This is a genomic window from Escherichia sp. B1147 (genome assembly GCF_001660175.1).
Lineage (GTDB): Bacteria > Pseudomonadota > Gammaproteobacteria > Enterobacterales > Enterobacteriaceae > Escherichia > Escherichia whittamii.
On the sequence record NZ_LFHY01000025.1, the window covers coordinates 56853 to 113596 of the forward strand.

Genomic DNA, 56744 nt, shown 5'->3' on the forward strand with positions numbered 1-56744 from the left:
CCTACAAAAACAATATCTACAACAACTGGAACCTTTCGGGCGATCGCGCGCTTTCGGCCCGTCGCGTGCTGGAAGAAGCGGGAATGCCGGAAGATAAAGTGATGCAGGTAAGCGCGATGGCGGACCAGATGTTGCTGGATGCGAAAAATCCGCAAAGTGCGGGTAACCGACGCATTGAGATTATGGTGTTGACCAAAAGCGCGTCCGATACGTTGTATCAATATTTTGGTCAGCATGGGGATAAAGTGGTGCAGCCGCTGGTGCAAAAGCTGGATAAGCAGCAGGTGCTTTCGCAGCGAACGCGTTAAACGGTGAATCTTTACGCATTTCTCAAACCTTAAAATCACTGTATACTTTACCAGTATTGAGAGGTGAGCAATGCGTAAAATCATTCATGTGGATATGGACTGCTTTTTCGCAGCGGTGGAGATGCGCGACAATCCCGCCCTGCGCGATATCCCTATTGCTATTGGCGGCAGTCGCGAACGTCGGGGGGTGATCAGCACCGCGAATTATCCCGCGCGTAAATTTGGCGTACGTAGCGCAATGCCAACTGGGATGGCGCTCAAATTATGCCCGCATCTCACCTTGCTTCCTGGGCGCTTTGACGCCTACAAAGAAGCCTCGAATCATATCCGCGAAATTTTCTCGCGCTACACCTCGCGTATTGAACCACTGTCGCTGGATGAAGCCTATCTTGACGTTACCGACAGCGTGCATTGCCACGGTTCTGCGACTCTCATCGCCCAGGAAATCCGCCAGACGATTTTCAACGAGTTGCACCTGACGGCATCTGCGGGCGTGGCGCCGGTAAAGTTTCTCGCTAAAATCGCCTCCGACATGAATAAACCCAACGGCCAGTTTGTGATTACTCCGGCGGAAGTTCCGGCATTTCTGCAAACCTTGCCGCTGGCAAAGATTCCCGGCGTCGGCAAAGTCTCGGCGGCAAAACTGGAAGCGATGGGGCTGCGGACCTGCGGTGATGTGCAAAAGTGTGATCTGGTGACGTTGCTTAAACGCTTTGGCAAATTTGGCCGCATTTTATGGGAGCGTAGCCAGGGCATTGACGAGCGCGACGTTAACAGCGAACGGTTACGAAAATCCATCGGCGTGGAACGCACGATGGCGGAAGATATTCATCACTGGCCTGAATGTGAAGCGATTATCGAGCGGCTGTATCCGGAGCTGGAACGCCGTCTGGCAAAGGTGAAACCTGATTTACTGATCGCCCGCCAGGGAGTGAAATTAAAGTTCGACGATTTTCAGCAAACCACCCAGGAGCATGTCTGGCCACGGCTGACTAAAGCTGATCTCATCGCCACCGCGCGTAAAACCTGGGATGAACGTCGCGGCGGGCGCGGTGTGCGACTGGTGGGGCTGCATGTGACGTTGCTGGATCCGCAAATGGAAAGACAGCTGGTGCTGGGATTATGATGTATACTATTATGTATATTCTGGTGTTCATTGTTATGAGGGGATAATTGTATGCATCGAATTCTCGCTGAAAAATCGGTCAATATCACTGAGTTACGTAAAAATCCAGCTAAATACTTTATTGATCAACCAGTTGCGGTTCTTTCTAATAATCGCCCCGCAGGATATCTCTTAAGTGCCAGCGCATTTGAAGCATTAATGGACATGCTTGCTGAACAAGAGGAGAAAAAGCCCATAAAGGCGCGCTTCCGTCCGAGTGCTGCAAGATTAGAGGAAATTACACGCCGCGCTGAACAATATCTTAATGATATGACGGATGATGATTTCAATGACTTTAAGGAATAAGGATGCGGGTATTCAAAACAAAACTTATTCGCCTGCAACTTACAGCAGAGGAACTTGATGCGTTAACGGCGGATTTTATTTCCTATAAGCGTGACGGTGTTTTGCCAGATATATTTGGTCGCGATGCACTCTACGACGACTCGTTTACCTGGCCATTAATCAAATTTGAGCGAAATGCTCATATTCATATGGCAAATGAGAATAATCCATTTCCGCCACAGTTGCGCCAATTCAGCAGAACGAATGACGAAGCGCATTTGGTATATTGTCAGGGTGCGTTTGATGAGCAAGCATGGTTGCTCATTGCCATTCTGAAACCTGAACCTCATAAACTGGCTCGAGATAACAACCAAATGCATAAAATTGGGAAAATGGCAGAAGCGTTTCGCATGCGTTTTTGAATTTATATTATGAATAACATACAAATAAGAGACTATCAGCCTGGCGATTTTCAGCAACTATGCGCTATTTTCCTTAGAGCGGTTACGATGACTGCCAGTCAGCATTATTCACCGCAACAAATTGCCGCCTGGGCACAGATTGATGAATCTCGCTGGAAAGAGAAACTCGCGAAATCACAAGTGCGGGTGGCTATGATTAATGCACAACCGGTTGGATTTATTACCTGTATTGAGCATTATATCGATATGTTATTTGTTGACCCTGAATACACTCACCGCGGAGTTGCCAGCGCCTTGTTAAAACCTTTTATTAAGTCTGAATCCGAACTTACGGTTGATGCCAGCATAACCGCAAAACCCTTTTTTGAACGTTATGATTTTCAGGTAGTTAAGCAGCAGCGCGTTGAATGCCGGGGAGAGTGGTTTATTAATTTTTATATGCGTTATAAACAGCAACATTAAATCCAGCTTGCAATGAAAATAACGTAAGCTTAGTATGTGCGCGTTTTCTTATTCCACAAACTGCAAGGAGGTAAATCATGACAAATCCTTTATCAATGACTCTTTGCAGACCTTTCCAGGATTAATTCTTTTTTTCTTGCCCTGGATTCGTCTGCCATTTCCTGATTTTTTATATTTATAAATGGAATGGTACATGGGCAAATATATTCGTCCCTTATCCGATGCGGTATTTACTATCGCATCCGATGACCTGTGGATCGAAAGTTCAGCGATCCAACAATTACATACCACGGCAAATTTACCCAACATGCAACGCGTAGTAGGGATGCCTGATTTACACCCCGGACGCGGCTACCCGATTGGAGCAGCGTTCTTTTCCATTGGTCGTTTTTACCCGGCGCTGGTCGGCAATGATATCGGCTGCGGCATGGCGCTATGGCAAACAGATATCCTTACCCGCAAATACAACGCCGATAAGTTCGAAAAGCGATTATCTGCGCTGGATGACGTTGCTGAAGAAAGCTGGCTGGAGGAAAACCTGCCATCAGCATTTGCACAGCACCCGTGGCGCAGCGCGCTTGGCTCCATCGGTGGCGGTAACCACTTCGCAGAACTGCAACAGATAGATCAAATCATCGACGCTGAACTGTTTGCACTGGCAGGCCTGGATGCGCAGCATCTGCAACTGCTGGTTCATAGCGGCTCGCGTGGTTTCGGGCAGTCTGTTTTACAAAAACATATTGCCTCATTTTCGCATCATGGTTTGCCGGAAGGCAGTGACGACGCACTATGTTATATCGCGGAGCATGACGATGCGCTGGCGTTTGCTCGCATGAATCGCCAGATGATCGCTCTGCGCATAATGCAGCAGGTGAAAGCCAGCGGAAGTCCGGTTCTGGATGTGGTGCATAACTTTATTACCGCGAGTCAAATTGGCGATCAACCAGGCTGGTTACACCGTAAAGGGGCTACGCCAGATGACAGTAGTCTGGTGGTTATCCCGGGGTCACGCGGTGATTACTCATGGCTTGTACAGCCTGTCAGTAGCGAAGAAACATTGCACTCGCTGGCGCATGGGGCTGGGCGCAAATGGGGGCGCACTGAGTGTAAAGGGCGTCTGGCGGCGAAATACACGGCGACGCAACTCTCGCGAACTGAACTTGGCAGCAGGGTAATTTGCCGCGATAAACAGCTCATCTTTGAAGAGGCTCCACAAGCCTATAAATCGGCTGAAAGCGTGGTGCAATGTCTGGTGCAGGCCGGTTTAATTATTCCTGTCGCGCGGCTGCGCCCGGTACTGACGCTCAAAAACAGTGGAGGGAAAAAAGGATGATCTTGTTGCAACTCTCCTCTGCCCAGGGGCCGGAAGAATGCTGTCTCGCAGTGAAAAAGGCGCTGGACAGGCTGATTAAAGAAGCATCCAAACAGCGTGTTGCGACAACGGTGCTGGAGACAGAAACGGGGCGCTATTCAGACACATTGCGTTCGGCACTGGTTTCTCTGGATGGCGACAACGCATGGGCATTAAGCGAAAGCTGGTGTGGCACTATTCAATGGATTTGTCCGAGTCCGTATCGACCTCATCATGGGCGCAAAAACTGGTTTCTTGGTATTGGACGTTTTACTGCTGATGAGCAGGAACAATCAGATGCGATCCGGTATGAGACGCTGCGTTCGTCGGGGCCAGGCGGTCAACATGTCAATAAAACCGACTCGGCGGTGCGCGCCACGCATCTGGCCACCGGGATTAGCGTGAAAGTACAGTCCGAGCGCAGCCAGCATGCTAACAAACGGCTGGCGCGATTGCTGATTGCCTGGAAGCTGGAACAACAGCAACAGGAAAATAGCGCGGCGCTGAAATTGCAGCGGCGAATGTTCCATCACCAAATTGAACGTGGTAACCCGCGACGGACATTTACAGGGATGGCATTTATCGAAGGGTAATTGAGGAACGTCTCCCGCCGTTTTCTTCGTGAAAGCGGCGGACAAAAACGAAAGGAATCGTCATGTTTATTGGTCATCTTCCTGCTGGATATTTAATAACTTGTACTTTAGTTAAACGCTTGCCGCTGATTGCTCGTCATGCGCGCTGGGCGATGATTATTGGCTTAGTCGGGGCCGTTGCACCCGATTTCGATCTCTTCTGGTGCTATCTGGTGGATAATGGGCAACGACATCATCATCTTTACCCGTCTCATTGGCCATTATTATGGTTTGCTCTGCTGGCGGCGACATTAGTCTGGGCAGGAATAGCGAAGAATAAACTGCCGGCGTGGTTGGGCGTGGTGTTTTGCCTGAATAGTATCGTGCATTTATTACTCGATACGCTGGTCGGTGATATCTGGTGGCTGATGCCTTTCGTTAACCAACCATTTGCACTCTTTCATATTACGGCGATACATCATCCGTGGTGGCTCAATTTTTTATTACACTGGTCGTTTTTACTGGAACTGGCATTAGTGGCTGCCGCCATTGCCGTGTGGTGCAGGCGTAATGCCAAAATGGTAAAAGCATGAAAAAATTATTCTGACTTTAAGCGGCGTAACATGTTTCCTGGGGAAATTCTCCCGTGGTTAAGTATGTTCTTCTGACTTTTCCCCAGGCTCTGAACATATAAAAATTCTGCTTTTCACCCTTAAGTTCTTTCACGGATTCCAGCGCAAAATTTTCTTTGGTGATCAGAAATTCCCCCCATGAAAAATGGTCGCAACTATATAAATATGCGACCTTTTCCTGGGTTTCATAATGTTTTGTTATTTCGATATAGATAGCCATTGACTTCAAACAGAAGTCCACGCCCGCAGGCGTGGACTTCATCGTTATTACTTCGCCGGAATTTCTTTCAGCAGTTCAGTCAGAAGCCGCCAGTAATGACCAACGCTTTCGATATGAACTTGCTCATCCGGAGAGTGTGGACCGGTAATGGTTGGCCCGATAGAAACCATGTCCATTTCCGGATACGGTTTTTTGAACAGACCACATTCCAGGCCAGCGTGGATAATCTGGATGTTCGGCGTCTTGTTGAACAGACGTTGATAGGTTTCACGTACCAGATGCATCACCGGAGAGTTAGCATCTGGCTGCCAGCCAGGATATGCGCCTTTCGCTTCGGTTTTCGCGCCAGCCAGTTTACCCAGCGAATCCAGCATACTGACCACGTAGTCTTTACCGCTGTCGATCAGAGAACGGATCAGGCAGTGAATTTCTACGTTGTTGTCGGTCATGGTCACCACACCCACGTTCAGTGAGGTTTCAACCACGCCTTTTGCCACGTCGGAATTACGGATAACGCCGTTCGGGGTGGCGTTCAGCAGACGAATAAAGGTATCGCGAGATTTCGCAATCAGGGCAGCTTTGTCGTTCGCTACAGAATCCAGCAGCAATGCCAGATTCTTCTCTTTTTCTGCCAGTTCGTTTTTCAGGATCTCCTGATAGGTATTCACCAGAGATTTCAGTGCGTCGACTTTGTCAGCTGCGACTGCGATGGTCGCAAAGGCTTCACGCGGGATGGCGTTACGCAGTGTGCCGCCGTTGAAATCGATAAGGCGCAGATCCAGCTCTTCTGCATGGCCCGCCAGGAAGCGCACCAGCAGTTTGTTCGCGTTACCCAGACCTACGTGAATTTCACCGCCGGAGTGACCGCCTTTCAGACCTTTTAAGGTTAACTTGAAGGTTTCAAAGCCAGCCGGAACCGCTTCACGATCTAAATGCAGGTTGGAGGTGAAGTCGATGCCCCCCGCACAACCCATGTAGATTTCACCTTCTTCTTCGGAGTCGGTGTTAATCAGAATGTCAGCCTGCAACCAGTTGCTCTGTAAGCCGAACGCACCGTCCATACCGGCTTCTTCGGTCATGGTCAGCAGCACTTCCAGCGGGCCGTGAACCACGTTGTCATCAGCCAGAACGGCCAGTGCAGACGCCATACCAATGCCGTTATCTGCGCCCAGAGTGGTACCGCGCGCTTTAACCCATTCGCCATCAATATAAGGCTGGATAGGATCTTTGGTGAAGTCGTGCACGGTGTCGTTGTTTTTCTGTGGCACCATATCGAGGTGAGCCTGCAAGACAACCGGTTTACGGTTTTCCATACCTGCGGTAGCAGGTTTACGAATCAGGATATTACCTACCTGATCGCGTTCGACGTGGAAACCTTTCTCTTTTGCCCAACCAACGATGTATTCAGCGAGTTGTTCTTCATGATAGGACGGGTGAGGAATAGAACAGATTTTTGCAAAAATATCCCACAGCGGCTGTGGAGATAATTGAGACAGTTCAGACACGTTAAGTCTCCTTGTCGATCACCCGCAAAACAGTATTGCAGGTCACAGGGTTAGCAGAAAATGTTGTCAGCACAAGTCAGGCTTGCGAGATATGTTTGAGAATACCACTTTATCCAGCGACAGGTAGTAGCAGTGCGTAAAAAGACGCGGACTTATGTGAAATACTGGTTTTTAGTGCGCCAGATCTCTATAATCTCGCGCAACCTATTTTCCCCTCGAACACTTTTTAAGCCGTAGATAAACAGGCTGGGACACTTCACATGAGCGAAAAATACATCGTCACCTGGGACATGTTGCAGATCCATGCACGTAAACTGGCAAGCCGCCTGATGCCTTCTGAACAGTGGAAAGGCATTATTGCCGTTAGCCGTGGCGGTCTGGTACCGGGAGCATTGCTGGCGCGTGAGCTGGGTATTCGTCATGTCGATACCGTTTGTATTTCCAGCTACGATCACGATAACCAGCGCGAACTGAAAGTACTGAAGCGCGCGGAAGGCGATGGTGAAGGCTTTATCGTCATTGATGACTTGGTAGATACCGGTGGTACTGCGGTTGCGATTCGTGAAATGTATCCTAAAGCACACTTTGTGACTATCTTCGCGAAACCGGCTGGTCGTCCTTTAGTTGATGATTATGTGGTTGATATCCCACAGAATACCTGGATTGAGCAGCCGTGGGATATGGGCGTTGTGTTCGTTCCGCCTATCTCTGGTCGCTGATTTTTTCAACGCCTGGCAATGCCAGGCGTTGTTCTTTTTAACTTCAGGCAGGGTACAATAGCGTCCAGTAAGCATTCCTGGAGGTTGCATCAATGACACAGGCTAACCTGAGTGAAACCCTGTTTAAACCCCGCTTTAAACACCCTGAAACCTCGACGCTTGTCCGCCGCTTTAATCACGGCGCACAACCCCCTGTGCAGTCGGCCCTCGATGGCAAAACTATTCCTCACTGGTATCGCATGATTAACCGCCTGATGTGGATCTGGCGCGGCGTTGATCCGCGTGAAATCCTCGATGTCCAGGCGCGTATTGTGATGAGCGATGCCGAACGTACCGATAATGATTTATACGATACGGTAATTGGCTACCGCGGCGGCAACTGGATTTATGAATGGGCCACTCAGGCGATGGAATGGCAACAGAAAGCATGTGCGCAAGAAGATCCGCAGGTCAGCGGGCGTTACTGGCTACATGCTGCCACGTTATATAACATCGCTGCCTATCCCCATCTGAAAGGGGATGACCTGGCAGAGCAAGCGCAGGCATTAGCAAACCGAGCTTATGAAGAAGCGGCGCAACGTCTGCCGGGTACCATGCGTCAGATGGAGTTCACCGTACCAGGTGGCTCGCCCATCACTGGCTTTTTGCATATGCCAAAAGGTGATGGCCCGTTCCCGACCGTATTAATGTGTGGTGGCCTGGATGCGATGCAGACGGACTATTACACTCTTTATGAACGTTATTTTGCGCCCCGTGGCATTGCGATGCTGACTATTGATATGCCCTCGGTCGGTTTTTCCTCGAAGTGGAAACTCACCCAGGATTCCAGCCTGCTGCACCAACATGTCTTAAAGGCGCTGCCCAACGTTCCATGGGTAGATCACACTCGCGTTGCCACTTTTGGTTTTCGTTTCGGTGCCAACGTTGCCGTACGCCTGGCTTATCTCGAGGCATCACGTTTGAAAGCGGTGGCCTGTCTTGGCCCGGTGGTTCACACCCTGCTGAGTGATTTTAAGTGCCAGCAACAAGTGCCGGAAATGTATCTTGACGTTCTGGCGAGCCGACTGGGAATGCATGATGCTTCTGATGAAGCGTTGCGTGTTGAGCTGAATCGCTACTCATTAAAAGTGCAAGGATTGCTGGGACGTCGTTGCCCAACGCCAATGTTATCAGGGTACTGGAAGAACGATCCGTTCAGCCCGGAAGAGGATTCACGCTTAATCACGTCGTCATCTGCTGATGGTAAATTGTTAGAGATTCCGTTTAACCCCGTGTATCGGAGTTTTGACAAGGCGCTTCAGGAAATTACCAACTGGATCGAAAAACGGTTGTGTTAAAAATTTGCTAAATTTTGTCAATTTGGTAAAACAGTTGCATCACAACAGGAGATCGCAATGACGTTACCGAGTGGACACCCGAAAAGCAGATTGATCAAAAAATTTACCGCACTAGGCCCGTATATTCGTGAAGGTAAGTGCGAAGATAATCGATTCTTTTTCGATTGTCTGGCTGTATGCGTCAACGTGAAACCCGCGCCGGAAGTGCGTGAGTTTTGGGGCTGGTGGATGGAACTGGAAGCGCAGGAATCCCGTTTTACTTACAGTTACCAGTTTGGTCTGTTTGATAAAGCAGGCGACTGGAAGAGTGTTCCGGTAAAAGACACTGAAGTGGTTGAGCGACTGGAACACACCCTGCGTGAGTTTCACGAGAAGCTGCGTGAACTGTTGGTGACGTTGAATCTGAAACTGGAACCGGCGGATGATTTTCGTGACGAGCCGGTGAAGTTAACGGCGTGAATGAAATGTGCCGGATGCATCGCATCCGGCACATTTCATTAAAACTGATAGGTCATGCCAACCGCGACAATATCATCATTATTGATATTCAGCTTATTATCGCTATCCAGTTGGTTAATTTTATAATCGACAAATGCCGACATATTTTTGTTGAAATAATACGTGGCACCGACATCGATATAATTGACCAGATCTTCATCACCGATCCCTTCAATATCTTTTCCTTTCGATAAGACATAACCCAACGACGGACGCAGACCAAAGTCAAACTGGTATTGTGCGACCGCTTCAACGTTCTGTGTCTTATTGGCAAAGCCGCCAGATATTGGCGTCATTTTGCGTGTTTCAGAATAGAAGGTGGCAAGATAAATATTATTAGCATCGTATTTCAGGCCTGTAGCCCACGCTTCTGCACGCTTGCCCGTGCCTCGGCTTTGCAGGTTCTGTTCGTTGGTGCGATCAGAGTTGGTATAGGCACCACTGATAGCGAAATCGCTGCCGCCAAAGTCATAGGTTAACGAGGTGCCGAAGCCATCGCCATTCTGCTTTTTCACATCGCGGTTTTCGTTTTTCCCTTGATATTGCAGAGTTAAATTCAGACCATCGATAACGCCGAAAAAGTCTGTGTTACGGTAAGTAGCCAGACCGCTGGCGCGTTTGGTCATAAAGTTATCGGTCTGCGCGGAGGAGTCGCCACCGAATTCCGGGAACATATCGGTCCAGGCTTCCACGTCATATAACGCGCCCAGGTTACGACCATAATCGAAAGATCCTAAATCCTTATATTTCAATCCGGCAAAAGCAAGACGCGTTTTTTGCTGTGCGGCATCACTCTCTGCTTTATTACCAGCAAACTCTGCTTCCCAACGACCGTAACCAGTTAGTTGATCGTTAATTTGTGTTTCGCCTTTAAAACCAAAGCGGATATAACTCTGGTCGCCATCTTTACTGTCATTATCACTCATATAATGCATGGCTTTAACTTTGCCATAAACATCCAGTTTATTACCGTCTTTGTTATATACTTCTGCGGCCTGTACGGATGCAGATGCCACAATGCCCATCACCACTAATGCCAGAGTGCTCTTTTTCATTTTCATTCCTGATTTTAATTAACGCGCGAATATTCTTCGGAAGAGTTCCGTCGAAAACAGGAAAGTTTTTAACCTGAGATTGTTAAAGATATATTACAGCTTAATAATATTCTTAAAATGTGCTAATTTATTAAATCTGTAATAAAAGCGTAAACAACTGCCGCTACGCTTGCTGATCCCGCGCAACAAAACGCTATGCTTTGCTCGCAGATGGTTGGCAACGGGCGACAGTCCTGCTAAAACGTTCGTTTGATATCATTTTTCCTAAAATTGAATGGCAGAGAATCATGAGTGACAGCCAGACGCTGGTGGTAAAACTCGGCACCAGTGTGCTAACAGGCGGATCGCGCCGCCTGAACCGTGCCCATATCGTTGAACTTGTTCGCCAGTGCGCGCAGTTGCATGCCGCCGGGCATCGGATTGTAATTGTGACGTCGGGCGCGATTGCTGCCGGGCGTGAGCACCTGGGTTACCCGGAACTGCCAGCGACTATCGCCTCAAAACAACTGCTGGCGGCGGTAGGGCAGAGTCGACTGATTCAACTGTGGGAACAGCTGTTTTCAATTTACGGCATTCATGTCGGGCAGATGCTGCTGACCCGTGCCGATATGGAAGATCGTGAACGTTTCCTGAACGCCCGCGATACGCTGCGTGCGCTGCTCGATAACAATATCGTTCCGGTAATTAATGAGAACGATGCTGTCGCTACGGCTGAAATTAAAGTTGGTGACAACGACAACCTTTCGGCACTGGCGGCGATTCTGGCTGGTGCTGATAAGCTACTGCTGCTGACCGATCAAAAAGGTTTGTATACCGCTGACCCACGCAGCAACCCACAGGCAGAGCTGATTAAAGATGTTTACGGCATTGATGACGCACTGCGCGCGATTGCTGGTGACAGCGTTTCAGGCCTGGGAACCGGTGGCATGGGGACTAAATTGCAGGCCGCTGACGTAGCTTGCCGCGCGGGTATCGACACCATTATTGCCGCGGGCAGCAAGCCGGGTGTGATTGGCGACGTGGTGGAAGGTATTTCCGTAGGTACACTGTTCCATGCTCAGGCAACACCTTTAGAAAACCGCAAACGCTGGATTTTTGGTGCACCGCCAGCCGGTGAAATCACCGTTGATGAAGGGGCAACTGCCGCCATTCTTGAACGCGGCAGCTCTCTGTTGCCGAAAGGCATTAAGAGCGTAACCGGCAACTTCTCGCGTGGTGAAGTGATCCGCATTTGTAACCTCGAAGGTCGCGATATTGCCCACGGCGTCAGTCGCTATAATAGCGATGCGTTGCGCCGTATTGCCGGGCATCACTCGCAAGAAATTGATGCAATACTGGGATATGAATACGGCCCGGTTGCCGTTCACCGTGATGACATGATTACCCGTTAAGGAGCAGGCCGATGCTGGAACAAATGGGCATTGCCGCGAAGCAAGCCTCGTATAAATTAGCGCAACTCTCCAGCCGCGAAAAAAATCGCGTGCTGGAAAAGATTGCCGATGAACTGGAAGCACAAAGCGAAAGCATCCTCAATGCTAATGCCCAGGATGTTGCTGACGCACGTGCCAATGGTCTTAGTGAAGCGATGCTTGATCGTCTGGCGTTGACGCCCGCGCGGCTGAAAGGCATTGCCGATGATGTGCGCCAGGTGTGTAATCTCGCCGATCCGGTGGGGCAGGTGATTGACGGCGGGGTGCTGGACAGTGGCTTACGTCTGGAGCGTCGTCGCGTACCGCTGGGTGTGATTGGCGTAATTTATGAAGCGCGCCCGAACGTGACGGTCGATGTTGCTTCACTGTGCCTGAAAACGGGTAATGCGGTGATCCTGCGCGGCGGCAAAGAAACCTGTCGCACTAACGCTGCAACGGTGGCGGTGATTCAGGACGCCCTGAAATCCTGCGGTTTACCGGCAGGCGCAGTACAGGCAATTGATAATCCTGACCGTGCGTTGGTAAGTGAAATGCTGCGTATGGATAAATACATCGACATGCTAATCCCGCGCGGTGGCGCTGGTCTGCATAAGCTATGCCGCGAACAGTCGACAATTCCGGTGATCACGGGAGGTATTGGCGTTTGCCATATTTACGTTGATGAAAGTGCCGAGATCGCTGAAGCATTGAAAGTGATCGTCAACGCGAAAACTCAGCGCCCGAGCACGTGTAATACGGTAGAAACGTTGCTGGTGAATAAAAACATCGCTGATAGCTTCCTGCCCGCGTTAAGCAAGCAAATGGCTGAAAGCGGCGTGACATTACACGCAGATGCTGCCGCACTGGCGCAGTTGCAGGCAGGACCCGCGAAGGTGGTTGCTGTTAAAGCCGAAGAGTATGACGATGAATTTCTGTCATTAGATTTGAACGTTAAAATCGTCAGCGATCTGGACGACGCCATTGCCCATATTCGCGAGCATGGTACGCAACACTCCGATGCGATCCTGACCCGCGATATGCGCAACGCCCAGCGTTTTGTCAACGAAGTGGATTCGTCTGCTGTTTACGTGAACGCCTCTACGCGTTTTACCGACGGTGGCCAGTTTGGTCTTGGCGCGGAAGTCGCGGTAAGCACACAAAAACTCCACGCGCGCGGCCCAATGGGGCTGGAAGCGCTGACCACCTACAAGTGGATCGGCATTGGTGATTACACCATACGTGCGTAAATAAAAACGGGTGATGCAAAAGTAGCCATTTGATTCACAAGGCCATTGACGCATCGCCCGGTTAGTTTTAACCTTGTCCACCGTGATTCACGTTCGTGAACATGTCCTTTTCAGGGCCGATATAGCTCAGTTGGTAGAGCAGCGCATTCGTAATGCGAAGGTCGTAGGTTCGACTCCTATTATCGGCACCATTTAAATCAATAAGTTACACATCATTAGTACCTTCCTTATTTTTTGACTGGGACAAATTTGGGACCGATGGGTTCAGGATCGAGTCTATTTGCCGTACGTGTTCGGTAAGGTGATTAGGAGCGAGGTGAGCATATCACCTCTGTTCAGGTGGCCAAATTCAGTGTGCCACTACACTACCAGATGATCGGTATTAACGCATTTGAGAATGTGGGTGAACCTTGCTTTACCGGCTGATTATTTATCACGCAGACAAAGTAACAATTTGGTGAACCAACATGCGCATTGGGTAACTAAAATGCTGACTCAATGCGCAATCTCTTTTCGTGCGGCACAAATACGGTTTCTTTAAACTTCCCTTCGAAACCGTACGAATATCCCTCCCCACTGGCATAACTATTACAAAGTAGGTAGCGGATACATATTTTAAATATCACCTAAGGGAATTGTTTTTAGATGTAATTAATAGTAATGGAGGAATAAATAAGCATATTCTACAACTGCAACCAAAACAACGATATTAATCAGCTTATTACTGATTTCTTGTATCTTATTCTCTTTCATTGGTATTTCCTCGCTTTAAAAAAGAGCGCACCTCATAAGCGCCTCTTATATAGATAACGAGTTTGGTCAACCAATTTTTTGAACTGTATCACAAATTTGGAAAGATGTATTACATCAATTATTACTAATCGCACACAAGTGATCCATAGCCTACGCTGAGATTGGCCCTGAGGATTACGCTGCTCTCCTTGTATGATCCCCGCATAATTGTGCTATTCACACTTAGAAATGTACCGTGTTAACAATCTGCTGAGACTGCATTTTCGTCGTAAGGACAAGCCATGGAACCGATGCTCATGATAAACAGTCCATGGCACATCATTTACTATTTACTTATAGATTTCAGCAACTCCGTGCAGTTTGTTATTCCCCGTGGTAGCCAGGATTTTGAACGACGTTGCTCCTTGCTCATCAGCCTTACGAGAAAGCGCATTCGATAACTCATCAAGCGTCAAGGCATTGCTGGCTGAGATTACACCAATCTTTTCTTTGCCATCTGTATGATTAATTTCTTGCGCTGCAAATGCAACATTCACCGAAATAAAGCCCATGACTAATGTAGTAACAAGTCGTGTTTTCATAACTAATACCTAATCTAAGTTATATGTTTGAAAATGAATTAATATAAGGAGAGCGCGTCTCTTCCCTGATAATTGTACAGATTAAAGCTGTCATAATACTGACCGCTATATGATAAAATTGTCATATTTTAAAATTAGTTAACCCTGGTGTGCAGATTCAGGTCGTTAATAATACATTCAGGTTCTTCACGCAGAGGCATATTGTCTATATCGAAAACCCCATCGTTTTTTGAGGATTATCACTCTGCAGGTTTGCAAACAGAGGGGGGCAGATCCTGCTGCGCTTCTCCTCGTTCTGCGACCAGTTCGAATGTTTTATTTTTAGCGGCGTCGTTGTTCAGGGTACTGACCAGAGCCGCGGGCTGATGACCCATTGCAATAGCGGTATTTACTACATGAATACCGATGTTTCCTGTCGCGCCTGCAACGAGTATTTTCATGGTAAACCTCATGATAATTAATCTTTATTTTCGATACAGCCAGATTATCAATTATCATGATTGTCAGTAATGTGGCTAAAATAATTGTATCTATGAACCCCCTTCATGAGTGCGCTTTGAAGGGAATGCTTCCATAAGGAAATCGCCAATGCTCAAAGAAAACTTCAACGAACTGCAAATTTTTCTTGTGGTGGCAAGGGAGCGAAGTTTTACCAAAGCAGCGGGCAAACTCGGTGTTTCTCAGTCTGCTCTCAGTCATGCAATGAAGGCTCTGGAGGAAAGGCTCAATATCCGCCTCCTGACACGGACTACCCGCAGTGTAGCTCCCACAGAAGCGGGGGAGAGAATCATTGCCTGTCTTGAGCCGCGTATAGACGAGCTTGAGCAGGAGCTGGAATCGCTTGTGCAACTGAACGGTACGCCCTCCGGTAATATTCGTTTATCCGCCGGGGAACATGCCGCACAAAGCCTGGTCTGGCCAAAGCTAAAACCGTTCCTCAGGGAGTATCCCGAAATCAATGTTGAACTGGTGGTGGATAACGGTTTTGTCGATATTGTTGAAGGCCGTTTTGATGCCGGGATACGGCTGGGTGAAAATGTTGATAAAGATATGGTTGCGGTCAGGATTGGACCAGATATGCGGATGGCCGTGGTGGGGGCGCCGGAGTATTTTGCCGCTAACTCCTTACCTGAAACGCCTCACGAGCTACAAAATCATCGCTGCATCAATATGCGTTTGCCAACCGCCGGTGGGCTTTACCACTGGGAGTTCGAGCGAGAAGGGAAACCACTTCGCGTCAAGGTTGAGGGGCAACTGACGTGTAGCCCATTGCCAGTAAGAATTGATGCCGCGTTATCAGGGTTTGGGATCGCTTGTGTCCCTGAAGACATGGTTCAGGAGTATGTAAAGTCAGGCAAACTTATTCAGGTGTTGCAGGAGTGGTGTCCAACTTTTCCCGGATACTATCTTTACTACCCTAGCCGCAGGCAGCATCCGCCAGCTTTTGCGCTGTTAATCGATGCACTTCGCTATTCAGAGTAACGGGGCCACATTTCGCTGTGGACCCGTTTGGACATCAGCGGCCTACGCGAGCCTGGTGCTCAGGCGAGTAACGTTCACCGACGATTTTAATCGTTTCCAGCGCCTGGGTTATTTGCTGCGTATCTTTCTGCGAAAGAATGATGTTGGCAGCGGCCAGGTTTTCTTCCAGTCGGTGCAGTTTAGTGGTGCCAGGGATGGGAACAATCCATGGCTTTTGTGCTAACAGCCATGCCAGAGCGATTTGTGCAGAGGTTACGCCTTTCTCTGCAGCCAGCTCACCCAGCAAGGTAACCAGTTTTTCATTGGCTTCAATCGCCTGTTCGGTGAAACGTGGCACGGTACTGCGGTAATCATCCTTGCCAAACGTCGTTCCTGGTTTAATCGACCCCGTCAGGAAACCTTTGCCTAATGGGCTGAAGGGTACAAAACCAATACCCAGCTCCTCCAGCAACGGCAGAATTTCCTGTTCAGGTTCACGCCACCACATGGAATATTCGCTTTGCAGGGCGGTGACAGGTTGTACAGCGTGCGCACGGCGAATGGTTTGCGCACCCGCTTCGGACAGCCCGAAATGTTTGACTTTACCTTCTGCGATAAGGTCTTTCACCGTTCCTGCAACATCTTCAATCGGGACATCGGGATCGACACGGTGTTGATACAGCAGGTCAATAACATCTGTCTTAAGGCGGCGCAATGAGCCTTCAACGGCTTCACGGATATGTTCCGGGCGGCTGTTTAAAATCTGCTGCTTATTATCATCACCGAAGGTAAAACCAAATTTAGTGGCAATCACCACTCGGTCACGAAACGGTTTTAAGGCTTCACCGACCACTTCTTCATTCAGATACGGACCATACACTTCGGCGGTATCGAAGAAGGTGACGCCACGTTCAACCGCAGCACGAATAAGTTCGATAGCCTGACGGGTATCTGTCGCCGGGCCGTAGCCGTGACTTAAGCCCATGCAACCGAGCCCAAGAGCGGAAACTTCGAGTCCGGATTTACCCAGATAACGTTTTTGCATTGATTGAATACCTCTTTTAGCGCGGCTTAAACAGTAAGTTTGCGGCCAGTCAGCCATTCCACCATGGCGGGATCGCGGTGGGAGAAGAAGGCGCTGGTTGCGGTATCAAGGGCGGTAATTTGCAGCATATCTTCAGGAGCGAGTTCAAAATCGAGAATGTTGATGTTCTCTTCCATGCGTTCTTTGCGTACTGATTTTGCCAGCGAAACAATGCCTCGTTGGTAGATCCAGCGCAGAACAACCTGGCCCACGCTTTTGCCATACTTCTCACCAATTGCCGTGAGAACAGGATGCTGGAACAGACCATTTTTACCTTCCGCAAACGGTGCCCAGGCTTCTGGCTGAATGCCACGACTTTGCATCCACGGAACGGCCTGTAGCTGCTGGTTGAAGGGGTTAACTTCAATCTGGTTTACCGCAGGAACCACTTTATTAAAGGCGATAAGGTCAGCCAGTCGGTCAGGATGGAAATTGCTGACACCAATAGCGCGAATTTTACCTGCCTGTTGCAGCTCTTCCATGGCACGCCAGGCGCCGTGGACATCACCGTAAGGCTGGTGAATCAAATACAGATCAACGTAGTCAAGTTGCAGTCGATTCAAAGAGCGTTCGAACTGAGCTTTGGCCCCTTCATAACTGGTATCCTGCAACCAGAGTTTAGTGGTGACAAAGAGTTCGTTACGCGCAATGCCGCTTTGTTTAAGCGCATTCCCGACCTGGGTTTCATTTTGATAGGAGGCGGCGGTGTCAATCAGTCGATAACCGGTGTTAATCGCATCAATGACCGCTCTTTCGCATTCCGCGGCATCGGTCATCTGAAATACACCAAATCCCAGTAAGGGCATTTCAATACCGTTATTCAGTTTTACTTTTTGCATGGTGTTATCCTTCCGTTATCGTTCATGAGAAGCATAACGTAAAGGCAGTCACGCGATTAGACGGCAGGATTTGTCAGGGGTTATGAACAAAATTCATAAATCTGTCTGTGTGTTTAGATGAGCAGTACAAGCTCGACATCCCCCGGAATTTACAGCCCGATGAAGGAAAATGAATACCCATAAAAAATATATTGGTTTATTCCTGTGTATATACCTACTTCGACGTAATTCCAATCGTAATAATTTAAAAACAGGTCATTATTATGCACTCTGAATAATGAATTATTCACTGTCCGCAGAGTAAGAAATAGAACGTAGATATCTATTTTATGACTTGCACAAAAAGCTAAATTCTCCCCTGTAAATAAAAATATAATCCCGCGCCAAACCACCTGATGAGTGGCTACAGGCGCTGGATATATTAGGTGGCGGTGCACTTTCTTACATAAAGGTATTTCCTTTTCTGCGGAAAAGGAAACCGGGAAATTACCGGTTTTTCTGACAGGCAGACGCTATTATTTGCGTCTGCCTATGTTCGTTAATTCGTTCATCAGGAAATTATCTCAATGTCACGTTATAAAACAGGTCATAAACGACCACGATTTCGTTATTCATTTCTGGCCCGCTGCGTGGCGTGGGCAAATATCTCTGTTCAGGTCCTTTTTCCACTCGCTGTCACCTTTACGCCAGTAATGGCGGCACGTGCGCAGAATGCGGTTCAGCCACGGTTGAGCATGGAAAATACCACGGTGACTGCTGATGATAATGTGGAGAAAAATGTCGCGTCGTTTGCCGCAAATGCCGGGACATTTTTAAGCAGTCAGCCAGATAGCGATGCAACACGTAACTTTATTACCGGAATGGCCACAGCGAAAGCTAACCAGGAAATACAGGAGTGGCTCGGGAAATATGGTACTGCGCGCGTCAAACTGAATGTCGATAAAGATTTCTCGCTGAAGGATTCTTCGCTTGAAATGCTTTATCCGATTTATGATACGCCGACAAATATGTTGTTCACTCAGGGGGCAATACATCGTACCGACGATCGTACCCAGTCAAATATTGGTTTCGGCTGGCGTCATTTTTCAGGAAATGACTGGATGGCGGGGGTGAACACCTTTATCGACCATGATTTATCCCGTAGTCATACCCGCATTGGTGTTGGTGCGGAATACTGGCGCGATTATCTGAAACTGAGCGCCAATGGGTATATTCGGGCTTCTGGCTGGAAAAAATCGCCGGATGTTGAGGATTATCAGGAACGCCCGGCGAATGGCTGGGATATCCGCGCAGAGGGCTATTTACCTGCCTGGCCGCAGCTTGGCGCAAGCCTGATGTATGAACAGTATTATGGTGATGAAGTCGGGCTGTTTGGTAAAGATAAGCGCCAGAAAGACCCGCATGCTATTTCTGCCGAGGTGACCTATACGCCAGTGCCTCTGCTGACACTGAGTGCCGGGCATAAGCAGGGCAAGAGCGGTGAGAATGACACTCGCTTTGGCCTGGAAGTTAACTACCGAATTGGCGAACCTTTGGAGAAACAACTCGATACGGATAGCATTCGCGAGCGTCGGGTACTGGCAGGCAGCCGCTATGATCTGGTTGAGCGTAATAACAATATCGTTCTTGAGTATCGTAAATCTGAAGTGATCCGTATTGCTCTGCCTGACCGTATTGAAGGTAAGGGCGGGCAGACGGTTTCCCTGGGCCTTGTGGTGAGCAAAGCAACTCACGGTCTGAAAAATGTACAATGGGATGCACCGTCTTTGCTGGCCGCAGGCGGAAAAATTACGGGGCAGGGTAATCAGTGGCAAGTGACGCTGCCGGCTTATCAGGCAGGCAAAGACAATTATTACGCGATTTCTGCGGTTGCCTACGATAACAAAGGCAATGCCTCAAAACGCGTGCAGACAGAGGTGGTCATTACCGGAGCTGGTATGAGTGCCGATCGTACGGCGTTAACGCTTGACGGTCAGAGCCGTATCCAAATGCTTGCTAACGGTAGTGAGCAAAAGCCACTGGTGCTTTCTCTGCGCGACGCCGAGGGGCAGCCAGTCACGGGCATGAAAGATCAGATCAAGAGTAAGCTGACGTTCAAGCCGGCTGGAAATATTGTGACACGTACCCTGAAGGCCACTAAATCACAGGCACAGCCAACGCTGAGTGAGTTCACGGAAACTGAAGCTGGGGTGTACCAGTCGGTCTTTACTACCGGAACGCAATCAGGTGAGGCAACGATTACTGTTAGCGTTGATGGCATGAGCAAAACCGTCACTGCAGAATTGCGTGCCACGATGATGGATGTGTCAAAGTCTACTCTGAGCGTGAATGAACTTTCAGGAGACGTGGTTGCCGATGGTCAGCAATCCCACACGCTGACGCTTACTGCGGTGGATACTGATGGTAACCCGGTGACGGGAGAGGCCAGCCGCTTGCGATTTGTTCCGCAGGATAGCAATGGTGTCACCATTGGTGCCATTTCGGAGATAAAACCAGGCGTTTACAGCGCTACGGTTTCTTCGACCCGTGCCGGAAACGTTGTTGTGCGTGCCTTTAGCGAGCAGTATCAGTTGGGCTCATTACAACAAACGCTGAAGTTTGTCGCCGGGCCGCTTGATGCAGCACATTCGACCATCGCCCTGAATCCGGATAAACCGGTGGTTGGCGGTACGCTTACGGCAATCTGGACGGCAAAAGATGCCAATGGCAACCCTGTAACTGGCCTCAATCCGGATGCACCGTCATTATCGGGCGCAGCCGCTGCGGGGGCTACGGCATCAGGCTGGACGGATAATGGCGACGGGACCTGGACTGCGCAGATTACTCTCGGCACTACGGCGGGGGAATTAGAGGTTATGCCGAAGCTCAATGGGCAGGACGCGGCAGCAAAGGCGGCGAAAGTAACCGTGGTGGCTGATGCGTTATCTTCGAACCAGTCGAAAGTCTCTGTAGCAAAAGATCACGTAAAAGCTGGTGAAAGCACAACCGTGACGCTTATTGCAAAAGATGCGCATGGCAACGCTATCAGTGGCCTTTCCCTGTCGGCAAGCCTGACGGGTGCTGCGTCTGAAGGGGCGACGGTATCCAACTGGACCGAGCAAGGCGATGGTTCCTATGTCGCTACGCTGACCACAGGCGGAAAGACTGGTGAGCTTCTCGTCATGCCGCTCTTCAACGGCCAGCCAGCAGTCACCGATGCTGCGCAGTTGACTGTCGTTGCGGGGGATATGTCATCAGCGAACTCTACGCTTGTTGCTGGCAATGAGGCTCCGACTGTTAAAACGACAACGGAACTCACCTTCACCGCGAAGGATGCGTTCGGGAACCCTGTCACCGGGCTGAAGCCAGATGCACCGCAGTTTAGTGGTGCCGCCAGCACGGGGTCAGAGCGTCCTTCAGCAGGAAACTGGACAGAGAACGGTAATGGGGTCTATGTGGCGACCTTAACTCTGGGATCTGCCGCGGGCCAGTTGTCTGTGATGCCGCGAGTGAACGGCATAAATGCCGCAGCAAAACCGCTGGTGCTGAACGTTGCAGGTGACGCATCTAAGGCTGAGATACGTGATATGACGGTGAAGGTTGATAACCAGCTGGCTAATGGACAGTCGACTAACCAGGTAACCCTGACCGTTGTGGACACCTATGGTAACCCGTTGCAGGGGCAAGAAGTTACGCTGAATTTACCGACGGGTGTGACCAGCAAGACGGGGAATACGGTAACAACCAATACGGCAGGTAAAGCTGACATTGAGCTGATGTCAACGGTTGCCGGGGAACACAGCATCACGGCCTCTGTGAATGGTGTTCAGAAGACGGTTACGGTGAAATTCAAGGCGGATTTCAGTACCGGTCAGGCGAGCCTGGAGGTTGATGACGTATCGCCAAAAGTGGCAAACGACAAAGATGCCTTTACGCTGACGGCAACGGTTAAGGATCAATACGGCAACCTTCTTCCTGGCGCTGTGGTCGTCTTTAATCTGCCTCGGGGCGTCAAACCGCTTGCAGACGGTAATATCATGGTGAACGCCAACGAGGAGGGTAAAGCGGTACTGAAAGTGGTTTCCGTGACTGCCGGAACGTATGAGATCACGGCGTCAGCAGGAAATGACCAGCCTTCGACTGCGCAGACTATAACGTTTGTGGCCGATAAGGCGACCGCAACCGTCTCCGGTATTGAGGTGATTGGCAACTACGCACTGGCGGATGGCAAAGCCAAACAGACGTATAAAGTTACGGTGACTGATGCCAATAACAACCTGTTGAAAGATAGCGACGTGACGCTGACTGCCAGCCCGGCAAATTTAGTTCTGGATCCCAATGGGACGGCGAAAACTAATGAGCAAGGGCAGGCTATTTTCACCGCCACGACCACTGTCGCAGCGAAATATACACTCACGGCGAAAGTGAGTCAGGCCGACGGTCAGGAATCGACGAAAACTGCCGAATCTAAATTCGTCGCGGATGATAAAAACGCGGAGCTCAAGGCCTCGACTGATACATCTTCTCTGGTGGCGGATGGGGTAAAGACCGCAACAATGACGGTTACCCTGTTCTCGGCAAATAACCCTGTTGGGGGGAATGTGTGGGTCGACATTGAGGCTCCGAAAGGGGTGACAGAGGCGGATTATAAATTCCTGCCGTCGAAGGCTGACCATTTCTCGGGGGGGAAAATCACGCGTACATTTAGTACCACCAAGCCGGGTACCTATACGTTCACATACAACGCACTGACGTATGGCGGGTACGAAATGAAGCCTGTGAAGGTGACAATTAACGCCGTTGCTGCAGAGACTGAAGACGCTGAGGAGAAATAAAAGCGACGATGTAATAAATAATAATGGCGTTGACATGCGCAGCGCCATTATTTACTGAATACCTACCCTGGTACCGATTAGACGGTGGCAGGGTAGGTAAATCTCATGTGATGGAGTTACAAACTAAACCGGACGAACGGGGATGAAAATTTCGCAAACAACATCATTGCTATCTTGTTCTACGAAATTATCATTGTAATAAAATCGCTCAATATCGCTGCCGTTCACTCTGGCTAACCCCCTTGCAGGTAACTCTATCAGATAGACGTTCCGTACCCAGTCAGGGTAATATTCCCAGTCTCCTTCATAGCGGAAAGAGGCATAAAGTCCCTGGGTCGTTGACCACTCTTTCGGCATGTCTGTATCAGCATGTTCACATACCGTACCGACAAAGGTTTCAACTGTGAGTAAATCGACCGACTTTGTTGATGGTTTAAACGTTGAGACGAAATAGATATCCGTCTTAAAATTCCTCATATATCTGGCTAAATAATGACGTCGCAGTTTAACTTCTTCATCTGGTGATTTATTCGATACTTCAATATCATATTTAAATGCATTGCCAAAAATACGTGTTTCTGGGAAATGGATTAATGTGCAATCAGTTTTTGGATACTGACGTGTTAAAAATGGAGGAAAGATATTTTCCAGATCCCAATAATCACGGAGCCGGTATTCTCGGGGAGAGCATCCGAATAATTTTTTGAATTCGCGACTGAATGACTGCTGTGAATCAAAATGCAAAGATAGTGCAATATCAAGCATAGATTTCGCTGTGAGTCGGACAAGAATGGCCGCCCGGCAAAGTCTTCGTTTGCGAATGTATTCTCCCAGTGGCACATGCATGAAGTTTCTGAACAGGAGCTGGATATTGCGTCTACTGTAGCCAGATTTCTGTGCGATATCTTCGATTGAGATAGGGTTACCGAGATTGCACTCAATCCACTCCAGGAGCTGCTGCAAAATCTTCTGCCTGATCATAACATTCTCCATTTATCCTTCGCCATTTCGCACATTTTTCGTATGACAAAGGCTATAAGTGTATCAAAAATAGAAGGGGCCGAGGCCAGGCGACTGGCAGTATCTCAAATTGTTGGCCAATGCCTGTTGTGCATGCCGGAACCTGGTTGGCCTACAAAATAGCGCAAATTCAATATATTACGATTCTCTGGTTGGTATGATAATCATAGCGCATCAGGCAATGTTGTGCTTGTTATCAATCTCATCGTGTCTGCTTCATTTTTCCCATAATAGAAAAATTACAGTCCCCTATTATTAATGAAATTTTTACATAAGTGATATCAAAATCCACATACTAATCTGTGGCCATGTTTTAACGTAGACTAATGATTCATACGTGATGGAGGGACTGCTAGTGGAATTTTCCGTATTAAGCAACAATATGAAAATGCCGATGATGGGATTTGGTGTTTTTCAGGTTACCGATAAAGAAGTGTGTAAACAATCAGTGTTGAATGCTATCCGAACCGGTTATCGACTCATCGACACTGCAGCGGTATATGGTAATGAAGACGCCGTCGGCGACGCTATTCGTGAAGCCATTTCGGAAGGTTTGTGTACCCGCGAGGAGTTATTTATTACTTCTAAATTGTGGGTGCAGGACATGGTTGATCAGGATACGGCAAAAGCAGGTATTGAAGCGTCATTAAAAAAATCGGGACTTGAATACTTTGATCTCTATTTATTGCACCAGGCAATGCGCGATTATTTCAGTGCATGGCGTGCACTGGAAGAGGCCTATGAAGAGGGCAAACTGAAAGCGATTGGGGTTTCCAATTTCTATCCTCATGTTCTGGCAAACTTTTGTGAAACGGTCAGAATTAAGCCAATGGTCAACCAGGTTGAGTTGCATCCCTATTTTGCCCAACCAGAAGCGCTGGCAACCATGAAGTACTACAACGTGCAGCCTGAAGCATGGGCACCATTAGGCGGTGGAAGACATAAGCCATTTGAAAACAACCTGCTTCAGGCTATTGCAAATGCCCACCAAAAATCGATTTCTCAGGTAATTCTACGCTGGAATATTCAACGGGGAGTGGTTGTTATTCCAAAATCGACCCATCAGCATCGTATTGAAGAGAACTTTGCAGTCTGGGATTTTTCACTGACAGAGAAAGAGATGGAGCAAATAAGCTCACTTGATCTGGGGTATGTTGGCGAATCCGTAAAACATTTTAATCCTGAGTTTGTTCGTGGCTGTCTTGGCGTAAAATTACATAACTAATTAGAGTACCTGAACCGTACTCTGAAAATATGACTTATAGCAGGTATTTTTATATGTTTTTCTGAATTCCGGATCTCATTATGAAAATAAAAAGCACACACTGAATCGCTTCAGTAAGATAAAATTACAGTTATTAATGGTTGTGTGATTATTGTTAATAATTTTATTTATACTCATTTGGGGTCTATTTTAATAGATGCCAAATGAGTATCTCTAAATGGGTATTTAAGATAAGTTCCATGAGATTCATGGCGTTATTATATCGAATGCATGATTCCGTTTTGTTAGTGGCGATCATAATAAAAATGTGAGCGATGCCGAAAGAAATAAAATTAGCTATTGCATCCAGGTATCCAATGATGGATTATTGATTTGTCATACAAATCAATTTGAATTTGTATTCTGCTACCCAATAAAAAAGCCTCCATTTTTATTGATGTCTGATACCCCGGAAGGGGGGCATTCAGGCATAAATAGAAATGAAGCAATGGAGTATTGGTTGTGAATGTCAATTTCTTTGTTACCTGTATCGGTGATGCACTGAAATCAAGGATGGCACGAGACTCCGTGCTGCTACTGGAAAAACTCGGTTGTCGCGTAAATTTCCCGGAGAAACAGGGATGCTGCGGTCAGCCTGCGATCAATAGTGGTTATATCAAAGAAGCGATCCCAGGGATGAAAAATCTGATCGCTGCACTTGAAGATAACGACGATCCCATTATTTCTCCCGCCGGTTCCTGCACTTACGCCGTCAAAAGTTACCCAACATATCTGGCTGACGAACCAGAATGGGCATCACGTGCAGAAAAGGTCGCTGCGCGTATGCAGGATCTCACTTCTTTTATTGTTAATACATTAGGGGTGGTCGATGTAGGCGCCAGCTTGCAAGGGAGGGCGGTATATCATCCATCCTGTAGTCTGGCTCGTAAGCTGGGTGTGAAGGATGAACCACTTACCCTGCTGAAAAATGTACGCGGACTGGAGCTGTTGCCCTTTGCCGAACAGGATACTTGCTGCGGGTTTGGCGGTACGTTCTCGGTCAAAATGGCCGAAATATCCGGCGAGATGGTGAAAGAAAAGGTTTCACACCTGATGGAGGTCCGTCCTGAGTATTTAATTGGTGCAGACATTAGTTGCTTGCTGAATATCAGTGGGCGATTACAACGGGAAGGGCAGAAAGTCAAAGTGATGCATATTGCTGAAGTGCTGATGAGCCGCTGAGGGTATAAAGATGTCGATCAAAACCAGTAATACAGAATTCAAGACACGCATCCGTCAGCAAATTGAAGATCCGATCATGCGCAAAGCTGTGGCAAACGCGCAGCAGCGTATTGGGGCAAATCGGCAAAAAATGGTGGATGAATTAGGTCACTGGGAGGAGTGGCGCGATCGTGCCAGCCAGATACGTGATCATGTTCTGAGTAATCTTGATGCTTATCTGTATCAGCTCTCCGAAAAAGTGACGCAAAACGGCGGTCACGTCTATTTTGCAAAAACCAAAGAAGACGCTACCCGCTACATTTTACAGGTCGCCCAACGCAAAAATGCCCGGAAGGTGGTGAAATCTAAATCGATGGTGACCGAAGAGATTGGCGTCAATCATGTGTTGCAGGATGCTGGCATTCAGGTGATTGAAACCGATCTGGGGGAATACATTCTTCAGTTGGATCAAGATCCGCCATCTCATGTTGTGGTCCCGGCTATCCATAAAGATCGCCACCAGATCCGCCGGGTGCTACACGAACGTCTGGGCTATGATGGCCCGGAAACGCCGGAAGCGATGACCTTATTCATCCGTCAAAAGATCCGTGAAGATTTCCTCAGTGCCGAAATCGGTATAACCGGTTGTAATTTCGCGGTGGCAGAAACCGGTTCGGTGTGCCTGGTGACCAATGAAGGTAATGCGCGAATGTGTACCACGCTACCTAAAACACACATTGCGGTGATGGGGATGGAGCGTATCGCCCCCACGTTTGCCGAGGTTGATGTATTGATCACCATGCTGGCGCGCAGTGCCGTTGGCGCACGTTTGACGGGATACAACACCTGGCTGACAGGGCCGCGCGAAGCGGGGCATGTGGACGGGCCTGAAGAGTTTCATCTGGTTATTGTTGATAACGGGCGTTCTGAGGTGCTGGCCTCTGAATTTCGGGATGTGCTGCGCTGTATTCGCTGCGGGGCCTGCATGAATACTTGTCCGGCATATCGCCACATTGGCGGTCACGGATACGGCTCTATTTACCCAGGACCAATCGGCGCGGTGATTTCTCCACTGCTTGGCGGCTATAAAGATTTTAAAGATCTGCCCTACGCCTGCTCTTTATGCACGGCCTGTGACAGCGTTTGCCCAGTGCGTATTCCTCTGTCCAAACTGATTTTGCGTCACCGTCGGGTGATGGCTGAAAAAGGGATCACCGCAAAAGCAGAGCAACGGGCGATCAAAATGTTCGCTTATGCCAATAGCCATCCGGGATTGTGGAAAGTCGGAATGATGGCTGGCGCCCATGCGGCAAGCTGGTTTATCAATGGCGGCAAAACACCACTCAAGTTTGGCGCGATTAGCGACTGGATGGAAGCACGCGATCTTCCCGAAGCTGACGGCGAGAGTTTCCGTAGTTGGTTTAAGAAACATCAGGCGCAGGAGAAAAAGAATGGATAATCGAAGAGAATTCTTGCAAAACGTTGCTCAGGCACTGGGGCGTCCGCTGCGACTCGAACCGCAAACGGAAGATGTGCCGCTTAACAACTATGCTAACGAGCGTCTTACTGAACTTAGTCAGCAACAGCGCTGTGACGCGTTTATCCAGTTTGCCAGTGATGTCATGTTGACGCGTTGTGAACTGACCAGCGAGGCGCAGGCCGCAGAAGCTGCATTACGCCTGTGTAAAGAGCTGGGAGATCAGTCGGTTGTGATTAGCGGTGACTCGCGACTGGAAGAACTGGGGATCAGTGAACGTTTACAACAGGAATGCAATGCCGCCGTGTGGGATCCGCTGAAAGGTGCCGAGAATATCTCGCAGGCAGAGCAGGCTAAAGTTGGCGTTGTGTATGCTGAATATGGCTTAACAGAGTCGGGAGGCGTGGTGCTTTTTTCCGCCACTGAGCGTGGGCGCTCGTTGAGTCTGCTCCCTGAGTCCTCAATTTTTATCCTGCGCAAAAGCACCATCCTGCCACGTGTGGCGCAACTTGCAGAAAAATTGCATCAGAAAGCACAGTCCGGTGAACGTATGCCGTCCTGCATAAACATCATTAGCGGCCCTAGTTCAACGGCGGATATTGAGCTTATTAAAGTCGTTGGGGTTCATGGCCCGGTTAAAGCGGTATACCTGATTATTGAGGATTGCTGAGAGGGAGTAGCATGAGAGTTACCTCAGGTTTTTATAGCAGGATTTAGTCCCGTATCAGAACGGTAACTCTCAACCTTGCAAGGCCTACAGTTAAATCAAGTCGCGACTGAATTTTTAGCTCGTAGCGGCATTCTGTTCGCCACAAAATACGCAGCCGTGCTTCTCGCCAGTCATCATTGACGTGTCCACCACGCACAGGCCTTCCGGTTCGTATACGCGGGCTTCACCTTCGGCCACTGCCGTCTCGTGCACGTTCGCACGGGGGAAAGGCGGTAGGCACAAACTCGTCGAGCTGTTTATCGGTCTGACAATCGATACCCAGGGAATAGCGTGATGTTCCAGAACGTATGATTGCTATTGCATAAAACTGCGCCATGTCTGCATATGGTGCGAGAATCATTGACCTTCTGTAGAGTTTTATGCATATATTATATATAGTTGTAATTTCATATCTTGTAATTTCTCTTAGTCACTTGTAAATCATATATTCTATTAATTAACGATTTTATATGAATAAAAGCTGAATGGATTCAGTCCTATGCGCATATATATTTTTTAATAAGACAATTCTTATATTTAAATACCCAATTAGAGTTATTACTTTTGCTGATTATATATTAAATACGAAACGCCTGCTTCTTGTTTATATTTTGAGTTGATTTGAGTTCTTAGATACATATAATGCGCGTATGTTCGATACTGGGTGCTAATGTAAGGATAAAGTTAAGATTGTTAATTTGAAATAGGTGTCCGGTAGTAAGTTAATTTTTTATTGCTCTCTGAACTACATACCCAGGTATGTGGTTATCAATGTTATGCGATTTTTTTGAATTTATATATGCGATGAACAGCAACCGGGATGGCATTTTATGCGTTGCTGTTTAAGCAATCTTGGTTTTATTTGGATGTATTGCTGGAGATTGTGATGAATAAAATATATCGGCTAAAGTGGAACAGGTCCCGTAACTGTTGGAGCGTCTGCTCTGAACTGGGAAGCAAAATAAAAGGAAAAAAGTCCCGGGCTGTTTTAATTAGCGCGATAAGTTTATATTCATCTCTGGCGTTCTCTGGTGATTTCATCGTGAACCAGGACCAGACTGTTGATTACGGCAAAGCCGATCAGAACATCGATTACCGTATTACGGTGACTGATAATGCTAATCTGGTTATCAACGTTACAGACACTTCTCGTCCACGTTTCACACTCAATTCTGGTGGCGGGTTGGATATCACCGGAGGGAAAGTCTATATCAATGGTCAGCTTGACGTCCTGCTGAAAGGGACGGGTTTCCTGAACGTCTCAAATGCCGGTAGTGAATTGTATGCTGATGATCTCTATGACTCAAACTCCGGCTCCAGGCATGATCGCGGCTATTTTAATGTCTCCAATGGCGGCAAAATTCATGTTAAGGGTACCAGTCGTCTGACTTATACGCAGGGAAATGTCAGTGGGGAAGGCAGCCAGGTAAATTCTGAAACCTTCTTTATGGGCGTTTTCAGCAGTTACGGTGGTAATCAGTATCTGTCAGTTAATAACGGCGGTGAAGTTAATGCCAGTAAGCAAATTAGCCTGGGCTATTATAATCAAAACTCCGATACAACGTTGGCAGTCTCGGAAGGTGGTAAAATTTCTGCGCCTACTATTAGTTTAAGCACCAACTCGGAGTTGGCGTTAGGTGCGCAGGAAGGGAGTGATGCGAAAGCGGCAGGGATTATTGATGCTGAAAAAATTGAGTTTGTGTGGGCTTCGACATCCGAGAAGAAAATCACCTTAAACCACACGGATAAAAACGCGACTATTTCCGCGGATATTGTTAGTGGCAGCGAGGGCCTGGGCTATATCAATGCGCTCAATGGCACGACTTACTTAACCGGTGATAACTCTGCCTTTAGCGGTAAAGTCAAAATTGAGCAAAATGGCGCTTTAGGGATCACTCAAAATATAGGTACAGCAGAAATCAACAACCGCGGGAAATTACACCTGAAGGCTGACGATAGCATGACCTTTGCCAATAAGATCTCTGGCAACGGTACAATAAGTATCGACGGTGGGACGGTGGGACGGTGGAGTTGACCGGCAATAACAATTCATTCTACGGATATATTGATGTTGCTTCCGATGCTGTCGCGGTTATTTCTGAAGACAAGAATATCGGCCGTGCAGAGCTGGATGTTGATGGCAAATTGCAAATTAATGCCAACAAAGATTGGGTATTTGATAACGATCTTGAAGGTAGAGGCATTGTTGAAATAAACATGGGGAATCACGAATTCTCCTTCGATGAGTTTGCTTATACAGACTGGTTCCAGGGTTCACTGGCGTTCCAGAACACGACATTTAACCTGGAAAAGAATGCTGAGTTTCTGCAAAGAGGCGGGATCACTGCGGGTCAGGGAAGCCAGATAACTGTGGGTAAGGGCGCTCATTCCATTAGCACTCTGGGATTCTCCGGCGGAACCGTTGATTTTGGTGCCCTGACAGCGGGTGCACAGATGACAGAAGGGACGGTCAACGTTAGTAAAACGCTGGATTTGCGCGGCGAGGGTGTGATTCAGGTTTCTGACAGTAACGTTGTAAGCTCAGTATCTCGAGATATTGATTCTGCGTTATCGCTCACTGAAGTTGATGATGGTAACAGCGCCATTAAGCTGGTTGATGCGCAAGGTGCGGAGGTTCTGGGGGATGCAGGTAATCTGCAATTGCAGGATAAAAATGGGCAAATCCTCTCCAGCAGCGCCCAACGTGATATTCAGCAGAATGGACAAACAGCGGCCGTCGGCACTTACGACTATCGTCTGACGAGTGGGGTAAACAATGATGGCCTGTATATCGGCTATGGCCTGACGCAGCTTGATTTGCAGGCTACCGACAGCGATGCCCTGGTGCTGAGTGCTAACGGTAAAAGCGAGAATGCCGCCGATCTCAGCGCAAAGATTACCGGTAGTGGTGACCTGGCATTCAGCAGCCAGAAAGGTCAGACCGTATCGCTTTCTAACAAAGACAACGACTATACCGGTATTACCGATCTGCGCAGCGGGACGCTCTTATTGAATAACGATAATGTGTTAGGTAATACCCGTGAACTGCGTCTGGCGGCAGAGACTGAACTGGATATGAATGGTCACAGCCAGACCGTGGATACGCTCAATGGCAGCGCCGATTCGCTGCTGAACTTAAACGGCGGGAGCCTGACTCTTGCCAACGGGGGGACTTCAGCCGGTTCGTTAACGGGTAACGGGGAGCTGAATATTCAGGACGGCACGCTGGACCTCGCGGGCGATAACAGCAACCTGACGGCCAATATGAATATTGCTGGCTCGGCTAATGTCCTGGTAAGTCATGCACAGGGATTGGGGGGAGCAAACGTTGAGAACAACGGTACCCTGGTGTTAAATAATAAAGGTGAAAAAAGAGCGACGGCCCCTGTTAATTACACTCTGGGCGGTAATCTGACCAACAACGGTACGCTGATGACCGGAGTGTCAGGACAGCAAGCTGGCAACGCGTTGGTTGTGAAGGGGAACTACCACGGTGATAACGGCCGACTGGTGATGAATACGGCACTGAATGGCGATGATTCAGTGACTGATAAATTGGTTGTCGAGGGCGATACCAGCGGCACGACCTCCGTTACGGTGAATAACGCTGGTGGTACAGGCGCGAAAACACTTAACGGTATCGAACTTATCCATGTAGACGGTAAGTCTGAGGGGGAGTTTGTTCAGGCGGGGCGTATTGTTGCGGGCGCGTATGACTACACTCTCGCACGTGGCCAGGGGGCAAACAGCGGTAACTGGTATCTGACCAGCGGTGGTGATTCCGCTGAACCGCAGCCGGAACCAGAGCCGATGCCTAATCCGGAGCCTAATCCGAACCCGACACCGACTCCAGAGCCGACACCGACTCCGACTCCAGAGCCGACGCCGGGTCCGGATCTGAATGTGGATAATGATCTGCGGCCGGAAGCGGGCAGCTACATCGCGAACCTTGCAGCAGCTAATGCAATGTTTACGACTCGTCTGCATGAGCGTCTGGGAAATACGTACTATACCGACATGGTGACGGGTGAGCAGAAACAAACCTCTATGTGGATGCGCCATGAAGGTGGCCACAATAAATGGCGCGATGGCAGCGGTCAGCTGAAAACCCAAAGCAATCGCTATGTTCTGCAACTGGGAGGCGATATCGCGCAGTGGAGCCAAAACGGCAGCGACCGCTGGCATGTTGGGGTCATGGCGGGATATGGCAACAGCGACAGCAAAACCATTTCCTCGCGAACCGGTTATCGTTCAAAAGCGAGTGTGAACGGATATAGCACAGGCCTGTATGCCACCTGGTATGCTGATGACGAGTCGCATAATGGAGCGTATCTCGACAGTTGGGCGCAGTACAGCTGGTTTGATAACACAGTGAAGGGTGATGATTTACAAAGTGAATCCTATAAATCAAAAGGATTTACCGCTTCACTGGAAACCGGATACAAACACAAATTAGCGGAATTTAATGGCAGCCAGGGAACGCGTAATGAATGGTATGTTCAGCCACAAGCGCAGGTTACCTGGATGGGAGTTAAGGCCGATAAGCATCGCGAAAGCAACGGTACTCTTGTTGATAGCAGCGGCGACGGCAACATTCAGACTCGACTTGGCGTAAAAACCTGGTTGAAGAGCCATCATAAAATGGACGATGGCAAATCCCGCGAGTTCCAGCCATTTGTGGAAGTGAACTGGTTGCATAACAGTAAGGATTTCAGCACCAGCATGGATGGCGTGTCAGTCACTCAGGATGGCGCCCGAAATATTGCCGAGATAAAAACGGGTGTTGAAGGACAGCTAAATGCCAACCTGAATGTCTGGGGAAATGTGGGCGTTCAGGTTGCTGATAAGGGATATAATGACACCTCTGCAATGATTGGCGTTAAGTGGCAATTCTGATCTGAATAATAAGTAAAAGGAGAGAGCCGAATGGGTACAAATTCGACTCTCTATGTCATTTTCTTGCAGTCAGCTTTTCCTGCCAGAGTGAAGACAAGCAGATTAAGCTGGTGCACAAGATTTAATCAAGGTGTGTTAAATGGCTTCGCATGATTTGAGTGTTTTTTTGGAAGAGTTCGGCGCAACGGTTAATTTGACGTTGCCTGGTATTGTGTCCGAAAAAGAACGGCTTTTACTCAAGCTGCTCATGGAGGGGATGTCGGTTACAGAAATCTCACAGTACAGAAATCGCAGTGCAAAGACAATTTCACATCAAAAGAAGCAGTTGTATGAGAAATTAGGTATCCAGAGTGATATTACCTTCTGGCGGGATATCTTTTTTCAGTATCATCCGCAGGTAACCACCGCCACGGGAAGTAAAAATAAAATCTATCTTCCTGACAACCGTTGCCACCATATTGTCACACCTGAAGCCATCAGCCTGGCGCTGGAAAACCATGAATTCAAACCGTGGATCCAACCGGTATTTTGTGCACAGACAGGGGTACTGACAGGCTGTGAAGTGCTTGTTCGCTGGGAGCATCCGCAAACGGGAATCATCCCGCCGGATCAATTTATTCCTCTGGCGGAGTCATCTGGTCTTATCGTCATAATGACCCGCCAGTTGATGAAACAGACTGCGGATATTCTGATGCCGGTAAAACATTTGCTGCCGGACAATTTCCATATTGGTATCAACGTATCGGCGGGCTGTTTTTTGGCTACGGGATTTGAAAAAGAGTGTCTGAACCTGGTTAAGAAATTAGGTAACGATAAAATCAAGCTGGTTCTTGAGCTGACGGAACGTAACCCTATTCCGGTAACGCCAGAAGCCAGAGCGATATTTGACAGCCTTCATCAGCACAACATTACCTTTGCGCTGGATGACTTTGGTACTGGTTATGCGACCTATCGTTATTTGCAGGCGTTCCCGGTAGATTTTATTAAGATCGATAAGTCGTTTGTGCAAATGGCGAGCGTGGACGAAATCTCCGGTCATATTGTCGACAATATTGTCGAACTGGCGCGTAAGCCTGGTCTGAGTATCGTGGCGGAAGGGGTAGAAACTCAGGAACAGGCGGATTTAATGATCGGTAAAGGCGTTCACTTTTTGCAGGGCTATTTGTACTCCCCGCCAGTACCCGGTCATAAATTTATTTCTGAATGGGTAATGAAAAACGGTGGTTGATGTAAGCCGCTATTCAGAGTGCGTCGGGAGGTTGGCTGGTATCAATTCTCCCGATGCAGTAAATCCTGATAAATCTCCGTTAATATCCCTTTAGGTGTAAATTGTTTTTTAATCCACTGCGTCACCTGACCCGTTGCAGAGTGCTGGGTCGCCAGCAGCATGCGCGAATCCTGGCGCGGGTTATGGATTTGTCGGGTAACCAGCAGCGATTGCGTCATCGCCTCACGGACCATGTAATCCGGCAAAAAACCAATCCCTTCACCTAAAATCTGGCACTGGCATTTGGTGTTGAAATCTGGCACCAGAATCGACTCCTGCCCGTGCAGCAACCAACCCACCTTTTTATTAATCGTATGCGCGGTATCTTCCACCATGATGTTGGGGTAGAGACGTAGCTGACTTTCAGCGATCGGCTCCGGCACAAAGGCCAATGGGTGATCCGGGGCAATGGCAAATGCCCAGCGAATCGCACCAATTTCAGTGTAATCAATGCCACCGCCGTCCAGCAGTGTATCGGGGGCGCCAATAGCGATATTCGCTTGATTATTAATAATCGCATCCCAGACACCGTTATACACTTCGGTGGTGACGGTAATCTGGCAGGTTGGAAATTGCTTTTTCAGCACCTGCAATAAGCGCGCGGTGTGTTTGGGCGTATAAAGTAGCTGGTTAATACAAATGCGAACCCGTGCTTCTATGCCCTGCGAAATAGTATCGATACTGCGTTTGATGGCGTGAAAATCATTCAGCAGGTCGGTTGCTTTGCGGAAAAAATAACGCCCGGACTCGGTTAACTCAATGCTGCGGGTATTGCGAGTGAACAGCACCACATCCAGCCCCGTCTCCATACGCTTGATGGTGTAGCTAATGGCGGAAGTGGTTAAACCCAACTCTTCTGCCGCTTTACTGAAGCTGCCAAAACGCGCAGCGGTAGTAAACGCCAACAGATTTTCTTCGGTAAAAATTGAGTTCATTAAACCATTTCCGCCATTTTCTAATATGAATTTCTCCAGCCACAACTGTAGATGTATCGATTAAAGATAGATAATCATTTTTGAATAACTTTTAATACCCGTCGCTTTTGGTCGTCACTTCGCTTAATTTTTGTCCGCTATACTCCGAAATTATCCCCACGCAGTTACCCGCCAGGAACCCAAGTAACGTCACCGTCCAGTTCATCCCGCTGGCAAAAAATAGCGTCATGCCGAGAAAGCCACCGGGAATAAAAGACAGTAACCAGAAACGTCCTTGCCAGACCACTACCGCTGAGAAAGGCACAGTAGTAATCACGCTCGCCCAGAACGCGGACAGCCCACTCACAGAGGCCAGCCATCCGGCAGCCAGCGCGGCGAAAAACGCCCACACCATCCCGGAATAATTAACCGCCAGGCTTTTGATAAATCCCGATTTACCGCCGCCTGCGGCATAAAAACTGCAAAAGGCGACGAAGCCTGTCGTTCCTAATAATTCCCATCCCTGAGAGAGCCCGACATGTGAAGACACTAACTGCCAAAGCCCTGCACAAATACCGACGGTTACACCCGTTGCCGTGAGTCCGTTCATCTTGTTCCCCTCTGGTTAGACATGGACGAAAGCTACTCTTACATGTGCAGACTATAGAGAAATAAAACCTGATTGAGTGAAAGGGTATGGCGAGAAAGAGACAAATATTGCACTACCGCACACTGCGAAAAGATTGTTGAACATCATTCAACAAAAAGGCGAAATACGGCGAATTAATTTTAAGCGGGTTCTTTTATCAGATTATCGTTGCTATTCTCAATTCATCGAAAACAGCCACAAAAACCAGGGGAATGTTAATGAGTATAAAAAATTTACCTGCCGACTATTTATTGGCTGCACAACAGGGCGATATCGATAAAGTAAAAACCTGCCTTGCGCTGGGTGTCGATATTAATACCTGCGATCGTCAGGGAAAAACGGCAATTACGCTGGCAAGTTTATATCAGCAATATGCTTGCGTTCAGGCATTAATTGAAGCTGGTGCGGATATTAATAAACAAGACCAGACCAGTTTAAATCCTTTTTTAATGAGCTGCCTGAACGGTGATTTAACCCTGCTACGAATTATTTTACCGGCTAAACCAGACCTTAATTGCGTCACCCGTTTTGGCGGTGTCGGCCTGACGCCTGCCTGTGAAAAAGGTCATTTAAGTATTGTAAAAGAGCTTTTGGCGCACACCGATATTAACGTTAACCAGACCAATCATGTTGGCTGGACGCCGCTACTGGAAGCGATTGTGCTTAACGATGGCGGGATTAAACAGCAGGCAATTGTCCAGTTATTGCTGGAACACGGAGCCAGCCCGCATCTGACCGATAAATATGGCAAAACGCCGCTGGAACTGGCGCGTGAACGGGGCTTTGAAGAGATTGCTCAGTTGCTGATTGCTGCAGGCGCATAAACCGGGAGGCTTGCTATCGACACACCAGAAAGAAGGTGTGTGTGGGCGCTAACTGCGGATGCGGATTTTCTGGCGCAGCGGGGGCAAGGACAGGTTGAACAGGTCTTTGCCAGAGCGGTAAATATTGTACTCCCGGCCCGCCAGCAGTTGCTGACGCTGCTTTGTGAAGAATACGACAACGCGCCAAACAGTTGTCGGTTGGCACTCACTCACTTTGATGGTCTGTTCCGTCATGGCGATAAAGTTCAGTTTGACGATCAAGGCATTACGGTTGGTCAACATCTTCATATAGAGATGAGTCGTTGCCAGCGCTGGCTGTCCCCAGCACTGCAAGTGGCCACCGAGAAATTTCACCTTATCGCCTGGCAACAGTGGCACGACATTATTCATCAGCACCTGGGGGAAAATGAAACCCTGTTTAATTATCGCGGCGATAATCCCTTTTATCGGGCGTTAAATAAAGAATTACATATCAGGCGACATGCTGTTATTCAGGCAGTAAACGATAAACAAAATATCGCGTCAGCGGTCGCCAACATGATGGGATTAGGGATTGGCCTGACACCATCAGCCGATGATTATTTAACAGGCATGGCGCTTGTTTTATTTATTTCCGGGCATCCGGTAGAAAAATACAAAGAGGAATTTTATCTCGGCCTGCAACGCGGCAGAAATAATACCACGTTATTAAGTGCTATTACGCTGGAAGCCGCATTACAACAACGCTGTCGGGAGAATATTCATCGTTTTATTCGCAATATAATTAATGACATCCCTGAGAACGCAACTCAGGCAATAGAAAAAATTAAACATATTGGCTCCAGTTCCGGCTGCGACATGCTGTATGGCATGGCCGATGGTTGTGCGCTGAGTCAAACCTACGGAGGGAATTATGTCAGTTAAAATAGTCATTAAACCGAATACCTATTTTGATTCTGTCTCGCTGATGTCCATCTCCACGCGTGCAAATAAACTCGACGGTGTCGAGCAGGCATTTGTGGCGATGGCGACCGAAATGAACAAAGGCGTGCTGAAGAATTTAGGGCTGCTGACGCCGGAGCTGGAACAGGCGAAAAACGGCGACCTGATGATTGTCATCAATGGCAAAGCGGGTGCGGACAACGAGCAGTTGCTGGTGGAGATTGAAGAGCTGTTTAATACCAAAGCGCAAAGCGGCTCGCATGAGGCGCGCTATGCCACCCTTGCCAGCGCCAAAAAGCATATCCCGGAAAGTAACCTGGCGGTGATTTCGGTCAACGGTCTGTTTGCCGCTCGCGAAGCGCGTCAGGCACTGCAAAACGACCTCAACGTAATGCTGTTTTCCGATAACGTCTCAGTTGAAGATGAACTAGCGCTCAAGCAACTGGCCCACGAAAAAGGGTTGCTGATGATGGGGCCAGACTGTGGCACGGCGATTATCAACGGCGCGGCGCTCTGCTTTGGTAACGCCGTGCGTCGCGGCAACATCGGTATTGTTGGCGCATCCGGCACTGGTAGCCAGGAACTGAGCGTACGAATCCATGAATTTGGTGGCGGTGTTTCGCAACTGATTGGTACTGGCGGGCGCGACCTGAGCGAGAAAATCGGCGGCCTGATGATGCTCGACGCCATCGGCATGTTAGAAAACGATCCGCAAACTGAAATCATTGCGCTTATCTCCAAACCGCCTGCGCCTGCGGTGGCCCGCAAAGTACTGGAGCGCGCGCGCGCCTGCCGCAAGCCGGTGGTGGTCTGCTTCCTCGGTCGTGGCGAAACGCCAGTGGATGGGCAGGGGCTACAGTTTGCCCGCGGCACCAAAGAGGCGGCGCTGAAAGCGGTGCTGCTCTCCGGCGTGAAGCAAGAACATCTCGACCTGCATACGCTTAACCAGCCGTTGATTGCTGATGTCCGCGCGCGTCTGCAACCACAGCAGAAATACATTCGTGGGCTGTTCTGCGGCGGTACGCTGTGTGACGAAACCATGTTCGCGGTGATGGAAAAACACGGCGATGTTTACAGCAACATCCATCCCGACCCTGAATTCCGCCTGAAAGATATCAACCGCAGCATCAAACACACCTTCCTCGACTTTGGCGATGATGATTTCACCAACGGCAAGCCGCATCCAATGATTGACCCCACCAACCGTATCAGCCGCTTGATCGAAGAAGCGCGCGATCCGGAAGTGGCGGTGATCGTGATGGATTTTGTGCTCGGATTTGGATCGCATGAAGATCCGGTTGGTTCCACTATCGAGGCGATCAAAGAAGCGAAAGCGATCGCCGCTGCCGAAGGGCGCGAGTTGATCATTCTTGCCTATGTACTGGGCACCGATCTCGACACGCCATCGTTAGCACAACAAAGCCAGATGTTGCTTGATGCCGGAGTGATTCTGGCCAGCAGCAGCACCAATACCGGATTGCTGGCGCGTGAATTTATTTGCAAGGGGGAGGAAGCCTGATGAGCCAGTCACTGTTTAGCCAACCGTTGAACGTTATTAACGTCGGCATCGCCATGTTTAGCGATGACCTGAAAAAGCAGCATGTACAAGTGACCCAACTCGACTGGACGCCGCCGGGGCAGGGCAATATGCAGGTGGTGCAGGCACTGGACAACATTGCCGATTCGCCGCTGGCAGACAAAATCGCCGCCGCTAACCAGCAGGCGCTGGAGCGCATTATCCAGTCGCATCCGGTTTTGATCGGCTTTGATCAGGCGATTAACGTGGTGCCGGGTATGACGCCGAAAACCATTCTTCATGCCGGGCCGCCGGTCACCTGGGAAAAAATGTGCGGCGCGATGAAAGGCGCGGTCACCGGGGCGCTGGTGTTCGAAGGGCTGGCGAAAGATCTCGATGAGGCGGCTGAACTGGCGGCCTCCGGGGAGATCACTTTCTCGCCGTGCCACGAACACGACTGTGTGGGATCAATGGCGGGCGTCACCTCGGCCTCGATGTTTATGCACATCGTGAAAAACAAAACCTACGGCAACGTCGCTTACACCAACATGAGCGAGCAGATGGCGAAGATTTTGCGTATGGGTGCCAACGATCAGAGCGTGATTGACCGCCTCAACTGGATGCGCGATGTGCAGGGGCCAATGCTGCGCGACGCCATGAAAATTATTGGTGAGATCGATCTGCGCTTAATGCTGGCGCAGGCGCTGCATATGGGCGATGAGTGCCATAACCGCAATAACGCCGGGACGACGTTGCTGATTCAGGCGCTGACGCCGGGGATTATTCAGGCAGGTTATTCCGTCGAGCAACAGCGCGAAGTGTTTGAGTTTGTCGCCAGCAGCGACTACTTCTCCGGCCCGACGTGGATGGCGATGTGTAAAGCGGCGATGGATGCGGCGCACGGCATCGAATACAGCACCGTGGTCACCACCATGGCGCGTAACGGCGTTGAGTTCGGCCTGCGGGTTAGCGGCCTGCCGGGGCAGTGGTTTACCGGCCCGGCGCAGCAGGTCATCGGCCCGATGTTTGCCGGTTATAAACCGGAAGATTCGGGGCTGGATATCGGCGACAGTGCCATCACCGAAACCTACGGTATTGGCGGATTTGCTATGGCCACCGCGCCTGCGATCGTCGCGCTGGTGGGCGGCACGGTGGAAGAGGCTATCGATTTCTCCCGTCAGATGCGCGAAATCACTCTTGGCGAAAACCCCAACGTCACCATCCCGCTGCTCGGTTTTATGGGCGTGCCGTCGGCTATCGACATCACCCGCGTGGGTAGCAGCGGCATTCTGCCAGTGATCAACACCGCCATTGCTCATAAAGATGCAGGTGTCGGCATGATTGGCGCGGGCATTGTGCACCCACCATTCGCCTGCTTCGAGAAAGCCATTCTTGGCTGGTGCGAACGTTACGGCGTCTGACCTGCGTGTTTATGCCGGATGCGGCGTGAACGCCTTATCCGGCCTACGAATGGTGCAAGAATCTGTAGGCCTGATAAGCGTAGCGCATCAGGCATTTGTCACCATTGCCGGATGCGGCGTGAATGCCTTATCCAGTTTGTAGGCCTGATAAGCGTAGCGCATCAGGCAATTTGGCGTTGGTCATAACCTTACTCTCATAACCTCATCACCCTCTGTAGCGGACATAACAACATGAAAGAACTTGTGGTCGTTGCCATTGGTGGCAACAGCATTATCAAAGATAACGCCAGCCAGTCGATTGAGCATCAGGCGGAGGCGGTGAAAGCCGTCGCCGATACGGTGCTGGAAATGCTGGCTTCCGATTACGACATTGTGCTGACCCACGGCAACGGGCCGCAGGTCGGACTGGATTTACGCCGCGCGGAGATTGCCCACGAGCGCGAAGGGCTGCCCTTAACGCCGCTGGCGAACTGTGTGGCAGATACGCAAGGCGGCATTGGCTACCTGATCCAACAGGCGCTGAACAACCGGCTGGCGCGCCACGGCGAGAAAAAAGCCGTCACCGTGGTGACTCAGGTTGAAGTGGATAAAAACGATCCGGGTTTTGCCCATCCCACCAAGCCTATCGGTGCATTCTTCAGTGAAAGCCAGCGTGACGAATTACAAAAGGTAAACCCTGACTGGCGTTTTGTTGAAGATGCCGGACGGGGCTATCGCCGCGTGGTCGCCTCGCCGGAACCGAAACGTATTGTTGAAGCACCTGCCATTAAGGCGCTGATCCAACAAGGCTTTGTAGTGATTGGCGCGGGCGGTGGCGGCATTCCGGTGGTGCGCAGTGAAGCGGGGGATTACCAAAGCGTGGACGCGGTTATCGACAAAGATCTCTCCACCGCGCTACTGGCCCGCGAAATTCACGCCGACATTCTGGTGATCACCACCGGCGTGGAAAAGGTGTGTATTCACTTTGGCAAACCGCAGCAGCAGGCGCTCGATCGCGTAGATATTGCCACCATGACCCGCTATATGCGGGAAGGGCATTTCCCGCCAGGCAGCATGTTGCCAAAAATCATCGCCAGCCTGACGTTCCTGGAACAGGGCGGTAAAGAAGTGATTATCACCACGCCGGAATGCCTGCCAGCGGCGCTGCGCGGTGAAACGGGCACTCATATTATTAAAACGTAAGGACGTAAGATGAAAGAAAGCAATAGCCGCCGTGAGTTTCTGAGCCAGAGCGGTAAGATGGTCACCGCCGCCGCGCTGTTTGGTACCTCTGTGCCGCTCGCCCATGCGGCAGTCTCTGGCACAACCCACTGCGACGCGAATAACACCATGAAAATCACTGACCCGCACTACTATCTCGACAACGTGCTGCTGGAAACCGGTTTTGACTACGAAAACGGCGTGGCGGTGCAGACCCGCACGGCGCGCCAGACCGTGGAGATTCAGAACGGTAAAATTGTTGCCCTGCGCGAGAACAAGCAACATCCGGACGCCACACTGCCACACTATGACGCTGGCGGTAAGTTGATGCTGCCCACTACCCGCGACATGCATATTCATCTCGACAAAACCTTTTACGGCGGGCCGTGGCGCTCGCTTAATCGCCCGGCAGGCACCACCATCCAGGACATGATCGCGCTCGAGCAGAAAATGCTGCCGGAGCTGCAACCGTACACTCAGGAGCGGGCGGAAAAACTGATCGATTTATTGCAGTCGAAAGGCACCACCATTGCCCGCAGCCACTGCAATATCGAACCGGTTTCAGGCCTGAAAAATCTGCAAAATTTGCAGTCGGTGCTGGCGCGACGTCAGGCGGGCTTCGAGTGTGAAATTGTCGCCTTCCCGCAGCACGGTTTGCTGTTGTCGAAATCGGAACCCTTAATGCGTGAAGCGATGCAGGCAGGAGCGCATTACGTCGGCGGGCTGGACCCCACCAGTGTTGATGGCGCGATGGAAAAATCCCTCGACACCATGTTCCAGATTGCGCTGGACTATGACAAAGGCGTTGATATTCACCTGCACGAAACCACTCCGGCTGGCGTGGCGGCCATCAATTATATGGTTGAAACGGTAGAAAAAACGCCGCAGCTGAAGGGCAAGCTGACCATCAGTCACGCCTTTGCGCTGGCAACGCTCAACGAGCAACAGGTGGATGAGCTGGCGAATCGCATGGCGGCGCAGCAAATATCTATCGCCTCGACGGTGCCGATTGGCACGTTACATATGCCGCTCAAACAGCTGCACGACAAGGGCGTGAAAGTCATGACCGGCACCGACAGCGTTATCGACCACTGGTCGCCTTACGGCCTGGGAGACATGCTGGAAAAGGCCAATCTGTACGCGCAGCTTTATATTCGTCCCAATGAGCAGAACCTCTCCCGTTCGCTGTTTTTAGCCACTGGTGATGTATTGCCGCTGAATGAAAAAGGCGAGCGTGTCTGGCCAAAAGCGCAGGATGACGCCAGCTTTGTGCTGGTGGACGCCTCCTGTTCCGCCGAGGCGGTAGCGCGTATTTCACCGCGCACGGCGACGTTCCATAAAGGGCAACTGGTGTGGGGGAGTGTGGCAGGTTGATATGCATTTAGCATGTTTGCAACGGTGAATATTAAGAGATTTCTAGCCCCAGGGAGCGGGGCGGCCTGAATATGAGTGTGTCGGTCTTGGTTCTCCTGAGCCGGAGAAATTGTGTGTGGCACCGCTAACCACACAGCAAATCTTGCGAGCCGCCTTAAGCATCCGGCAACGCAAAACACTTCACCGCTTTACCGTCTTTCATTTCCACCAATATGCGGCTGGTCTGCAACGGCTTATCCAGCATATTTTGCTGGAATTGGTCGAACGCCTGGCGAGCTTCCTTAATTGCGACTTTTTGCGGCATTAAGCGGTTGTTGCTCCATTTTCGCAAAATGACTTTATTGGCGCTGGTGGTATTCGCCTGTTCCGCTACGGCGCTGATGCTGTCAATTCGTGACTGTAATTGTGTTTCTACCTTGCTAATAACCGTATCGAACTGCGCATAATGATGTTCTATAGCCTGCTGGCGGCGCTTTACCAGCATCGTCTGCCCCTCACTATGGCTGACCAGATGCAATGCTTGCCCGCGTACCCTCATCGCTAAATCCCACTCCATCGTCCGTTCTTCAATAGTTTTTTGTTGCGCCTGAATTTTACTGGTGATCGTTGCACTACTGAAAAAACTGCCGTCATTTATGGCCGCTATCTTCTCGCCAGCAAAGGCAATATCCGTCAGCAGGTGATCCTGAAGCGTTGAAAAATCCTTTTCGATAGCTTCAAGCATTTGCCGTATTTCTGGCGAAGATTGCCCCTCAATGACGACAGGCGTGATTTGCTGTAAATACTGAATAGCGCCGACAATTTCAGATTTGCGGGCATTGTTCTGGAATGCAGAAATCTCTCGAATAGTTTCAATTATCTGCGTTAGTTTGTTGCTGATATCTGCCAGATGTTTTTGCGCCAGTATCGCCGAGGCGACATTCAGTAATATGCCGGCATTGACTAATTGATTCAGTTTGTCCGGATTCAGCAAAACAGCGTGGGCTTTAATCCCTTTTTCACCAAGACTGAAACCACGATATCCCGAGCCATCTTTCACTTTCGCCAGTGCGCCATCAATAATGACTTCCATATAGTGATGACTGGCGATATGGGCGGCGGTGGCGAGCGAAGGAAGCGTCTGTAAGAGTGGGCCTAACCGTGAAATTTCAGCAATGTCATGCTGTACCAGAGTGTCGGGATGGGTAATTTCATTTAAGGCGATAGACGATACAGTTAAAACGCGCTGCGACTTTTCATTTTCAAACACCCAGCGATTGCCATAGTTTGCGGTTGACATCGCCGTTGATGGTACCGATTCGCTCAGACGGTGATGGCGGGAATTTTTTAAGCGAATCCAGGCAATTTGCACCACACAGGGCAAGGTGATCCGAAACGCCGGGTTGGAAATATCATAAGCGGTATATAAGCCGGTGAGGGCTAACCCGACAGGACCGGTGAGAACGCCCAACACGCGACCTATCCCCAGACCCGCAATGAGCGGTAGTGCCTTCCCCGTGGCGATCTGCGCCAGACCGCTTGCTACCATTGCCGCACGTTGCAAAAGTGGCAGCTCCATACGTGACAGCTTATCCAGGCTGATAGTGGTGTTAATTCCCATATCGCGGAGAAGCTGACGGCGATCGTCATCTGACATTTTGCTCCAGGATGAAGCGAAAACGGCATCAATAATCAGTGATTCTTTTTCTTTTACCGGGGCATTTTTCGCGACTTTGATTTTCAGATGGCTGGCGACATCGTCAACTATTTCGCTATAGCTAACGCCATTGCGTCGGAACAGATTCATTACGGTGTTACCGCCAAAATGTTGCAGTTCGCGAATCAGCAAACGCAATGTTTCCTCATCAACAGCTTCGCTATTTTTACCATCGCGCAAGGCCTTTTTAACGCGGTCAGACTGGGAAAAATTAAATTTTCCGTCTGGCGTAATGTAATCAATCAGCAGATCGATATCGTTTTTGTCGGCGTTCAGTAGCAGAGCAACCAGCGTTTCATCGCCCTTAATGTCAATCTCACTCATTTAATTGTCTCATTGAATAGTGACTGGACGTTATTAGAAGCAGCGCGCCCCATGAAAAAGTTTCATACGTAAGTCTGGCGGCGAAAAAATAAAATCCCCAATCTTTGTGTCATAAAGCATAAATTCTGTGAATTATTTTCGCCAAGCGATTTAAATTTCTTACGTATGCGTGTGATCAATGTTTTTGTGAGATATATAACGTTTTATTGATGTAAAAATCGAGACTTTTCCTATAATGAGCGGGCGATTTTTTTCCTTGCTGGTGATGTTCTGCCCTGCAAATTTCTTTTCCTTCACTCAAGGTATTTAGATGTTTTCGCTGACTTCGTTCCTCGACACGTTAACCTCTGTTAATCCAGAAAATGTGCCGATTTATGTCGCTATTGTGGTTGGGGTTTTGTTGTTGGGTTTCATTGTCCGTTACGCTATTCCTTCATTTAGGGTTTCAGCGCGCTTTAAACAAAAAACGAAAGCAATTCGGGGACTTGGCAATGAAAAACCGGCACAACAACTCGAAAAATTAGACGCGTTATTCTCTGATAAATTTTTTGCGCACCCCTGGAGCGAATTTAAAGAGTCTCTACATCGCCAGTTTGAGTTTGATGAAAATAGCGGGCAAAAAAAAATTAGCGCCATTCGCTCAACGGCTCCAGCGTCAGCATGGTTTACGGAACCGTTATTAGTCGAAATTCCTCTCTATACGGAAGCGTTTAAACATCTCCCAGGCATCCTGACCGGAATTGGGATCATCGGCACCTTTTCGGGGCTGATGATTGGTTTGCACCATTTTGACCCCAGTACGCCAGAGCAGGTCAGCGCCAGCGTCGCTAACCTTTTACGCGACGTTCTGTATGCGTTTTTAGGTTCGGCGTTTGCTATTACGTTCTCCATTCTGGTCACTATGTTTGAAAAATGGCGACTGGCGCAATGCTATAAAAACCTTGAACTCCTTACCGCCAGCATTGACCAGCTTTTTGAGGGGGGCGTCGGTGAAGATTACCTTTCGCTGCTTCTTTCCAGTACTAAAGAAAACACCACCCATGCGAGGCAACTTAAGGATGGTCTGGTTACTGACCTGCGCGAAATGCTGCAAAACCTGGTGGATAGCCAGATGCGAGAAAATCAAAAGCTGGCAGAGACATTATCAACAACATACCGCGAATCAGGCCAACAGTTTGCTGAACAGGTCAGTGGCGCTATCGAAACCAGTCTGAAAAATCCGCTGGATAAAATTGCTGGCGTGGTGCAAACCGCCTCCGGCGATCAGAGCCATCGTGTGCAGTCGATGCTGGAGAACGTCCTGACTGCCTTTATGAGCAAAATGGATAACACCTTTGGTCAGCAGTTCACCACCATGCAGGAGATGATGGGGCGTTCAGTGGAAGCCATTCAGTCTATGCAAAGCGGCTTCTCAACGTTGTTGCAGGATATGCGTCAGGCCGGGGATGACTCACGTCAGGGCAGCGCGCAACTGATCTCTCAATTGTTAAGCGAAATGAAAAGCGGTCAGCAGGAGATGCAGGCAGGGATGAATGAGATGCTGCGCAGCTTGCAGGAGTCCGTTGCCCGTATTGGCGCAGAAGGCGAAGGCGCGGGCGAACGGATGGCGCAACAACTGGAAAAAATCTTTGCCGACAGCGAAGCGCGTGAAAAAGCGATGGCGGAACAGATGCGCGCGTTTATTGAGGCTATCCAGTCCAGTGTTCAGCAAGGGCAAAATGAAACCATGGAGAAAATGGCGGCTTCCGTGGATACGCTTGGCAGCCATATGGCGACGCTCTTTGCACAGCTGGAAAATGGTCAGCAGCAACTTAATCAGCAGCAAAATCAGGCGCAAAATCTGTTGATGGGCAATATGAGCAAAGGTGTCGAAACGCTGACGCAAAACCTGGCGGGCGTATTCAGCCAACTGGAGTCCGGGCAAAAACAGATGAACCAGACTCAGGAACAGGGGCAACGCGTGCTGCATGAAGAGACTCAGCTGCTTCTGGCACGTAGCGAAGCGCGTGAGCAGGCGGCGACTGAGCAACAACAACAGTTTATGACGTCGTTACAGCAAACCATGCACTCCGGTCAGGATGCCCTGCGAGAGAAAATGACCAGCGGTATCGATCACCTGGGTAGCCAACTTGGCAACCTGTTTGGGCAACTGGAAGAAGGTCAGAAGTCGCTCAGTCAGCAACAGCAATCAGCGCAGAGTGCGTTACAACAGGAAGCGCAGCGAATCATTGGTCAACTTGAAAGTCAGGTTGAGTCGCTGATGCAGATGCTGCGTGAACAGCAATCGGCTTCTGGCGAGCTGCTGCAACGGATGGCGCAAAGCACCACGCGCCATCTGGAACAGATACAAACAGGAGCCGATAAAATGCGCGTGGCTGCCGACCGCTTTGAAGCTGCGGGCGATCGTGTCGCCGAGGCTAATCAGTTGACCGCCGAGGTGCTCAATGGCACGCAACAGGCGGGACGTACTCTTTCCAGCGCCAGCGCGGAGTTGGGGGCATTGATTGCCGATTATCGTAATACTCGCGAAGTCGTGGCGAATGCCATAACGGCACTCGAAACGCTGATTAATCGTAGCCATGATGAACAATCATCGCGCAGCCGTTTTGTTGACGATCTGAAGGCGTATTCTGAACGCCTGCAACAATATAACCGCGAGGCCCAGGAGTTCCTGCATAACATTGCCGAGGTGATGGGAACCAGTTTTGAATCCTTTACGACCGGAGTGGAAAACGGCCTGAATCGTTCACTGCAGGAGATGGATACGCAACTGACTAAAGCGGCGGGAGCCTTAAGTTCTTCGGTTGAGATTATCGGTGAAAGCGTGGATACACTGGAAACAGTACTCCGTCATCGTCGCGCGTAAGGAACAGGCTGATGTTTAACCGGGTATTTAATGGCAGGCAACGGCGCAGCGATGAAGCGGAAAAACCCTTCTGGATCTCCTATGCAGACCTGATGACTGCCATGATGGTGTTGTTTCTGGTGGTTATGGTGGCATCACTGAGCTCTGTTACTCAGCGGATCCAGCAGGCGGAGGCGGGGGAGAAATCGCGCGGGCATGATATCGCTCGCCTGTGTGAAAAACTTGAGCTTCAGGCAAAGAATCTTAACAAGACGATTCAGGTTGACTGCCATGACAACCGTATCAGCTTTGGTGAAGCCGGGCGTTTTGAGCACAATCGCTTTGCGCTTAATGCCGAAGGATTACAGGCGCTACAGGATGTGGTGCCGTTAGTGCTGGAGGCGGCAAATAGCGATGAAGGCAAAAAATGGTTTAAGCAAATTGTTATAGAAGGTTTTACGGATACCGATGGTTCTTATCTCTATAACTTGCACCTTTCGTTGCAACGCTCGGAATGGGTGATGTGCAGTCTGCTGGATAGCAGAAGCGCGCTACAGCAAAAAATAACCCCGGAACAGCAAGTCCAGATCCGCAAATTATTTCTGGCGGGCGGGGTTTCGTTCAACAATGCGAAAGAGAGCAAAGAAGCCAGCCGTCGCGTAGAACTGCGGATGCAATTCTTTGGCCTGAAAGACAAAAAACACGACGAAAGCATGGATGTTGTTCCTGGCATTAGTCAGGAAACCTGTCAGTTGGGAGCCATGCAATGACTTCCGCTATTGAAAAACTGAAAACCCGTTTGCTGCCCTATCGGGAGCAGAACGTGCAGCCGACGGTAAGTCACGCTTTTCACTATCTTCAGCGCGTTATCGCGCAACTTGAGAGGAAGGTAGATGCTCGTGCAGTGCAGATGGTTCCCCCTCTGGAGAAACGCCGTCAGGCTATTGCCCGACTGCGTGCGGGGGAGATGCCAAAGCCCTTCGAGTGGAAGATGATTTTTTTTGGTCTTAATGACGTGGCAGAAGGCGATCTGTTTGAAATTGCATTGATTGATGATGCAACAAACTTCGCGAGGATTATCGCTGAAATTGAACAAAAAATTGTGCAGCAGCGGTTAACACGCCGCGAATGGCTGGCGTTATGCACCAGCTACTTTGGTCATTCCAGCGATACGCCGGAAAAGAATCCACAGTGGCTTCAGCTACGCACGCAGATTGCTCGCGGGTTTCAGCAGCTAAAAGAGAGTGCTCCGCGTCAGATGTCCTGGATGTCGGTCATTGACACCTATAGCGATATTTTTACCGATAATGCAGGTTTTCTTCTCGGACAACAGCTTGGGCGTGGAGAAATCACAGATATTTCGGTGCTGGAGAAAGTCGCGCAAATTCCGCAAACCAGCTGGTTATGGCGCAAAATTGTTAACCACCTGGTCAATGAGATTTTTTGCCTGACTGACGATGCTTTTCAGCAGAAAATTAATTCTCTTATCGCCTTAAGCCGCCAGCTTACGCGGTTTAAAGATAATATTCTGGCAGCCACTCTGACCCGTTATTATCAGTCGGCTTTTAAACATCAAACGCATTTCGAACTCAAACAATTAGCCCTGGAATATTGGGGAAATCCGCAGTTAACCAGCCGTAATAAAAGCTGGCAGGTTCACGTTGAAAATCCCGTATTACTGATGGTGCAAGGATGGTTCGCCAAAGACGACCTGAAACTGTTCTTTGAATTGCTGAAAGGCAATCGGGATGTTGACCATGCGCGCCTGTTCTACTGGCTACGTTTTGCCAATCAAATGAGCTATACGCGCATTGTGCTGGGCGAAGATGCGCTGCGATCCAAAGATGCCGATTATGTTGAATTCAGGGCGAAAAACGCAGGGCGATTAAGTCGCCTGCAAGGTTCTGGTTCACGCGATAACAATGCCATGATTATGCGTATCGGCGATTATCTGTTTGTCGAATTTTCGAAAGTGGGGGCGATGTATGCCTACCATATGGGTAATGCGCCCTTTAATCCGGAAACCGGCATTCTTGATATTGATTTTGATCTGAAAGATAAGCGGAATAACCGAGGCAAAGTCCGGTTGCGTTTACCGCATTTGTCGCCGGTATTTCTCTACTCACTCAACCGAATTGAGGGGTGGATGAGCCGATATGACGAAGAACTTCGTAAGTTGGGTATTTATTACGTTGCGGAAGATATAAATCAGTCCCCTGTCACTTTGGATATCTCTCGCTTCAATGCGGCAAAGACCGTGAGTCGGCCTGAACCTGCATCGTTACCTGAACATGAAGTCAGTGATGCAAAGTCAGACCGGGAAGAGCAAATCAAAATCATCGCCTCCTCGTTAAAAGCCAAAAAAGAGCTCCCTGACCGGGAACAGCAAATCCGGGAGATTATTCGTTCGGTCGATTGCAAAGTGATGGATAAACGAGGGCTGGGGGGCGCAATCCACATTCAGTTCAATGAACCTGACCATGAAGCGGCACAAAAATTACTCAGCCTTGGGTTTAAACCGGTGCTGGGTAAATTTACTTACTGGAGCAAATAGTGTTCAAAAAATTGTTGGGTAAATTTATTAAAGAGAATACTTCGCTACCCGCTTCATTTGCGCCGCTGTATGTGATGAAAGAAGAGGGCTTTGCTTTCCCCTTTAGTCTTGCCGATAGCGAAGATAACTGGCCTGTCGCCTCATGCCTGGAACAGCTTCATGAGGAAGATTATGTTTCTCACTGGTCTGATTGCTGGTTTCTTAGCTGGGATGATTTTTATCGCATCTGGAAAAATGACGACTATGCCAGCAGTCTGGCGATTTTTGCTTTCCCTCCACAGCGCAATCTGACGGCTCATCTTGCTGCAACAGGAAGCATTAGCGATGATACTTTTCGCGTTTTCATTGATAAATGGACCCTGCCTGATGACTATCGCCCCGTTGAGATAACTTGCACAGGCGCCAGCTTTTCCTCTGCGGAAGGCACCTTTGTGTTAAGTGAAGAGAACTGGCAGCTTCTGGACGCACTACAGCAACTCAGGTTGCAGCAGCGACAGACGCCGGGCGAAACGGTCAACCAAACCAGTTGGGCTAAAATACGGCGGCAGGCCAAAAAAGCAGGGGCAAAACTGGATGACTATCTTGCGAAGACGATCGTCATCAGGCCGGAATCGTTGCAGTTAAAACTGCGAAAATCGCTGGTGGTGGATACTCCGGTGCTGGAAATTGAACCTGTTTTTGATGAGCAGCCTGCCAACTGGTTACAGAGTTTTGACCGCACGCAACAGGTGCAGGATCGTTACCGTGTTTTAGGGGACGATGGTGTCTTAAACCATGTCATTCTTTCTCCTGAAGTCAAAGACGTCCTGACCTCTGTGCACGCTATTACGGGGCGTCGCGTGGCGGGGGATGATGCGCTCTCATTTGTTCGCAACCCCTATACCTGGATTGGTGAAGAGGCGAGCCAGGTGCTCGATCCTGACGTTTATGAGCAGAATTTACAGGACGCCGGGATCTACTTTTATGATTTCCGTCTGGAACCGCAGATTGATGAAAACAAACAAATTGCGTCGGTAACGCTTCTTCTCAGTCCCAGAACTGAGCAATCTGTGGCGGATGAAACCTATATTTTTAAACGACCTGGTGAGCTGGAGGCGTTGCTCTCTGAACTGGAGCAAAAGTTAGCAGCACAACTGCCCGCCGGAGTCTGGCAGGGGTACGATCTGGAGCTTTCCAGATTCAGCCAGGAAGAACTGCAAGGTTATCAGGCGTTGCTTGAAAACTGGCAGCAACAGGCGGCGGGAATGAATTTTACCCACGTCCTCGATCTGAATAAATACAGCGACCGGGTTATCGGGATCGGTGAATTTGAAAAAATAAGTTCGCCTTATCTGGTCAAAAGTGAAAGTGAAAAATGGCTTCCGGAGAACCTTGCGCAAGAGATGTGCGAGGCTATGTTCTCTGGCTGGGATCTCGATAATCATCAACATTTTCAGGAACTGGAAGAGCGGCTGGAAGAGGCAAAAGCCACGGATGCGCCGGAAGTCGCCATGCCCTGGAACGACAACCTTTTGCCCCGTGAAGAAGCAGAAATTTTCCACGATAAATGGAAAAAGAAAATCGACGGTGAAACAAATGATGGCGTCAGTAGTGAGCCGGTCAGTCGCGCCGTTCTGCTAATAGAACAAAATATCGAGCAGGCGCTGTATGTTAAACAACGGCGGGATTCTTTGCTCGGTGCACACCAGGCAGAAGTCGAACTGCCGATGATCCTCAAAACGTCCATTCAGCTACGTGAACACCAGCGTAAAGGGGTAGCGTGGCTCCAGCAGTTGTATCTAAAGTCGCCAACCGAGACGGCGGGATGTTTACTGGCGGACGATATGGGGCTGGGTAAAACCTTACAGATTTTAACTTTTCTCATCTGGCATCGTGAACGTTTCCCGGATGCGCCTCCTTCGCTGATTGTTGCTCCGGTGTCGTTACTTGATAACTGGGAGCGTGAGGTTGGGAATTTCTTTCTGCGCGAGCAGGTGTCGATTTTAAAACTCTATGGTAATGAACTTAAGGCTAAGAAATGCGCGAAAGAGAGCATTCCTCAGGCGCTTAAAAGTAAGGGGATTAAGAACTTACTGCAAAGTGACTGGGTGGGGGACGCGCATATTGTTCTTACCACTTATGAGACGTTGCGCGATCAGGAATTTTCCCTGGCTCGTCAGCCCTGGTCCATAATGGTGTGCGACGAAGCGCAGAAAATTAAAAATCCGGCGGCATTAATTACCCAATCGGCAAAAGCCATTCAGGCACAATTTAAAGTCGCATGTACTGGAACACCGGTCGAAAATACCCTTGTCGATCTGTGGTGTTTATTTGACTTCGTTCAGCCAGGTTTGTTGGGGGCTTTAAATAATTTTGGTAAAGATTATCTGCGCCCCATTGAGCAACAGAATGATAATGCTGTCCTCGAATCGCTACGTAAATTAATAGAACCGCAGACGCTGCGCCGCACCAAAGAAGAAGTGGCGAAAGACCTGCCGGATAAAATTGAAGATCAACGCTGTAAGCAGTTGGATATGCTGCCATTGCAACGGGATCTCTATACCCACTCGGTTGCAAGCTGGCAAAACCAACAGGAGATCAGCGAAGGGCTGGATCAACGAGGCTCAGGTATGCTGGGGTTACTGCATCGCCTGAAACTTATTTGCGCATGGCCTTATTCCGTAAGTGCAGATCTGCGCTTACGGAACGATGCCCCGAAAGTAAAATGGCTGCTGGAGACATTAAACATCATTCGCCAGTCATCCGATGACAAAGTAATTATTTTTACGGAACTGCGCGATATTCAACGAGAACTGCAACATCTGATTGCGCAGCAATTTGGTTTTAAGCCTTTTATTATTAATGGTGATACCAGTACCAAATCTGGCAGCGATCAAAATCGTCAGAGCTTGATCGATGCATTTCAGTCAACGCCCGGTTTTAACGTCATTATCTTATCCACCATCGCGGTTGGGTTTGGTGTCAATGTCCAAAAAGCAAATCATGTCATCCACTTTACTCGTTGCTGGAATCCGGCGAAGGAAGATCAGGCGACCGATCGGGCCTACCGTATCGGGCAGCAGAAAGATGTTTACGTCTATTATCCGACGGTGCGTGATAGCCAGTTAATGACTTTTGAAGAAACGCTGGATGAATTACTGAACCGACGCCGGGCATTGGCGAGAGATATGCTCAAAGGGGCAACCGATCTGACCGCCGCAGATTTTGAAGCGGTGCTGGCGGGTACTCCCCTGGCGTAGGGAATGCCATGGGCGGGTAAATCGACAGGGATTCACCATTGCTTAATTAACGTTCAATAAAGATATATTGTGAATGTATGAGTTGACATTCATATGAAAAAAATCATAATTCCGTCATGTTTGCGTAGGGCTGTTTCTGTATCTTATGCATCGCACCAGGGCCTGACAGGAAATATGCTGTAAGGTTCTTATCAAAAAACCGCCATTAGCTCATCAGGAAGAGCAGACGACAACCAGGATTGTTGTATGGTACGGGGTTCGAGGCCTCGATGGCGGTCCAACTTTTCAATCGTGTTGATGACGTAGAAATTCAATTATCAACTCATTGCTGCGTCACCCCTTCATAAATCAGCCGTAGCGCGAATACACCAATAATCATCCCAATAATCCTACTGGCAACTTGCTGCATACGTCCATATGCGCGACGCACGGCGGGTAAAGAAAACGCCTGACTAAGAAATATACGCCAGATAATAGACGCGAGCACGATCCCCACCCAGGCCATTAAACGCGCCCAGGTCGGCGTTTCTGCACTTAACGTCACTGAGAAGATACTGATAAAAAATAAAACGGTTTGTGGATTAGAGAGATCGGTAATGAGTCCACGGCGGAAAAACACATACCATGGCGCACTAAGCGGCTGCTGTAGCGCGCTCATTTGCGGTGTGGAGTGGCGGCGTATGCTATTCCAGGCAAACCATAAGAGATAAGCGCCGCCGACGATTTTAATGAGCGAGAAAATCTCTTCACACTGGGTAATGAGCGTCGCCATACCAAACAATCCCAACCCGGAATAGATGGCATCGCCCAGCGCCACACCAAGCCCGGTGAGTACGCCCGCGCGACGGCCAGAAGCCAGACTGGTTTGAACCACGACAAAGAGATTTGCGCCTGGATTAAAAAAAGTGATGACAAACAGCCCGACAGTCAGGTAAACGGCGTGCAAAGGGTCCATAGTGATTTCATCCATAAATAAGCTGAATTAACTTCATCATATTTATAGTGAAAATGACTGAATGCGAGCGCGCTCACAAAGACCGTGGATCTAAAAAGAGAGCCACCCGTACGTGACGGGCGGCAAAGTGGCATTAAAAGAGATATTTTATGCCCAGCATTCCCTGGGTATCGCTGTAACCGTTGTCACCCAGCTGCTGGGCGACGTTGCCCCAGAGTTGCAGACGCGGGGTAAGCTGACCTTCCACCCCGACTTTTAACTCGCCAATATTGCGCGTGCCGATGATCTCATCGCTGATGCTATCCATCTTCACGCTGTAATTGCGGGAGTTATAAATCCAGTTGGCTTCCACGAAAGGCTGGAAGGAGCGGTCTTTATGATCATCAATAGCATTATGACCCTGCAGATACGCTTTCACCCCCAGACGCGTTTGCAGGTTGCCTTCGGTGCTGTCCTCAACCAGAGTGCCATTGTCTTCAGTATGATTGTCGGCCTTCACATCCATCCACGTCAGTTGCATTTTGGGCTGCAACCAGTAGCTGGTGCGGGCATCTGCGCTTTCACCAAGACGGAAGGTATAACCCGCTTCAATGGCGGCGGTGATGCCGTCAGAGTGATATTTCTCACTCGGCAGATACTCGCCGGAGACAGTGTTATCAAACCAGTTATAGAGCAACCAGCTATCAACATAAGTCCCTGTTTTATCTGCTTCGTTAGCGTACCAGGTGCCATACACGCCCACACTGTAGCCGTCGATTTGCCCACGTGAGTTGTACCCGGTCAGGTTGGAATGTGTGTGGCTCTTGCTGTTGGCATAGCCTGCCATCAGGCCAAGATGCCAGCGATCGAGTGCGTTACTGCTCCATTGCGCCAGATCGCCGCCAAGTTGCAGAACATAACGGTTGCTCTGGATGTTCAGTTCATCCGAGCGATCCTTAAAGCGATTATGCCCGCCAATGTTACGCATCCACAGGCTGGTCACTTTCTGCTCGCCGGTCAGCAGGTCGGTGTACTGTGTTTCCCCCAGACGGTCATGCAGTCGGGTATTAAACAGCGTATTTGCCGCCTGAATATTCGCTACATAGCTGCCAATCTCCGGGCGATACAGATGTTTTCGTTCTGGTTGTGGAACAGATGGCGTAACAGGCGGCTCCGGTGTTACAGGCGGTTCTGGTGTTACAGGTGGTTCTGGTGTTACAGGTGGCTCAGGATCTGGTTCCGGGATGACGGGCAGTACCGGTGGGGTATACGGTCCTGCGGGAATTTCACTGGTTAAAAACCAGTTCTGGTTGTCGCTTTTTACCACGTTGTAGTCATAAGGACCGGCAACAATACGGCCTTCTTTACTGAAAACGCCCTCTGACAGGCCGTCAACCTCCACAATTTTTATCCCTTCCAGGGTATCCGCGCCCAGACCGCCCGCATTGTTGACCATGACGCGGGTGCTACCGGAAGTATCACCTTTTACGATGAGTTTATCCGTTGCGGAATTATCATCGCCTAATACAGTATGCATGACTAACAAACCATCACTGGCAGTATAGTTGCCGTTAATGGTCAGTGTGGTCGGCGTGAACTCGTGGCCATTTTCATACGAAGACAGCGTCGTCGTTCCAGCCAGCGCCAGCGTTTTTAACGCCTGCGAATAACCGTTTAAATCGAGATGTCCACCACTGTCGACAATATAATCTGAGTTGGCGCTGAAGGTATTATCGTTACCTGCGCGTAGGCTGCCTTGTAGTGGTCAACAAAAACTGGCCACAGCTTTAGAGTTTTTCCAGAACAATCGTTCTGATTCA

General features: G+C 49.3%; 43 protein-coding genes, 1 tRNA gene and 4 pseudogenes (1 of these 48 only partly in view). 32 read left to right on the top strand and 16 right to left on the bottom strand.

Features of this window, described 5'->3' with window-relative positions; all coding sequences use genetic code 11:
• From lafU to A9180_RS21300, 8 genes are all read left to right on the top strand, one after another.
• A protein-coding gene (lafU, locus tag A9180_RS21265) for a putative lateral flagellar export/assembly protein LafU (protein ID WP_064530474.1) crosses the window boundary here: on the top strand, positions 1 to 308 show its 3' end. 616 nt of this gene lie to the left of the window's left edge; the window shows 308 of its 924 coding nt (coding positions 617-924); its start codon lies off the left edge, out of view; the stop codon is at positions 306 to 308.
• A 70-nt stretch (positions 309 to 378) separates the two neighbouring features.
• The gene (dinB, locus tag A9180_RS21270; protein ID WP_064530475.1) at positions 379 to 1434 is read left to right on the top strand and encodes a DNA polymerase IV; all 1056 of its coding nucleotides are present in this window, start codon (positions 379 to 381) and stop codon (positions 1432 to 1434) included.
• Between the two features lie 51 nt (positions 1435 to 1485).
• Entirely contained in the window at positions 1486 to 1779 is a 294-nt protein-coding gene (gene yafN / locus A9180_RS21275; RefSeq protein WP_000554758.1) for a type I toxin-antitoxin system antitoxin YafN, read from the top strand.
• 2 nt (positions 1780 to 1781) lie between these two features.
• The gene (gene yafO, locus A9180_RS21280) at positions 1782 to 2180 is read left to right on the top strand and encodes a type II toxin-antitoxin system mRNA interferase toxin YafO (RefSeq protein WP_064530476.1); all 399 of its coding nucleotides are present in this window, start codon (positions 1782 to 1784) and stop codon (positions 2178 to 2180) included.
• Between the two features lie 9 nt (positions 2181 to 2189).
• Positions 2190 to 2642: a GNAT family N-acetyltransferase gene (locus tag A9180_RS21285; RefSeq protein WP_074399668.1), complete on the top strand. Its 453-nt coding sequence runs from the start codon at positions 2190 to 2192 to the stop codon at positions 2640 to 2642.
• Between the two features lie 193 nt (positions 2643 to 2835).
• On the top strand, positions 2836 to 3975 hold the full coding sequence (locus A9180_RS21290; RefSeq protein ID WP_064530478.1) for an RNA ligase RtcB family protein: 1140 nt from the start codon (positions 2836 to 2838) through the stop codon (positions 3973 to 3975).
• Entirely contained in the window at positions 3972 to 4586 is a 615-nt protein-coding gene (gene prfH, locus A9180_RS21295; RefSeq protein WP_064530479.1) for a peptide chain release factor H, read from the top strand. The genes A9180_RS21290 and prfH overlap by 4 nt, the downstream gene beginning before the upstream one ends.
• A gap of 62 nt (positions 4587 to 4648) precedes the next feature.
• Positions 4649 to 5158, top strand: a complete 510-nt coding sequence (locus tag A9180_RS21300; RefSeq protein ID WP_064530480.1) for a metal-dependent hydrolase — start codon at positions 4649 to 4651, stop codon at positions 5156 to 5158.
• A 16-nt stretch (positions 5159 to 5174) separates the two neighbouring features.
• Here A9180_RS21300 and A9180_RS21305 read toward each other — a convergent pair whose 3' ends face one another.
• Positions 5175 to 5459, bottom strand: coding sequence for a hypothetical protein (locus A9180_RS21305; protein ID WP_077883558.1), 285 nt, complete (start codon positions 5457 to 5459; stop codon positions 5175 to 5177).
• Between the two features lie 5 nt (positions 5460 to 5464).
• On the bottom strand, positions 5465 to 6922 hold the full coding sequence (pepD, locus tag A9180_RS21310) for a cytosol nonspecific dipeptidase (RefSeq protein WP_064530481.1): 1458 nt from the start codon (positions 6920 to 6922) through the stop codon (positions 5465 to 5467).
• 260 nt (positions 6923 to 7182) lie between these two features.
• Between pepD and gpt the strand changes: the two genes are divergently transcribed.
• The 3 genes from gpt to crl all read left to right on the top strand — a co-directional run bounded on the left by gpt (position 7183) and on the right by crl (position 9437).
• The gene (gene gpt / locus A9180_RS21315) at positions 7183 to 7641 is read left to right on the top strand and encodes a xanthine phosphoribosyltransferase (RefSeq protein WP_001291991.1); all 459 of its coding nucleotides are present in this window, start codon (positions 7183 to 7185) and stop codon (positions 7639 to 7641) included.
• A 92-nt stretch (positions 7642 to 7733) separates the two neighbouring features.
• Positions 7734 to 8978: an esterase FrsA gene (gene frsA / locus A9180_RS21320; RefSeq protein ID WP_064530482.1), complete on the top strand. Its 1245-nt coding sequence runs from the start codon at positions 7734 to 7736 to the stop codon at positions 8976 to 8978.
• A gap of 57 nt (positions 8979 to 9035) precedes the next feature.
• On the top strand, positions 9036 to 9437 hold the full coding sequence (gene crl / locus A9180_RS21325) for a sigma factor-binding protein Crl (RefSeq protein WP_064530483.1): 402 nt from the start codon (positions 9036 to 9038) through the stop codon (positions 9435 to 9437).
• A gap of 38 nt (positions 9438 to 9475) precedes the next feature.
• Here crl and phoE read toward each other — a convergent pair whose 3' ends face one another.
• Positions 9476 to 10531, bottom strand: a complete 1056-nt coding sequence (phoE, locus tag A9180_RS21330; RefSeq protein ID WP_064530484.1) for a phosphoporin PhoE — start codon at positions 10529 to 10531, stop codon at positions 9476 to 9478.
• Between the two features lie 287 nt (positions 10532 to 10818).
• Between phoE and proB the strand changes: the two genes are divergently transcribed.
• The 3 genes from proB to A9180_RS21345 all read left to right on the top strand — a co-directional run bounded on the left by proB (position 10819) and on the right by A9180_RS21345 (position 13378).
• Positions 10819 to 11922 (top strand): glutamate 5-kinase, encoded by a 1104-nt coding sequence (gene proB / locus A9180_RS21335; RefSeq protein ID WP_064530485.1) that lies wholly within the window; start codon positions 10819 to 10821, stop codon positions 11920 to 11922.
• A gap of 11 nt (positions 11923 to 11933) precedes the next feature.
• Positions 11934 to 13187, top strand: coding sequence for a glutamate-5-semialdehyde dehydrogenase (proA, locus tag A9180_RS21340; RefSeq protein WP_000893305.1), 1254 nt, complete (start codon positions 11934 to 11936; stop codon positions 13185 to 13187).
• Between the two features lie 115 nt (positions 13188 to 13302).
• Positions 13303 to 13378 (top strand) — tRNA-Thr (locus A9180_RS21345).
• A gap of 14 nt (positions 13379 to 13392) precedes the next feature.
• On the opposite strand, the pseudogene A9180_RS23690 reads toward A9180_RS21345, so the two are convergent.
• From A9180_RS23690 to A9180_RS24850, 4 genes and pseudogenes are all read right to left on the bottom strand, one after another.
• Positions 13393 to 13512, bottom strand: a pseudogene (locus A9180_RS23690) (integrase); the annotation flags it as partial.
• 326 nt (positions 13513 to 13838) lie between these two features.
• Positions 13839 to 13940: a small membrane protein YkgR gene (gene ykgR, locus A9180_RS21350; protein ID WP_064530486.1), complete on the bottom strand. Its 102-nt coding sequence runs from the start codon at positions 13938 to 13940 to the stop codon at positions 13839 to 13841.
• Between the two features lie 329 nt (positions 13941 to 14269).
• Positions 14270 to 14521 (bottom strand): DUF1471 domain-containing protein, encoded by a 252-nt coding sequence (locus tag A9180_RS21355; RefSeq protein ID WP_064530487.1) that lies wholly within the window; start codon positions 14519 to 14521, stop codon positions 14270 to 14272.
• 134 nt (positions 14522 to 14655) lie between these two features.
• A pseudogene (locus A9180_RS24850) lies at positions 14656 to 14874 on the bottom strand (SDR family NAD(P)-dependent oxidoreductase); the annotation flags it as partial.
• 235 nt (positions 14875 to 15109) lie between these two features.
• Here A9180_RS24850 and A9180_RS21365 point away from each other — a divergent pair.
• Positions 15110 to 16003 (top strand): LysR family transcriptional regulator, encoded by an 894-nt coding sequence (locus A9180_RS21365; protein WP_064530489.1) that lies wholly within the window; start codon positions 15110 to 15112, stop codon positions 16001 to 16003.
• A 34-nt stretch (positions 16004 to 16037) separates the two neighbouring features.
• Here A9180_RS21365 and A9180_RS21370 read toward each other — a convergent pair whose 3' ends face one another.
• Entirely contained in the window at positions 16038 to 17027 is a 990-nt protein-coding gene (locus A9180_RS21370) for an aldo/keto reductase (protein WP_064530490.1), read from the bottom strand.
• A 26-nt stretch (positions 17028 to 17053) separates the two neighbouring features.
• A complete protein-coding gene (locus A9180_RS21375) occupies positions 17054 to 17905 on the bottom strand; it encodes an aldo/keto reductase (protein ID WP_064530491.1) in 852 nt (283 codons plus the stop codon).
• 566 nt (positions 17906 to 18471) lie between these two features.
• Here A9180_RS21375 and fdeC point away from each other — a divergent pair.
• Positions 18472 to 22719 (top strand): inverse autotransporter adhesin FdeC, encoded by a 4248-nt coding sequence (gene fdeC / locus A9180_RS21380; RefSeq protein WP_064530492.1) that lies wholly within the window; start codon positions 18472 to 18474, stop codon positions 22717 to 22719.
• 123 nt (positions 22720 to 22842) lie between these two features.
• Here the strand turns inward: fdeC and A9180_RS21385 are convergent, their stop codons facing one another.
• Positions 22843 to 23700 carry a helix-turn-helix domain-containing protein gene (locus tag A9180_RS21385; RefSeq protein ID WP_064530493.1) on the bottom strand — a complete coding sequence of 286 codons (858 nt, stop codon included), beginning with the start codon at positions 23698 to 23700 and terminating at the stop codon, positions 22843 to 22845.
• A 394-nt stretch (positions 23701 to 24094) separates the two neighbouring features.
• Here A9180_RS21385 and A9180_RS21390 point away from each other — a divergent pair, with 394 nt between their 5' ends.
• From A9180_RS21390 to A9180_RS21405, 4 genes are all read left to right on the top strand, one after another.
• Entirely contained in the window at positions 24095 to 24964 is an 870-nt protein-coding gene (locus tag A9180_RS21390) for an aldo/keto reductase (protein WP_064530494.1), read from the top strand.
• A 501-nt stretch (positions 24965 to 25465) separates the two neighbouring features.
• A complete protein-coding gene (locus A9180_RS21395; RefSeq protein WP_064530495.1) occupies positions 25466 to 26185 on the top strand; it encodes a (Fe-S)-binding protein in 720 nt (239 codons plus the stop codon).
• Positions 26186 to 26195: 10 nt separating this feature from the next.
• Positions 26196 to 27623, top strand: coding sequence for a LutB/LldF family L-lactate oxidation iron-sulfur protein (locus tag A9180_RS21400; RefSeq protein ID WP_064530496.1), 1428 nt, complete (start codon positions 26196 to 26198; stop codon positions 27621 to 27623).
• Positions 27616 to 28311: a lactate utilization protein C gene (locus tag A9180_RS21405; protein WP_064530497.1), complete on the top strand. Its 696-nt coding sequence runs from the start codon at positions 27616 to 27618 to the stop codon at positions 28309 to 28311. The genes A9180_RS21400 and A9180_RS21405 overlap by 8 nt, the downstream gene beginning before the upstream one ends.
• A 114-nt stretch (positions 28312 to 28425) precedes the next feature.
• On the opposite strand, the gene A9180_RS24855 is transcribed toward A9180_RS21405, so the two are convergent.
• Positions 28426 to 28548: a hypothetical protein gene (locus A9180_RS24855; protein ID WP_262364636.1), complete on the bottom strand. Its 123-nt coding sequence runs from the start codon at positions 28546 to 28548 to the stop codon at positions 28426 to 28428.
• Between the two features lie 688 nt (positions 28549 to 29236).
• Here A9180_RS24855 and A9180_RS24090 point away from each other — a divergent pair.
• Positions 29237 to 33246: pseudogene (locus A9180_RS24090) on the top strand (autotransporter outer membrane beta-barrel domain-containing protein).
• A 139-nt stretch (positions 33247 to 33385) separates the two neighbouring features.
• On the top strand, positions 33386 to 34474 hold the full coding sequence (locus A9180_RS21415) for an EAL domain-containing protein (protein WP_064530498.1): 1089 nt from the start codon (positions 33386 to 33388) through the stop codon (positions 34472 to 34474).
• 41 nt (positions 34475 to 34515) lie between these two features.
• Here the strand turns inward: A9180_RS21415 and A9180_RS21420 are convergent, their stop codons facing one another.
• On the bottom strand, positions 34516 to 35448 hold the full coding sequence (locus A9180_RS21420; protein ID WP_064530499.1) for a LysR substrate-binding domain-containing protein: 933 nt from the start codon (positions 35446 to 35448) through the stop codon (positions 34516 to 34518).
• Between the two features lie 91 nt (positions 35449 to 35539).
• A complete protein-coding gene (locus A9180_RS21425) occupies positions 35540 to 36037 on the bottom strand; it encodes a DUF1097 domain-containing protein (protein WP_064530500.1) in 498 nt (165 codons plus the stop codon).
• A 257-nt stretch (positions 36038 to 36294) separates the two neighbouring features.
• Here A9180_RS21425 and A9180_RS21430 point away from each other — a divergent pair, with 257 nt between their 5' ends.
• The 6 genes from A9180_RS21430 to A9180_RS21460 all read left to right on the top strand — a co-directional run bounded on the left by A9180_RS21430 (position 36295) and on the right by A9180_RS21460 (position 43332).
• Positions 36295 to 36900, top strand: a complete 606-nt coding sequence (locus tag A9180_RS21430; RefSeq protein WP_064530501.1) for an ankyrin repeat domain-containing protein — start codon at positions 36295 to 36297, stop codon at positions 36898 to 36900.
• Positions 36901 to 36939: 39 nt separating this feature from the next.
• Positions 36940 to 37803: a DUF2877 domain-containing protein gene (locus A9180_RS21435; RefSeq protein WP_064530502.1), complete on the top strand. Its 864-nt coding sequence runs from the start codon at positions 36940 to 36942 to the stop codon at positions 37801 to 37803.
• Positions 37793 to 39340: an acyl-CoA synthetase FdrA gene (fdrA, locus tag A9180_RS21440; protein WP_064530503.1), complete on the top strand. Its 1548-nt coding sequence runs from the start codon at positions 37793 to 37795 to the stop codon at positions 39338 to 39340. Before A9180_RS21435 ends, fdrA begins: the two co-directional genes overlap by 11 nt.
• Entirely contained in the window at positions 39340 to 40758 is a 1419-nt protein-coding gene (locus tag A9180_RS21445) for a DUF1116 domain-containing protein (RefSeq protein ID WP_064530504.1), read from the top strand. The genes fdrA and A9180_RS21445 overlap by 1 nt, the downstream gene beginning before the upstream one ends.
• Before the next feature lie 231 nt (positions 40759 to 40989).
• The gene (locus tag A9180_RS21455; protein ID WP_064530505.1) at positions 40990 to 41940 is read left to right on the top strand and encodes a carbamate kinase family protein; all 951 of its coding nucleotides are present in this window, start codon (positions 40990 to 40992) and stop codon (positions 41938 to 41940) included.
• Positions 41941 to 41949: 9 nt separating this feature from the next.
• Positions 41950 to 43332, top strand: coding sequence for an amidohydrolase family protein (locus A9180_RS21460; RefSeq protein WP_064530506.1), 1383 nt, complete (start codon positions 41950 to 41952; stop codon positions 43330 to 43332).
• Between the two features lie 154 nt (positions 43333 to 43486).
• Here A9180_RS21460 and A9180_RS21465 read toward each other — a convergent pair whose 3' ends face one another.
• The gene (locus tag A9180_RS21465; RefSeq protein ID WP_064530507.1) at positions 43487 to 45352 is read right to left on the bottom strand and encodes a YaaW family protein; all 1866 of its coding nucleotides are present in this window, start codon (positions 45350 to 45352) and stop codon (positions 43487 to 43489) included.
• A 310-nt stretch (positions 45353 to 45662) separates the two neighbouring features.
• Between A9180_RS21465 and zorA1 the strand changes: the two genes are divergently transcribed.
• Genes zorA1 through zorD form a run of 4 tightly spaced genes read left to right on the top strand, consistent with a single transcriptional unit; the run spans position 45663 to position 53990 of the window.
• Positions 45663 to 48218 (top strand): type I Zorya anti-phage system protein ZorA1, encoded by a 2556-nt coding sequence (gene zorA1 / locus A9180_RS21470; protein ID WP_064530508.1) that lies wholly within the window; start codon positions 45663 to 45665, stop codon positions 48216 to 48218.
• Between the two features lie 11 nt (positions 48219 to 48229).
• Positions 48230 to 48967: a type I Zorya anti-phage system protein ZorB1 gene (zorB1, locus tag A9180_RS21475; RefSeq protein ID WP_064530509.1), complete on the top strand. Its 738-nt coding sequence runs from the start codon at positions 48230 to 48232 to the stop codon at positions 48965 to 48967.
• A complete protein-coding gene (zorC, locus tag A9180_RS21480) occupies positions 48964 to 50751 on the top strand; it encodes a type I Zorya anti-phage system protein ZorC (protein ID WP_064530510.1) in 1788 nt (595 codons plus the stop codon). Before zorB1 ends, zorC begins: the two co-directional genes overlap by 4 nt.
• Positions 50751 to 53990, top strand: coding sequence for a type I Zorya anti-phage system protein ZorD (gene zorD / locus A9180_RS21485; RefSeq protein WP_064530511.1), 3240 nt, complete (start codon positions 50751 to 50753; stop codon positions 53988 to 53990). Before zorC ends, zorD begins: the two co-directional genes overlap by 1 nt.
• Before the next feature lie 322 nt (positions 53991 to 54312).
• On the opposite strand, the gene A9180_RS21490 is transcribed toward zorD, so the two are convergent.
• Positions 54313 to 54945: a LysE family transporter gene (locus A9180_RS21490; protein WP_064530512.1), complete on the bottom strand. Its 633-nt coding sequence runs from the start codon at positions 54943 to 54945 to the stop codon at positions 54313 to 54315.
• 133 nt (positions 54946 to 55078) lie between these two features.
• A pseudogene (locus A9180_RS21495) lies at positions 55079 to 56683 on the bottom strand (autotransporter outer membrane beta-barrel domain-containing protein); the annotation flags it as partial.
• Positions 56684 to 56744: the final 61 nt, after the last annotated feature.

What these genes read in the sequence shown, in the direction of transcription:
- dinB (WP_064530475.1), top strand. Translation starts at nt 379, where the DNA reads ATGCGTAAAATCATTCATGTGGATATGGACTGCTTTTTCGCAGCGGTG.
- yafN (WP_000554758.1), top strand. Translation starts at nt 1,486, where the DNA reads ATGCATCGAATTCTCGCTGAAAAATCGGTCAATATCACTGAGTTACGT.
- yafO (WP_064530476.1), top strand. Translation starts at nt 1,782, where the DNA reads ATGCGGGTATTCAAAACAAAACTTATTCGCCTGCAACTTACAGCAGAG.
- A9180_RS21285 (WP_074399668.1), top strand. Translation starts at nt 2,190, where the DNA reads ATGAATAACATACAAATAAGAGACTATCAGCCTGGCGATTTTCAGCAA.
- A9180_RS21290 (WP_064530478.1), top strand. Translation starts at nt 2,836, where the DNA reads ATGGGCAAATATATTCGTCCCTTATCCGATGCGGTATTTACTATCGCA.
- prfH (WP_064530479.1), top strand. Translation starts at nt 3,972, where the DNA reads ATGATCTTGTTGCAACTCTCCTCTGCCCAGGGGCCGGAAGAATGCTGT.
- A9180_RS21300 (WP_064530480.1), top strand. Translation starts at nt 4,649, where the DNA reads ATGTTTATTGGTCATCTTCCTGCTGGATATTTAATAACTTGTACTTTA.
- A9180_RS21305 (WP_077883558.1), bottom strand. Translation starts at nt 5,459, where the DNA reads ATGAAGTCCACGCCTGCGGGCGTGGACTTCTGTTTGAAGTCAATGGCT.
- gpt (WP_001291991.1), top strand. Translation starts at nt 7,183, where the DNA reads ATGAGCGAAAAATACATCGTCACCTGGGACATGTTGCAGATCCATGCA.
- frsA (WP_064530482.1), top strand. Translation starts at nt 7,734, where the DNA reads ATGACACAGGCTAACCTGAGTGAAACCCTGTTTAAACCCCGCTTTAAA.
- crl (WP_064530483.1), top strand. Translation starts at nt 9,036, where the DNA reads ATGACGTTACCGAGTGGACACCCGAAAAGCAGATTGATCAAAAAATTT.
- phoE (WP_064530484.1), bottom strand. Translation starts at nt 10,531, where the DNA reads ATGAAAAAGAGCACTCTGGCATTAGTGGTGATGGGCATTGTGGCATCT.
- proB (WP_064530485.1), top strand. Translation starts at nt 10,819, where the DNA reads ATGAGTGACAGCCAGACGCTGGTGGTAAAACTCGGCACCAGTGTGCTA.
- proA (WP_000893305.1), top strand. Translation starts at nt 11,934, where the DNA reads ATGCTGGAACAAATGGGCATTGCCGCGAAGCAAGCCTCGTATAAATTA.
- ykgR (WP_064530486.1), bottom strand. Translation starts at nt 13,940, where the DNA reads ATGAAAGAGAATAAGATACAAGAAATCAGTAATAAGCTGATTAATATC.
- A9180_RS21355 (WP_064530487.1), bottom strand. Translation starts at nt 14,521, where the DNA reads ATGAAAACACGACTTGTTACTACATTAGTCATGGGCTTTATTTCGGTG.
- A9180_RS21365 (WP_064530489.1), top strand. Translation starts at nt 15,110, where the DNA reads ATGCTCAAAGAAAACTTCAACGAACTGCAAATTTTTCTTGTGGTGGCA.
- A9180_RS21370 (WP_064530490.1), bottom strand. Translation starts at nt 17,027, where the DNA reads ATGCAAAAACGTTATCTGGGTAAATCCGGACTCGAAGTTTCCGCTCTT.
- A9180_RS21375 (WP_064530491.1), bottom strand. Translation starts at nt 17,905, where the DNA reads ATGCAAAAAGTAAAACTGAATAACGGTATTGAAATGCCCTTACTGGGA.
- fdeC (WP_064530492.1), top strand. Translation starts at nt 18,472, where the DNA reads ATGTCACGTTATAAAACAGGTCATAAACGACCACGATTTCGTTATTCA.
- A9180_RS21385 (WP_064530493.1), bottom strand. Translation starts at nt 23,700, where the DNA reads ATGATCAGGCAGAAGATTTTGCAGCAGCTCCTGGAGTGGATTGAGTGC.
- A9180_RS21400 (WP_064530496.1), top strand. Translation starts at nt 26,196, where the DNA reads ATGTCGATCAAAACCAGTAATACAGAATTCAAGACACGCATCCGTCAG.
- A9180_RS21405 (WP_064530497.1), top strand. Translation starts at nt 27,616, where the DNA reads ATGGATAATCGAAGAGAATTCTTGCAAAACGTTGCTCAGGCACTGGGG.
- A9180_RS21415 (WP_064530498.1), top strand. Translation starts at nt 33,386, where the DNA reads ATGGCTTCGCATGATTTGAGTGTTTTTTTGGAAGAGTTCGGCGCAACG.
- A9180_RS21420 (WP_064530499.1), bottom strand. Translation starts at nt 35,448, where the DNA reads ATGAACTCAATTTTTACCGAAGAAAATCTGTTGGCGTTTACTACCGCT.
- A9180_RS21425 (WP_064530500.1), bottom strand. Translation starts at nt 36,037, where the DNA reads ATGAACGGACTCACGGCAACGGGTGTAACCGTCGGTATTTGTGCAGGG.
- A9180_RS21430 (WP_064530501.1), top strand. Translation starts at nt 36,295, where the DNA reads ATGAGTATAAAAAATTTACCTGCCGACTATTTATTGGCTGCACAACAG.
- fdrA (WP_064530503.1), top strand. Translation starts at nt 37,793, where the DNA reads ATGTCAGTTAAAATAGTCATTAAACCGAATACCTATTTTGATTCTGTC.
- A9180_RS21445 (WP_064530504.1), top strand. Translation starts at nt 39,340, where the DNA reads ATGAGCCAGTCACTGTTTAGCCAACCGTTGAACGTTATTAACGTCGGC.
- A9180_RS21455 (WP_064530505.1), top strand. Translation starts at nt 40,990, where the DNA reads ATGAAAGAACTTGTGGTCGTTGCCATTGGTGGCAACAGCATTATCAAA.
- A9180_RS21460 (WP_064530506.1), top strand. Translation starts at nt 41,950, where the DNA reads ATGAAAGAAAGCAATAGCCGCCGTGAGTTTCTGAGCCAGAGCGGTAAG.
- A9180_RS21465 (WP_064530507.1), bottom strand. Translation starts at nt 45,352, where the DNA reads ATGAGTGAGATTGACATTAAGGGCGATGAAACGCTGGTTGCTCTGCTA.
- zorA1 (WP_064530508.1), top strand. Translation starts at nt 45,663, where the DNA reads ATGTTTTCGCTGACTTCGTTCCTCGACACGTTAACCTCTGTTAATCCA.
- zorB1 (WP_064530509.1), top strand. Translation starts at nt 48,230, where the DNA reads ATGTTTAACCGGGTATTTAATGGCAGGCAACGGCGCAGCGATGAAGCG.
- zorC (WP_064530510.1), top strand. Translation starts at nt 48,964, where the DNA reads ATGACTTCCGCTATTGAAAAACTGAAAACCCGTTTGCTGCCCTATCGG.
- A9180_RS21490 (WP_064530512.1), bottom strand. Translation starts at nt 54,945, where the DNA reads ATGGACCCTTTGCACGCCGTTTACCTGACTGTCGGGCTGTTTGTCATC.